Below are 45,567 nucleotides of genomic sequence, written 5' to 3' on the forward strand. Positions count from 1 at the left end.
GACGCCGCGAAGCTGCTCAACAGCACCTTCAAGACCGACGCCGTCAAGAGCGGCCTCCTCGTCGGCACCGCCACCATCACCGCCAAGATCAAGTAGGACCGATCCCGTCGAAGACCCCGCCCCGGCATCCGCCGGGGCGGGGCCTTCGACGTTGCGGAGTCCAGCAGGGTCAGCCGGCGGCGTCGGATTCCGGCTCGTCGGGGCCGATGGCGTCCTGGACCCGCGCGCTGACGGACCGCAGCGTCTCGGCGTCGGCCCCCACGGGCCTCCAGAACAGGTCCTCGAGCGCTCCCGTGTGCGCACGGATGCCGGCGAGCACCGCGCGACGGCCGTCGGGGGTCATCACGACCCAGCTGCCCCGGCCGTCCGTGGGACAGTCCGCTCGCTCCACCAACCCGCGCGCGACCATGCGCGTGACCTGGTGGCTCACGCGGGACTTCTCCCACCCGATGCCGGCCGCGATGTCGCGCACGCGCAACCGGTGCTCCGGCTCGCGGTGGAGTCCGATGAGGATCTCGAACTCCGGGATCGAGATCCCCGCTCCCTGCTGCACGGCGTGGTCCAACGCCCGGTCGAGTCGTCGCCACACGTCGTGGTAGGCGTCCCACGTGGCCCAGTCGTGGCCTCCGGCCCCCTCGTTCGGCATTTCGCCAGCGTATCGACCTCGGACCTGTTCGCCGCGATGATCATCCGCTCGTATGACCGGGTCCCGCCCAGACGACTCGGTGGGCGCACACGGCTCGCTCCGAGGTGGAGTCGGTGGCGAGGCCTACGATCGAGGCATGCCGAGCGCCCGACTGCAGGACTGCACCGACGACGCCGTCGCCCTCGTGCGGCGGTGGCTGGCGGCGTCCGCCGGGGCGAAGCCGGACGCCGGAGCGGCCCGTCTCGCCGGTGTCCTCCGTGACGAGCAGGGCCTCGACTTCACGCGGGGGTTCGTCGACAAGGTCATCCGGCCGGAAGACCCCCGGGTCGCCGCCCGCAACCTCGAGCAGGTCAGCCGGGACGTCCCGGACTTCCTCGCGTGGTACCTCCGCGGTGCGGTGACGTTCGGCGGCGGGTTCGCGACGATGGCCCCGTGGGCGGTCGTCCCCACGGCGCGGAAGATCCTGCGCCGGATGACCGGGCACCTCGTCATCGATGCCACACCCGCGAAGCTCGGTCCTGCGCTCGCGAAGGTCGGCGGGCCGGGCACCCGGCTCAACGTGAACCTGCTCGGCGAGGCCGTGCTCGGCAGCGCGGAGAGCGACCGTCGGCTGCAGGGGACGATGGACCTGCTGGCGCGCGACGACGTGGACTACGTCTCGATCAAGGTGAGCTCGGTCGTCCCGCAGATGTCGATGTGGGCGTTCGACCAGACCGTCGAGCGCGTGGTGGACCGGCTCGTGCCGCTCTACCGGCTGGCGGCGGCTCCACTGGCGTCCGGTGGCCGGGCGAAGTTCATCAACCTCGACATGGAGGAGTACCGCGACCTCGACGTCACGCTCGCCGTGTTCCGAGCGCTGCTCGACCGCGACGAGTTCCTCGGGCTCGAGGCCGGCATCGTGCTGCAGGCGTACCTGCCCGACGCGGCCGGCGCGCTGGAGTCCCTGACCTCGTGGGCGCAGGAACGACGAGCACGGGGCGGGGCGCCGATCAAGGTCCGACTCGTCAAGGGCGCGAACCTCGCGATGGAGCGGGTGGACGCGATCCTGCACGAGTGGCCGCTCGCGACGTGGGGGTCGAAGCAGGAGACCGACACGGCGTACCTCCGGATGCTCGACGCCGCACTCACGCCGGAGCGGATCGACGCGGTGCGCATCGGTGTCGCCGGGCACAACCTGTTCGACCTCGCCACCGCGTGGGTGCTCGCCCAGCGTCGTGGGGTCACCGACGGGATCGACGTCGAGATGCTGCTCGGCATGGCGTCCACCCACGCCGACGCCGTCCGCGCCGACGTCGGGCAGGTGCTCCTCTACACGCCGGTCGTCCAGCCGGACCAGTTCGACTCCGCGATCGCGTACCTGGCCCGTCGGCTGCAGGAGAGCGCGAGCCCCGAGAACTTCATCGCGAGCGCCGCGGAGATCGACCACGACGAGAGCGTCTTCGAACGCGAGCGCGGCCGGTGGCTCGCCTCGGTGTCCGCGCTCGGGCAGCCGGTCCCGTCGACCCACCGCACGCAGGACCGCCGTGTGCCGATCGGCGAGCCGGAGCACCGCGAACGCTTCGACAACGTCCCGGACACCGATCCGGCAGTCGCCGCCAACCGGGAGTGGGCGCTCGACGTCCTCCGTCGGGTCCCGCGCTCGCAGCTCGGTGCGCAGACGATCCGCGGTGCGAAGGTCTCCGACCGGTCGCAGCTCGAACGCATCGTCGCCCGCACCGCGCAGGCCGGCGTGAACTGGGGACGGCAGGACCCGTCCGACCGTGCGGAACTCCTCGACCTCATCGCCCACGAGCTCGAGACCCGGCGTGCCGACCTCGTCGAGGTGATGGCGGCCGAGACCGGCAAGACCCTGTCCGAGGCCGACACCGAGGTCAGCGAGGCGATCGACTTCGCGCACCACTACGCCGAGAGCGCGCGGCACCTGGCCGTGCTCGACGGGGACGGTGCCCGGTACGTCCCGCCGCGCCTGACCGTGGTCGTCCCGCCGTGGAACTTCCCTGTTGCGATCCCCGCCGGGGGTGTCCTGGCTGCCCTCGCCGCGGGCAGCGGCGTCGTCCTCAAGCCCGCGCCAGAGGCCAAGCGTTGCGGCGCCCTGCTCGCCGACGTGCTCTGGGACGCCGGGGTGCCCCACTCCCTGCTGCAGCTCGTCGACCTCGACGAGGACGAGCTCGGCCGCGACCTCATCGCGCACCCCGCCGTCGACCGCATCATCCTGACCGGCTCGGCGGACACCGCACGCTCCTTCCGCTGGTGGCGTGCCGGGCTGCCACTGACCGCGGAGACGAGCGGCAAGAACGCGATCGTCGTCACGCCGAGCGCCGACCTCGACCTCGCCGTGCAGGACATCGTGCAGTCGGCGTTCGGGCACGCCGGCCAGAAGTGCTCGGCCGCCTCCCTGGTGATCCTGGTCGGCTCCGTGGGCGAGAGCGAACGGTTCCGCCGGCAGCTCGTCGACGCCACGCGCACGCTCCGGGTGGCCTGGCCGGACGACCCGACGGCGCAGATGGGGCCGGTCATCGCCGAGCCCTCGGGAAAGCTGCGGAGCGGGCTCACCGAGCTCGGTCCGGGGGAGTCCTGGCTCGTGCAGCCGGTACCGCTCGACGACTCGGGACGGCTCTGGTCGCCCGGCATCCGCGACGGCGTCCGGCCCGGCAGCGACTTCCACCAGACCGAGTACTTCGGTCCGGTGCTCGGCATCATGCGTGCCGAGACGCTCGATCAGGCCCTCGCGATCCAGAACGGCACCGACTACGGGCTGACGGCGGGCATCCACTCGCTCGACACCGACGAGGTCGCGGACTGGATCGCCGGTGTCCAGGCGGGCAACCTGTCCGTCAACCGCGGCATCACCGGAGCGATCGTCCGTCGCCAGCCCTTCGGCGGGTGGAAGCGCTCCGCCGTCGGCACGGGCACGAAGGCCGGCGGGTCCATGTACGTCGCGACGCTCGGCCGGTGGCAGCCGATCCCGCGCACCGTGCACAAGAGCATCCAGCTGCACGGGCTGCCGCCACGGGTGACCGCGGTGATCGAGGCGGCCCGGAGCGGGCTGTCGTTCGAGGAGTTCGACCAGGTCCGCGCCGGCGCGCTGAGCGACGTCCGTGCGCGGGCCACAGAGTTCGGCGTCTCGCACGACCCCTCGGCGCTCGTGGTGCAGCGGAACGTGCTGCGCTGGCGTCCGCAGTCCGTGATCGTGCGGCAGGCCGAGGGGGCCACGAGCGGGGACCTCGTCCGCGTCCTCGCCGCCGCGACCGCGGCCCGTGCCCATGTGCTGCTGAGCAGCGCTCGGCCGCTCCCCGGGCCGCTCACGCAGTTGCTCGCGTCGAGCCGGTCCCCGCTGGACGTCGTCGACCACCTGGTCGAGACCGACGAGGAGTTCCTGCGTCGGGCAGCGTCGGGCGAGGTCTTCCGCGCATCCTGGACGAGCGGCGAGGACGACACGCAGGACGCGCTCGAGACCGTGCTCGCGCAGGGGCAGGAGCCGCCCGCGCACACCGTGTTCGGTGGTCCGGGTGCGCGCATCCGGCTGGTCGGCGGCGACCCCCTCGCACTCGAGGAAGCCCTCGGCGCGAGCGTCGACGTGGCGATCCACGACGCCCCCGTCGTCGAGGCCGGGATCATCGAGATGCTGCCGTTCCTCCGCGAGCAGTCGGTGTCGATCACGGCGCACCGGTTCGGCGACCTGGACCCCGACCTGTCGGAGCTGCATGTCTGAGGACCGCACCCTGCACGCCGACGGCCTGTTCAACGGTCGCGACCTCGGCGGTCTGCCGCTGCAGGGCGGCGGGACGACCCCGGCCCGTCGCGTGTTCCGGTCGGAGAGCGTCGACCGTCTGACGGCCGACGGCTGGCAGGCACTGCACGACGCCGGCATCCGGACGGTCGTCGACCTGCGCGCGCCGTCCGAGACCGCGAAGGACACCGGGACCCGCCCGGACTGGATCACCACCGTGGTGATCGACCACGACGGCCTCGACGACGCCCCGTCGTTCTGGTCGGCCTACTGGGAGACCGGCCTGGTCGGCACCCCGCTGTACTACGGCCCGCACCTCGACGAGCTCCCGGAGCGCACCGGGTCCGTGCTGCGGGCGATCGCGCGGGCCGAACCGGGCGGTGTCCTGTTCCACTGTGCCGGCGGACGGGACCGCACCGGCATCATCGCGCTCGCGCTCCTGACGATCGCGAGCGTCGAGCCCGAGGCGATCGTGGCGGACTACCTCGTCACCGTCGACAACGCGCCGGCGCTGCTGGCGTCCATCGGCGTCCCGTCGAACGAGGCGAAGATCGAGGCCCTGTGCGCCGAGCACGGCACCACCGTCGCGGGCGCGTTCCGCGCTGCGCTCGACGGGTTCGACGTGGTGCGTTTCGTCGAGCGATCCGGTCTCGACGACGCCGACCTGGAGGCACTGCGCACGTTCCGCGCGGACGTCGCCTGACCGGTCGGTACGGCCCGGCGGGACGCCTCCGCACCAACCCGCTGGTCAGTCCTCGGTGTCGCCGGCTTCCTCGTCCTCGACGCCGGTCTCGTCCATGCGGTCGCGGAGGTGGTCGGCCATCGCGCCGGCGCCCTCGCCCGCGTGATCGTGGTCGACCTGCTCGATGAGGCCGTGCAGCTTCTCGTGGTTCGTGGCCTCGGTGGCGCCGTCCATGACGGGCTCGGTCTGTTCGTGATCGCTCATGTCGCGGACGCTACGCCGTGCCCCATGGGCGTCAGGCTCCGGTGCGCGCTTCTCGGAGCGCGCCGTCCGCTGAGCGGTAGTGCAGCTCGACCGCCCCGCCGCTGAACGGGGTGGTGCCCACCAGCTCGAACACCGGCGTCGGCGCGGCCACCGGCAACAGGGGCGACCCGGCGCCGAGGGCGATCGGCATCACCGTCACCCGGAGTTCGTCGAGCAGTCCTGCCTGCTGGTACTGCGCCGCGAGCAGGCCACCGCCGACGACCCACACGTCGAGCTCCCCGGCTGCCCGTTCGACGATCGCCTGGTGGTCCGCCACGGATCCCGACACGAAGTGCACCTCGGCGCCGTCCGGCACGGGCAGGTCGCGCGTCGTGAACACCCAGGTCGGCAGGTCCGGGTACGCCCAGGTGTCGTCGTGGGCGAGCAGCCACTCGTAGGTGGTCGACCCCATCACGATCGCGCCGACCCCTGCGAAGAAGCGGTCGTAGTGCTCCTGGAACGGCTCGAAGCCGAACTGCAGCAGCCAGTCGAGGTGGTCACCGGGTGCGGCCACGAACCCGTCGAGGGAGGAGGCGACGGAGTAGGTCGTGCTCATGTTCCCGACGCTAGCGACGACCACCGACGCTGCGGCGTCGACCGGCCCCGTCACGGCCGGGACCGACGGCCGCGACCTCGGCGATCGCGAGTCCCGCGGAGATCCACAGTTGTCCGACGGCGAACCGTCGCCGTCGAGGATCTGCGGCGAGCGGGACCATCGTCACGCCGTGCAGGGTGTCGACGACTGCACTGAGCGTGTGCGCATCGCCCGAGCCCGTCCGCCCGACGAGCACGGCCTGCGCGACCTGTCGCACGGCGAGCACGACGTCGAGCGCCGGGTTCGCACTCCCGCGGAACACCCGGACGGCGTGCCCGACCCCGATCGCGGCTCGGGCGATCTCGACCATCGTCGTCGTTCGGCTCATGTGCCCAGTCCACCGCACGCCGCCGGTGCGTCCGCACAGCGGATGTCCCGCGGCGCTCGCGGAGCATGATGGCCGGGTGGAGACCCGAGACCCCGAGACCGACGACCTCGCCGAGGAGGCACCGCCCGGCTGGGTCCTCCGTACCCCGACACGGTGGCGGGAGATCTGGCCCGTCCCGGTCATGGCCGTGCTCCTCGCCGCGGTGGAGGTCCTCGGCGGCATCGGGTTCGGGGGTGTGTTCGCCCTCGTCGTCGGGCTGACGGCCGCCGCGCTCACCACCGCCGGCGCCGTGGCGCTGTTCGTGACCAGCTGGCGCGCGTACGACGAGCAGACGGTCGAGGCCTCCTGGCGCGGTCACGTCACGCACGTGGTGGTCGCGGTGACGACCGGAGGTGTGGTCGCACTCGCGACCCTGCTGGTCGGCCTGCCGTTCGGCATGCTGTTCGGGCTCGTGGCGCTTCCGCTGACGCTCACTTCTGCGCGCGCCGTGCCCCGCTTCGACCACCTCGCGGTCATGTGGGCCTTCGGGGTGGTCGGTGCGATCTGTGCCACGCTCGCCGTCATCGGGCTCACCGTCGACGACGTCTCGCGGGTCCAGCGTCCCGCCTGGATCGCCGGTGGCGTGTTCGCGCTGTTCTCGGCGGTGATCGTCGTCCACCAGTTCCGAGCCGCAGCCCGCGCACCGCTCCGCTAGGCCGGGGCCGACGTCAGCGCCCGAGCCCGAACCGGGTCACGACCCCGGGCGAGTACAGCACCGAGTCCGGCTCGAGCTCGGTCAGCGCGAACGGCAGCCCCGCGGCCCCGACCAGGTCGTCCCGCAGCGACACCACCGAAGCCCGGTGCAACGGCCACGACTCGTGCTCGTTCGGCCAGAAGCGCGTCCGGCCGAGCCGGTGCACGTGCATGCCCCACCGTGCCGTGAGGAACGTCTCGAGTGCCGTGGGCTCCGCGATCGGCGGCCCGGTCCGCACGTCGACCAGGGAGCGCAGGTGGGTCCCGTGTCGCCGCACCGCGTAGGCGACCCGGTCGGCCGCGGGTCGTCGCTGCTGCGCCACCGCCCACTTGTACGGCAGCCCGGTCGCCACGCGTGCGCCGACCGTCGGTGCGAGCTTGCCCGCGTCGAGCGACAGGAACACGACTCCGTGCTGCCCACGGTCGTCGACGGTGTAGACGCGCACGTTCACCTCGATGAAGTCGCCGACGCGGCCCACGGAGACCGGCGGGAACCGCGTGTCCGAGAACCGGAACGCGATGAGGCCGACCCACGTGGTCGCGCCGTCGTCGACGCCGTCGACCCCGAGGGTGTCCGGCCGCGTGCCTGCCGGGAGCAGCGGGGCCACCGCCGACACGTCGACGCGCCAGTGCACGAAGACGACGTCCCGCCACGCCTGTTCGATCCAGGGGCGTCCGGTGAGGCCGGGGGCGACGGCCTGGAGGCGCGGATCGCCTCCGTCGGGCACGGTCGCGGTCACGAGATGGTCGATTCCGGCGCGATGTGCCCCGCCACGGGCGCGTCGTCCCACCCCTGCTGCGGGGTGTCGCAGGTCCCGCGGAACACGTACTGCGACGGGCGCTTCCGCTCGCTCGAGGTCCAGTCGATCGCGGGACGCCGGCGCTCGGGAGGCAGGTACCCGATCCGGTAGACGGCCATCAGTTCGAGCGACTCGGGGACGCGGAGCAGCCCCTCGATCTCCGCCCACGCGCCCGGGGTCTCCATCGGGAAGGACACGAACTGGATCCCGAGACCGAGCTCGGTGGTGGCGAGCCAGATGTTCTCCATCGCCGCCCCCATGCTGAACACCGAGTAGAAGCCGGAGAGCTCCTCCTTCCGGTACTCGTGCCGGTCGAGCATCACCCCGAGCAGCAGCGGCGACCCGGCCACGAGCCTCCGGTTCTCCTCACCGAGCGTGTGCGGCACCCGGAGCGTGTTCATCAGGAGCTGCCCGCGCTTCGTGAACACCTGCTTCGTGAACGGCTTGAGCGGTCCCGGGAGCTTGTCGAACAGCATGCCGTCGCGGCGCTCGTCCATCTCGGCCTGCGAGAACCGGAAGTACGGGCGGTACCGCTCGAAGAACGTGCCCTCGGCCATGGTCCTGGTCATCGACGAGCCGCTGATCTCGGCGACGCGGTCGATCGTCGCCCGCTCCTCGACCAGGACGAACCGCCACGGCTGGCTGTTGAGCTGCGACGGCGCTCGCCCTGCCAGCTCCATGAGCAACCGCTGGTGCTCCTCGGAGACCGGGTCGGGCAGGAACGCCCCGTTGGTGGTGCGCCGACGTCGGATCGCCTCGAAGAGCTCCACTGCTGTCCTCCCCGCGGTCAGCGCCGGAACAGCACCGCCCCCAGGTAGGACGGCGCAGCGGCGACCGCGACTCTCCAGTGTGCTCCGGAGCGCGGGTTCGTGCGTGGGGCGACCGCGAGGGGCACGAGCGCGGGCAGCAGGAAGAGCGCCGACCGGTCGCGTGTCCACACCGGGGTCGTCGCCGCGACACCCGTCAGCGTGGCGGTCACGACGAACAGACCGTGGTGGACGACCCGGAGCTTCTTCGTGCGGATGAGCCGCACCGCGACGGCGGTGCCCCAGGCGCAGTTCGCGACGTAGGCGAGGCCCGCAGCGGTGACCAGACGGCGGGCCGTGCGCGATCGCTTGCATGCCGCGCCGCGCCTCCAGACCGCTTCCCGTCCCATCTGCCGGACGTTACGCGGTCTCGCGACTGACCAGCTTGGAGAGCACGATCGCGGAACGCGTGTGGTCGACCTGCGGAGCGAGGCGCACCTTGTCGAGCGCTTCCTCGAGGGCAGAGAGGTCCTTCGAGCGCATGTGCACGACGGCGTCGGCGCTGCCCGTGACCGTACCGGCGTCGATGACCTCGGGGACGGTGTCGAGCAGGGAGCGCAGTTCGTCGGGGGAGACCGTGCCGCGGCAGTAGAGCTCCACCCAGGCCTCGGTGCCGCGGTCCTCCACGGCGGGGTCGACCTTGATCGTGAAGCCCTGGATCACCCCGTCGCCGACGAGCCGGTCGACGCGGCGCTTCACGGCGGAGGCCGAGAGTCCGACCACCGACCCGATGTCGCCGTAGCCGGCGCGGGCGTTCTCCCGGAGCTGGTCCAGGATGCGGTGGTCGAGCGAATCCATTGGACCCATGCTACGCGGAGTTGTTGCACGACCGGTGGGTTCCGCGCACGAAACGTGCGCGCCCCGAACGGGTGTCACGGTGTTTCGCGATCCGTTGCTGCACTGTTCGGACGGTTCGTGCGAGGATCGGTCTCGGCGTCGACCTGGTCCGCTACGGTGAGTGAGCCTGCATCTCGCCGGAGCACTTCACCCCGTTCCGTTTCGGTTCCTGGCAGGCTCGGGCCCCGGTCCCTCCAGGAGGACTGATGTCGAACACCGCACCCTCGACCACCGATGCACCGGCCCGTACCGCGACCAAGCGGACGATCCTGATGTGCAAGCCGGACTTCTACACGGTGAGCTACCGGATCAACCCGTGGATGCACCCCGAGGACCCGACCGACACGTCGAAGGCCGTCCAGCAGTGGCAGTCGCTCGTCGACGTCTACGAAGGACTCGGCTTCGACATCTCGTACATCGAGCCGATCGACGGCCTGCCCGACATGGTCTACGCGGCCAACGGCGGCTTCGTGCTCGACGGCATCGCCTACGGCGCGAAGTTCCAGTACCCCGAGCGCCAGCCCGAGGGCCCCGCGTACATGGAGTGGTTCGCCGCGAACGGCCTGACCGTCGCCGACCCCGAGCAGACCAACGAGGGCGAGGGTGACTTCCTGCTCGTCGGGAACACCATCTTCGCCGGCACCGGGTTCCGCTCGGACAGCACCTCGCACGAGGAGCTCGCGGAGATCTACGGCCGCGAGGTCGTCACGCTCAAGCTGATCAACCCGAGCTTCTACCACCTCGACACCGCCATCGCCGTGCTCGACCCCGAGCCCGACGCTTCCGGCCGGTCGAACATCGCCTACCTCGAGAGCGCCTTCGACGAGCCGTCGCTGGCCATCCTGCGCGAGCGCTTCCCGGACGCGATCATCGCGACCGAGGAGGACGCCTCGATCCTCGGCCTGAACTCGTACTCCGACGGGTACAACGTCGTGATCGCGTCGCGCGCCGTCCGGTTCGCTGAGCAGCTCCGGGAGAAGGGCTACAACCCGATCGGCGTCGACCTGTCCGAGCTGCTGCTCGGCGGCGGCGGCGTGAAGTGCTGCACGCTCGACCTGCACCCCGTCGGCACCGGCAACTCGGTGGCGCGGTCCTGATGGGCACCGCTCTCGGGACGGCGACCGCTGCGGCGCTCGCCGTCGAGGACGGCTCCCTGGCGCACAACTACAGCCCACTGCCCGTCGTCATCGCCTCGGGCGACGGCGCGTGGGTGACCGACGTCGACGGCAAGCGCTACCTGGACGGCCTCGCCGCGTACTCCGCCGTGAACTTCGGCCACGGCAACCCGCGGCTGCTCGACGCCGCCCGCGCACAGCTCGACCGGGTCACGCTGACCTCGCGTGCGTTCGTGAACGACCAGCTCGGCCCGTTCGCCGCGTCGCTCGCCGCGCTGACGGACACCGAGCTGGTGCTCCCGATGAACACCGGTGCCGAGGCCGTCGAGTCCGCGATCAAGGTGTCGCGTGCCTGGGGCTACCGGGTGAAGGGGGTCCCCGCGGGGCAGGCGACGATCGTCGTCGCGTCCGGGAACTTCCACGGCCGGACCACGACCATCGTGTCGTTCTCGGACGACCCCGTGGCGCACGACGACTTCGGCCCGTACACGCCGGGTTTCCGCACGGTGCCCTACGGCGACGCTGCGGCGCTGCGCGAGGCGATGGACGAGACCGTCGTCGCCGTGCTGCTCGAGCCGATCCAGGGCGAGGGCGGCGTCGTGATCCCGCCGGCGTCGTACCTGCCCGCCGTCCGGGAGATCTGCGACGAGTTCGGCGCGCTGTTCGTCGCCGACGAGATCCAGTCCGGCCTCGGTCGCACCGGCCACACCCTCGCGGTGCAGCGCGTCGGCGTCCGTCCCGACCTGATCACGCTCGGCAAGGCGCTCGGCGGCGGCATCGTCCCGGTGTCCGCGGTCGTGGGATCGCGCGACGTCCTCGGCGTGCTGCGTCCCGGTGAGCACGGGTCCACGTTCGGCGGCAACCCGCTCGCGGCGGCCGTCGGCTCGGAGGTCGTGGCGATGCTCGGGGAGGGCACGTTCCAGCAGCGGGCCCTCGACGGCGAACCCCTCCTGCGCGGACTGCTCGACGACCTCGTCGGTCGCGGGGTCGTGTCGCACCGCGTCGCCGGACTCTGGGCCGGGATCGACATCGACCCGGCGCTCGGCTCCGGGAAGCAGATCTCGCAGGACCTCGCCGAACGCGGGGTGCTCGTGAAGGACACGCACGGGTCGACGATCCGGTTCGCGCCACCGCTCGTCGTGACCGACGACGAGATCCGCCTGGCGATCGGGACGCTGTCCGAGGTGCTCGCCGCGCGCTGAGGCGGCTCGTTGAGGCCGTTCGTCGACTGAACAGAAATCGTCGGGTCCGTTCGCGGCACCCGACGATTTCTGCTCAGTGGACGCTGCGTCAGACCGCCCAGCGGGCCGCCAGTTCGTCCATCAGGGCGTCCAGGCGCTCGTCGACGACCTGCGCGTCGGGGTTCGCCTCGAACCAGGCGATCACCTCGCGCACCCCGTGCCGGTACGGCGTGCGAGGCCGGTACCAGGGCACGAGCGTCCGGACCTTGCTGTTGTCGAACACCGAACTGTTCGCCTTGTCGCCGAGGAGCGCCGCACCCCACTCCGGGTCCACCGCGTTGATCGCGTCCGCCGGCACGTGCACGATCCGCAGATCGGAGACCCCCGCCGCTGCGGCGATCTCCTGCGCGATGGCGTTCCACGTCGGTGCCTCGTCGCTCGTGATCGTGAACGCCTCGCCGATCGCCTCGCCGCGGTCGAGCAGCCCCGTGAACCCGACCGCGAAGTCCCGGCTGTGCGTGATCGTCCACAATGACGATCCGTCCCCGGTGATGATGATCGGCTTCCCCGCCCGCATGCGTGCGACCGCAGTCCACCCACCCGTGAGCGGCAGCTTCGTCTCGTCGTAGGTGTGCGACGGCCGCACGATCGTCACCGGGAAGTCCCGCTCCCGATACGCCTCCATCAGCAGTTCCTCACACGTGATCTTGTCGCGCGAGTACTGCCAGTACGGGTTCTTCAGCGGCGTCGACTCCGTGATCGGCAGGTGCGTCGCCGGCGTCTGGTACGCCGAGGCCGAGCTGATGAAGACGTACTGCCGGGTCCGGCCCGCGAAGTACTCGACGTCGGCCTGCACCTGGTCCGGGGTGAAGGCGATCCAGTTCACGACCGTGTCCCAGGTCCGGTCGCCGAGAGCGTCCGCGAGGGCGCTGCGGTCCGAGACGTCGGCCTGGAGGCGCGTCACGCTCTCCGGGATCGGCCTGCCCCCGGTGGTCCCGCGGTTGAGCACGGTCACGTCGAACCCCTGCTCGACGGCTTCGCGGACGCAGGCGGCGCTGATGACCCCGCTGCCGCCGATGAACAGCACGCTCGGTCCCGACATGGATGCTCCTTCGCTCCCGGCGGTGCACCACTGCACCGCAACCCCTCCGATCCTGCACCTACCCGTCCGTGTGCAGTCGCCGACGGTGTGCAAGACTCGACGGGTAGACCCCGGAACGATCCCTGGCCACGGCCACATCGCCGGGGTTTCGTCGTGTCGCCCGCTGAGTCGCCGGCTGACCACCGCGACTACCGTCGCCCGCGGAGCCGCACCGACGCGGCCACGACAGGAGTGACACGCACATGGAGTACCGCTACCTCGGCAACTCGGGCCTCAAGGTCTCCGAGATCACCTACGGCAACTGGCTCACCCACGCCTCCCAGGTGGAGAACGACGCCGCGATCGCCTGCGTCCGGGCAGCGCTCGACGTCGGCATCTCGACGTTCGACACCGCCGACGTCTACGCGAACACCGGCGCCGAGACCGTCCTCGGCGAAGCGCTGAAGGGGGAGCGGCGGCAGTCGCTCGAGATCGCGACGAAGGTGTTCGGTCCAACCGGCCCGAAGGGCCACAACGACACGGGGCTGAGCCGGAAGCACATCCTCGAGTCGATCAACGGGTCCCTCGAGCGCCTGCAGACCGACTACGTCGACCTGTACCAGGCGCACCGGTTCGACTACGAGACCCCGCTCGAGGAGACGATGATGGCGTTCGCCGACGTCGTCCGTCAGGGCAAGGCGCTGTACATCGGCGTGAGCGAGTGGACGGCGGAGCAGCTACGTGCCGGGCATGAACTCGCCGAGGACCTCGGCGTGCAGCTCATCTCCAACCAGCCGCAGTACTCCGCGCTCTGGCGGGTCATCGAGGGCGAGGTCGTCCCGACGTCCGAGGAGCTCGGCATCTCGCAGATCGTGTGGTCGCCGATCGCCCAGGGTGTCCTGACGGGGAAGTACCAGCCGGGTCAGCCGCTCCCCGAGGGCTCGCGCGCCACCGACGACAAGGGTGGCGCGAACATGATCAAGCGGTTCATGCGCGACGAGGTGCTCACCGCGGTGCAGGACCTGAAGCCGATCGCCGACGAGCTGAACCTGTCGATGGCACAGCTCGCCGTCGCGTGGGTGCTGCAGAACCAGAACGTGGCATCGGCGATCATCGGCGCCTCGCGACCGGAGCAGGTGCACGACAACGCCGGCGCTGCCGGAGTGGCGATCCCCGCCGAACTGCTGTCCCGCATCGACGACGCCCTCGGCTCGGTCGTCGAGCGCGACCCGGCGAAGACGCAGGAGAGCAGCCCGAAGACCCGCGAGGCCTAGCCGGGCCGCGAAGCACCGGTGCCTGTGCGTCGAACACCGTCATGTGGCGGTGCGACGTACAAGCACCGGTGTTTTGCGGATCAGGGGGCGGGCCTCGGAAACGCAAAAGAGCCCCTCACTCTCGTGAGGGGCTCTTCACCGTGGCTGGACACGGCATCGATCCGTGGACCTTTCGATTTTCAGTTGGATCTGCCGCCCTAGCGTGTGCTCAAAGCCCCTAGTTCGCCACAAAAACACGCATGCTCCCGCTCGTTAGTCGCAGGCCGCACTCAATGATCTCAACCGACCACCCGGCACCCAACCGGCACAGGGCCCGACTAAGCCTCCGTGGTGGATTGAGGCGGCGAGTAGGGGAAGAACCCGTACCGCAGAGGGCTTGAGGGGGACTTGCTGAACTCGACCTCGTGAAGACCACCGCCATTAGCACTCGGCGGACTCACGTTTTCCATGACGATCACTTGCACGCTCGACGCTAGATCCTCTACCGATGCGTAGAAGCGGGCGGTGAAGTCAGATGGAAGAAGGGCAGCCTCGCCACGAAGGTCTTCACCGCCCTGCTTCGGCGGTTTATAGGTGACTAAAGGTGAGTCGAGTACCACAAACCCAGGATGCGGCAAGTCCATCGCAACGCAATATCGTGCGAGAGCTACTGTGAACGCTGCGTGCAGAACGGCCCGCACGCCCTTCCCATGGCCTGAACGGAGCTGACCGTCAGCCACGATGTCATTCTCTGCGCGGTCGTACTTGGAATGCTCAGCGTCCGGGTAGCCCCACTGCGCGAGGACGTCAGAAACCTGTGACGAGAAGGCGTCGATTGCTAGCAGGCTGATGGACTGTGCCTGAACAACCTTTTCGGCGACCGTTTCTGCTTGAATCTCGGCCAGTAGCGTCTTGTAAGCTTGAAGCTGATCCCAGAGAGCAAGAGATTGCTGGACTTCGAGCCGCTTATCTTGCAAGGTCCGAATCTCCTGCAAGATAGGGGCTTGATCCGCGTCAAGATCTCTGAGGTTGTTCTGACGCTGCCGCAGGGTCAGCAGGGTGTGCGAATGGTTCTCGCGAATGGCCTCCTGGTCGAACTCCAGATCGGACAACGTACTACGCAAATCCGCGCGCAGTTGGGACGTCTTTTCCACCTCGGACTGCACTGCTTCGGAGAATGGTGCTGTTTCTTGGTGCGTTACCAAATGTGCAGATGACCCGTCCAAGCTGTTGCCACAGAACGGGCAAGTATCGGTGGAGAAGAATCCCAGGAGACTCCCGGCTTCCCCAATCATATCTAGCCGTGACAGATCTGACGTGTATTGCGTATCGAGTAGAGTGAGCCGCGCGGCCAGCGAACGTGTTCTAAAGAATTCAGCTCGAAGTTCACTCACCTCGGCTTCAGACGATGCAACTAGTCTTGCTGCATCGGCCCGCTCGCGCGATGCGTCGTTCAGCGAGCCATTGAGAGTGTCTACTCTCTCCAGTAATCGCGAAAGCTGGTCACGTAACTCACGCTCTTCTGCAACTTCCGCAAGCTGCCGTTCAAGCCCTTCAATGAGGGACTCGACAACTTCTGACTTCGCCGCTTTCGCGCGCGTCTGTTGCGGCGTTAAAGCGACCGCGGTGAGGTCCGAGTCATCGTTTCCCTCTAGTAGGAGTTTGAGGGTCGATAATTCTTTTGTTCGGGTTGTAGGGCTTATGCCCGTATATACCGGCTCAAGCTCGGATTGCATCTGCGTTTCGTCAACGACTGAGAAGTGAGCTAGATTACGGAAGCTGAGGGAGTCTGTCTCGTTTCTAGCGTTCCTCCTGATTCGAAGGCCGTCGAACCCAGTCAATTGCAAGAGAAAACGCGAGAGGTTGTCTTCCTTGTCCTGGCTGTGCGATGTTGCCAGAGTAGTGTCAGGTGGAGATTCTGGTGCCGTGCGAATGTCGCTCGTGTAGAGCCCTACACGCCCGCCCTTAATGGGGCGCGCTAGGGTGTATTCATCACCGGAGCGAGTTGCTAGCCCAAGGAGTACATGGGAGTAGCTATCGAGTCCTTTGACCACCTTGAGTTTCTTGCTGCCTAACGCAAAGTCGATGGCATCTACAATGAAGGACTTTCCGGTGTCCGAAGGCCCGTGGATAACAGAAAGTGCTGGGCCAAAGCTCACTGATGCGGGTTCAACAGTGGAGCCCACGAGAGTAAGATGAGTCAGCCGAATCACGAGGTCTCCAAATAATCAGCTGGATCGGTGGCGTCGAACTCCTCGGATCGGTCACCGAGTATTTCTGCAATTTCCGATCGTAGTTCGGGGTCGCTCGTTCCGGAAAAAGTGTTGCAGACCCATTCCGCACGTTCTACAAGATCAGCGAAGTAGGCGGCTTTCAGAAGCCCTAAGAACCCGGGGGCGTTCTCGGACGCGCGGAACTCGATCCCGCTGGCCGTTGCTTGGACCTCAGCAAGTCCCACGCGGCACGCGAATTCGACACCGTCGGTGATCAAGCTTCGCTTCATCCCAAGTTCTCCACTCCTCAGCGGAAGCTCCGGATGAAGGCTTGGGGGCCCGCCTAAGTCGGCGGTATGTAGCAGTGCGTGATCGAGAAGCACGAGGCGAGCGACATCTACGTTCGACGGAAAGCAGGCGGTCAGTATAGCGCTTACGCGCACACCGATCTCTAAAGCGCCGTTCAAGGGGCTGGTCATGTCACCGCACCCACTTCATTCGGTCCATATTAGCCAGGTGGTGGCACACACCCCGTCGGTCTTCTGGGCCGGTGATCTCGACAAGGCGTTGGCTGTCGAGCTGCACGTTGGTTGCTTGCGTAAGTACAGCCGTTAGCCGTTCACGCCCGTTCGGGTAGTTTGCTTCAGCTACCTCAATAACGCCATCGTGGAGGTGGTCTACAAGGCGGTCGAATGTGCCAGGAGGTACTGAGTCTCGTGCGTACATCCGCAACGCCTCGGCGCTGTAGAACGCACGACGTTGGCGTCGGAAATGTGCGAGATGATCTGCGTGTGCTTGAAGTGTTTCAATATTGAGGTCAACGGATCCTGTGGCCTCTCTGTACACGCGCAGTAATTCCTCGATATAGCGTGCCTCGCTCGATTCGAAATCAGTTGGGGGAGGATCAACCGGAGCTCGTTGCGGGAGCACTGTGCCAAATCGGAATGCGTGATATCGCGTCTGCGCATGGTCGCTCAGTAGCTCTGTAAGTTGTGTTGCGGTAAAAATGGCGAAGTCTGTGGTGGCTGCCAGTTTTCGTACGGCGGTGAGATCGTGGACGTCCAGGGTTTTGGCTAGGGCTGTTCCGTCGGCGATCGCAGCTAGAAACTTTGTCTTAAATTCCGCAGGATGACTGATGAGGCGGTTGAGGGTGGGGCCTGCTCCTCTCGGCGCCACGAAATAGTATTTTCGTGGCATCGTGTAATGTTGCTTGGCGACATGCCCGAACATCTTTAGTATTTCGGCGTAAGCAGTAGCGGGTGTAAGCGCCTCGGCGTAGTGTTTAGCCTGGTAGCAGTCCCACTCGCCTTCAAAGTCGTTGGGGCTGAGGAATCCCGCGATGTCAATTCCTTGGTCACCGCTGCCGCCAATGCGTTTCACCTGAACATATCCACTATGCAGCGAATATGCCCATTCGAGGATGAACTGTTCCCAATCGTCCGGTGCATAAAAGTAGACGCGATGTTCTGGTGGCACGGGTGGGCCCGATCCGAGTCCAAGATCCGTCGCATCCGGGGCGGCGAGGTCCTCCGGAACGATCGGCGTGTCTGCGACGTTCGGCATGATTGGCGCGGCTCCCCCTGAATCCTGATGCGGAGTCTACTTTGACTCGCGATTTCGCTGATCCTATCGGCAGCAAGGAGCTATCGGTGGGTCCGCCGCCGAGGAGCGCCCGGACCGCAGCGTAGCGAGGACCGGACGCACCGCAGGGGGTGGGTCCGACCGGAGGTCGGCCTTGAACGAGTAGAGAAAGTACTCACAGCTCGGGCTGAAGCGCTGGGCGGGGCAGTCGGGTAACCTGTCTAGATATGAACCGTCTGGCTGCTTCTGACCTCGGCGAGCTCGACCGAGCCTCTGGCGATCCGCTGTATCGCCAGATCGCCGACCGGCTCCTCGATCTCATGCAGACCGGCTCGCTGGCCTCTGGCGACATGCTGCCGTCGACGCCCGAGCTGTCTAGGCACTTCGGCGTTGCACCCATGACGATCCGCGAGGCGCTGAACGTCCTTCGCGCAGCGGGTCGGATCGTGTCGGAGAAGGGCAAGGGTGTGTACGTGGACGGGCCACCGCCGTTGCGCGTGGCCATGAGGACGCTCTCGTTCGACGCGTCAGCGTTGCCTGCGCTGACAGGTGCGCTGCCGAAGCTCCCGGACCTCGCTGACATGCGGGCGATGCTCGCCGCGGGTGATCTTCGACTGACCGACTCTCGCGCGTTGTCTGACCAAGGAGGGCTGGTTTCCGCTCCGCAGTGGCTGGGTGAGGGCCGATTACTGGAGATTTTCCACAAGCACTCAGGCCAGGTCTTCGCCGTGAGCCGCTACGTCCTTCCTGGGGCCTCGCCGCATGGCGACGCTGTCACCCAATCCGTAGCGTCTTTGTGCGCGGTGGCCGACTCAGTGGATGGACTGCACGAGGAGGTCCTGAGCAGGATGCCGACTCGGAGCGAGGCTGCGGATCTGCTTCTTCCGAGGGAGCAGTCGGTGCTTGTCATGCGGCATGTCGGACTGAGCGGTGGGGTTGAGGTCATACGTGCGGAAACCATTCGTGACGGTCGTGCGCCAGTGGCGCTCGTTGACTCACCTATCTAGATAGGTCACGGTTGATCTCAGTAGGTGTTGCAGCGCGCCTACCGCAACCTATCTAGAGAGACCAACCCAGAGAGGAACCTCATGGCACTCCAGACAGCAATCCCGGTGAGTTTCGACGCGTACTTCCCGAAGGGCGCGTTCATGGTGGGCGACGTCGAGCCCGTCGTGAAGTGGTCCGATGACGGCCAGCGTCAGGGGCAGGACCTCGACAAGAACTCCGGTCAGCCGATGTGGCAGGTGCGCGTCATCGACGCCGACCCTGACGCACGCAAGGGCCAGAACGAGGTCACGGTCAAGATCATCAGCATCAGCGAGCCGGTCGCCCCGCCGGAGATCCAAGGCCTCCCGTTCCGCCCGGTCGTCTTCGATGGGCTGTCGGTCACCCCGTACGTGAAGGAGAACGGCGGCCGACCACGCGTCGCGTTCTCGCTCCGGGCTCGCGAGATGAAGGCCGCAGCGAAGGCACGGGGTAGTGAGTGATGCGTTGGTCCGTTCGTAAGGAGGCGCGCTATTGGGCTGACGAGTTCGAGGGGTTCGCCCGACGCCTCCGATGGGTGCTGATCGGACTGATCGTCCTCACCCTCCTGGAAATCGTGACCACCTGGCTGCCAGTCGTCTGGTGGCTCAACGGCTTCGTGGCACTGATCTTCGTACTTCGCCGTCTGCGGGTGTGGGGCAACATCGATGAAGCCCTCCACCGAGCGCAGCAGCGCTCGATCTCCCGGCACATCGTGGCTGCCTGGCCAGCTCTCGCGCAGACGCTCCGGCTTGAGGCACATGGGCCGAGTGGATCCCGCATCGCGGCCGGTATCGGTTCACCGAGCTGGGACGCAGACGCGTGTCTTGTGCCGCTGTACCTTCCGAGCGGTCTCACGTCCGGGGACGTCGGAGCGCACCTGGACCGGATCGCGGCAGCATTCGGGGCGCGCCACGCCACCTTGTCCGGCACGCGGATCGATCAACTCGAACTGCGCCTGTACTACGCCGACCCTCTTGGCGAACCGTTCGGACTTGCTCCAAGCGATGAATGGGACGGCCGAGCAGTCACGATGGGCCGAACTGAAGAGGGCGACGATTGGAGGCTCCGTCTCGGCCCGCACACGCTGGTTGCTGGTGCCTCGGGAAGCGGCAAGGCGTCGATCGTCTGGGCGCTCCTCTTGGGGCTCGCCGGCGCAGTCCGATCCGGGATGGTCGAAGTCTGGGGCGTCGACCTCAAGGGCGGCATGGAGCTCGGGATGGGTAAGCCTCTCCTGACTCGCTTCGCGAACGACTCGGTGCACGCGGTGACCATGCTCGAGGAGGCCGTCGCTCAGATGCAAGCACGGGCTCTCGACCTCGCCGGGACGACCCGGCAGCACGAAGCTTCGACCGAGGCGCCCCTCGTGATCGTGTTGATCGACGAGCTCGCGGCTCTCACGGCGTACGAACCAGACCGGGATCTGCAGCGCCGGGCGAACGCCAGCATCGCAACGCTCGCGTCACAAGGGCGCGCTGTCGGTTTCGTGGTGATCGCGTGCCTGCAGGATCCACGCAAAGAGACACTGCCTGCGCGGGGGCTCTTCACACAGACGATCGGGCTTCGCCTCCGTGACCGAACCGAAACCTCGATGGTGCTCGGTGACGGCTCTGTCGCTGCTGGCGCGCTGTGCCACGAGATCCCGATCAGTGCGCCCGGCACGGCCTACGTCCTGTCCGACGAGCTCGCGACACCGCAGCGGGTGCGTGCCGGATACGCGGACGATGCCCTGATCACGCACACGGCCAGAGCCTTTGCAGCGCCGCGATCCAAGCCTGTGGTCGTGCCTGAGACACAAGGTGCCCGTGCGCCTGCCCGTCCGCGACGTCGAACGCGGAGCACTGCTCATCCGAAGGAGGAGTCATGAAGAAAATCGCACGATCCGCACTGGTCATCGTCGTCGCCGGGTTGCTCGTCGCCGGCGGTGCGATCGTCGGCCACTTGACCACAGTGGAACACGCTCCAGCCGCGGCCGAGACAAAGCCATCGATGTGCAACCTGCGGATCTCGTGGGACACGACGAACGGCGCAGAGCACGCGATCTACGTCGCGCCAGATCCTGCAGACCGTTCACTCGTCCAGCGGTACGGGCACATCGCGAACCAGTCGTGCACTGACGCGCAGCTCACCGACTGGATCGATCAACGACGCAAGGAGCACGCCGCGGTCGACGTCTGCCGACCGGTGTTGCGCACAGACGACGTGACTGGGTACGTGTACCCGATCGGATGCGCGGTCCCCGAACTGGTGGTGTCTGATGGGCCTCGCTGAGTCAGTCGCGCACCGTCTCCGTAGTCCAGGGTTCGACCGTTGGATGCGTGGCGCCGCCCGGGTGGGCTTCTGCACGAACCCGGTTCGGCTTGTCGGAGCATCCACGACCTTCGGATCTGGGACGGGGGAGGAGCGCGCCAGGTTCTCGTCTGCCGACCAGCCGGATCACGTCCTCTTCACCCGCTGCGGCAACCGCCGCGCGCAACGCTGTGCCTCGTGCAGCCATGAGTACAAGGGCGACACCTGGCACATGATCATGGCTGGCGCGGCCGGCGGCATGAAGGGCGTTCCCAACTCAGTCGCGGCCCACCCGATGGTCTTCCTCACCCTGACCGCTCCTTCGTTCGGACCCGTACACGGCGCGGCCTGCGCGCGGGCACGACCCTGCAGACACGGTCGTCGGCCGGAATGCGCGACCGGACACGGTGGGGGCAGTCCCGAGCTCGGCGATGCGATCTGCCCAGACTGCTACGCCTACGAGGACCACATCGTGTGGCAGTACTTCTCGTCCGAGCTGTGGAGGCGATTCACCATCCAGCTCCGCAGGGAGCTCGCCAGAGTCCTCGGTATGAGTCAGCGAGAGGCCTCGACCCTTGTCCGACCGCAGTTCGCGAAAGTTGCGGAGTTCCAGAAGCGCGGCGCCGTCCACTTCCACGCGATCGTCCGACTTGACGGTGTTGACGGTGTTGACGGCGACGATGCTTTCCCAGCGCCAGATGATCGCATCACGACCGCTCACCTGACGCAAGCGATCCGCCGGGCTGCGCGTGCGGTGCGGTATCAACCGCCCAGCCTTCCGTCAGGACGCCTACCGAACGTGCTCCGTTGGGGGCGGCAGATCGATGTGAAGCCGATCGTTCGAAGCGAAGGTCTCGATGGACACCTGTCGGATCGTGCCGTCGCCGCGTACATCGCCAAGTACGCGACCAAGGCGACGGAAGATCTGGATGCGGGGGCCTCGCCCCGTCCGCACCTCGTCAGGCTCCGCGAGATCGCCGAACAGATCGGCGTCTCTGCAGAACCGCACTCGCCGTACGTGCTGCTTGAGCGTTGGTCTCGGATGCTCGGATTCCGTGGCCACTTCTCGACGAAGTCGAGGCGGTACTCGGTCACACTCGGCTCTCTGCGGGACGCACGCCATCAGTGGCGACTTGGACGCGTCGCCGCGGCTGCAAGTGAGCCTGACGGGGGAGAAGTCGAGAGCGTGCTCGTCATCGGGAGTTGGTCCTACGCCGGAATGGGCTGGACCTCGCAGGGCGACAAGGCTCTCGCGATCGAAGCTGCCCGCGCGGCGAGGCAATGGAGAGATTCGCGACACACCAAGAGGCCAGACAGAGGAGACGGCGATGTTCGCTGATCAGGAAGCTCACGAAGAAACGACACTTGTGGAGGAGGACGCCTACCTCACGCGACGAGAGGCAGCTGCGCGTTGCCGTGTTCCGCTGTCGACGTTCGATGCGCTGCGCCGCCAGTCCAGGGTTCCGTACCCGGACGCGCGCATGGGGAAGCACATGCTCTGGAAGACGTCGACCATCGTCGGCTTCCTCGAATCGGGTGGTACCAGTGGCCGAGCGCACTGAGCGGCTGGACCCACGGACTCGGAAGCCGCTCCCCGAAGGAATTAGGTACCGGACTGACCGCGGGAAGTACCAGGTCCGCGTCTGGGCAACAGGCCTGAACGGGGAGGATCGAGAGCGGAGCTTCCTCGTCGGGCCGCTTGCCGAGGCGAAGCGTGTGCGGAGTGAAGCCCGAACGCGGATCAAGCCAGACGGCGGTATGACCCTCGATGTCTGGCACTCGCGGTACTGGCCGACCATCGAATCGAGTATCCGTCCGGCCACGGCTCGCGGGTACGACGTTGCGTGGCGGCGCCGGGTGCAGCCGTGGTTCGGGCATCGCAAGTTGGAGACGATCTCTGCCGGCGACGTCGATGAGGCAATCGGACAGTGGAGCGGATCGGCTTCGACTCGCAACGACGCTCTTGCCATGCTCAGTCGGCTTCTTGACGGTGCGGTCCGGTTCGGCGTGATCGGCGGGAACCCGGCGCGATTGGTTCGTCGGCCTCGCGAAGACGGAGCTCGGAGTTTTCGGTCGAGAGCGCTGTCTTCTGTTGAGGTCAGGACGCTTCTCGCTGCTGTGGAGGACGGTCCCTACCGTGCGTACCTCTCGGCACTCGTGTTCACCGGTATGCGAGCGGGGGAGGCTAGCGCTCTTCGCGTGTCCGACGTCGACCTCGCAGGACGAGTGATCCACGTCCGGCGGAGCTTCTCCCCTGGACGCAATGGTGAGTTGGTCGAACAGAGCCCCAAGAGCCACAAGGAGCGAACCGTCCCCCTGCCAGGGACGCTCCTGCCCTCGATAGCCGAACAGGTCGAGGGCAAACGCCGCAACGATCTCGTGTTCACCGGTCCCAAGGGGGGACGCCTGCAGGTGTCGAACGTCCGTCGGGCCGTCGACTGGGCGAACCTTCGACGCGTCCTGGACCGACCAGATCTGCGCATCCACGATCTCCGACACACTCTCGCAACGCTCCTGTTCGATGCCGGGAGCGCTGCCAACGACGTGCAGGCGATCCTGGGACACTCTTCGATGCAGGTCACGGAGCGCTACAGCCGTGCACGTTCCGACTCCGCAGTGCGAGCAACCGGTGCACTTGACCAGCTGTTTCTAGGAGGGACGGGACCGTGAACGGTGAGTTGACCCTCGCGGAGTCGCTGCGGGACTTCCCGGATGACGTGGTCGAAGTCGACGGCTTCCCGCGGCGATTAGTGCGAGAGAACTTGGTCCGCACGCCTGGGTTTGCAGCCGAGCTGCACACGGTTTGGTTCTTCTTCAGTGCTGTGGAGCCCGCATATGCGTTCGTACGCAGCGGGAGGATGTCTCTGCAGGTCGGTGGGGTGGCCCTCCGTGAAGCGATGTGGGAGGCTCGGTATGACGCTAGGAAGGACCGCGACGTGAAGACTCTCCTATTGGGAGCGCGCCGGCCAGTCCCAGATTTCGATGACGCAGCGTTGATCGACCGCTTCCGTGACGGACTCGATCGGGAATCGGCTCATTGGCAGGGGGCTTAGCCCATGGCCCGAGTGTCGATCGAGCGCGAGCTGCTCGATGAGGCGAGGCAAACCACGGGTAGCAAGTCTGACCGTGAAGTGCGTGTCCTGTCTCTCGAGACGTTGATTGCGGTCCACGGACCAATAGCCAAGCGCTCTGATCGCCAGGGCGAGTCAGATTCGGCGGTTGCGACGGCCGGCGCGAGGGAGTACCAATTGGTGGGGGAGCAGGGGTACTGCGGCTCTGTGCCAATCGGCCCGTCGTGTGACGAGAGGGAGCGTCCCGGCGTCTCCGCGAGACACTCACTCTGCCAATTCGCCGACCGACGCGTCCCGAAAGCGGGTGGTCTATCGGACCCTGCCGAGGGGGCGGGCTTCTCTCGCGCTCTGTGCGCTCCCGAGGCCGTGTGGCCTCAAGCTAGATGACCTCTGCGCCCAGGCAGCGCGCTCACCGATGTAGCTTCGCGGTATGGATGACGGTCCTCCGATCTCGTACGACGAGTTCCGCAAGGCGTGCAGCGCATACCGGCCGAGCGAGTTACTGCCCTTCCTGGGCCGCTATTCAGCGGAAACGCATGGGCTCAACGAGCTGAAATCGGAAACACTCAAAACGCTCCCCCCGTGGAACTTCGCCACCGTCGCTCGTGAGTGCTTGCTCTGGGGGAAGGAAATCCCCGGGCATCGCGTGAATCAGCGAGCAGTCGCACGGCTGTTCAACTTGCTCCGGGACGTCTCGGTGGGCCGAGATGATCCGACGCTGGCGGAGGTCGTCACGCCAGTCATGCATGACCAATTCCCCTATCAAGGGAACCCCTATACCGACATGGCCCGTGCGATCGCGATCCTTGCCACCGGGTGGGAGGAATTCCCCGAGTGGGACTGGACACCAGTGTTCGGCATGCCGCTGCCGCAGATGGTGAGGGCGACAGCGGTGCTGCAGGTAATCGCGTCGATGCGCGGACGGATCGACCTCGATAGCGCCTGGGACCCACGGATCGGTGAAGAGCTCGCTCCACGGGAGGAGCTCGATCGAGCTCTCGCCTACCTGACCCGCACACCAGAGGAGCACCGTGCCGATGCGATGAACGCAGGAGTGCTCCGCGAGACGGCCGGGCAGTACGACTACAACCCGCTCCGAACCCACCCGCTTGTCGACTTCGGGCCGGGTACGGGCATCATCGCGCCCGAGCCGCGGCTCGTCTGGCACGCGATATCCATGCAGAACCTTTACTACGTGGGGCCCGCCGTGTTCGGCGCCACCGAGTTCCACGAGCAGCTCGGGAAGCGGCTTGAGTCCTACGTTGGTCGGCAGCTCCGACTCATCGACGGAGCAGAGGTTACCGGTGAAATTCCACTCGACGCGGAGAACAAGATGTCGATCGACTGGTTCCTCGTTCTGCCAGACCTCGTCGTCCTCGTCGAGTGCAAGTCCGCGCGCCTGAACGCGAAAGCCCTCGCCGGCGACCCCCGTCAGATCGCGTATGCCACCGAGATCTACCTCACGAAGGCACGCAATCAGGTGGACGCAACCGCACGGAAGGTGCAGCAGCGGGACAAGCGCGTCAGCTTCCTACCGAATGACAATCGGCCGGTCGTCGGGCTGATCGTCACGGCCGAAGCGATCTGGATGGCGAACTCCGGAGTACCAGAATACGGGACCCAAGGAGATACACCGACAATGGTGCTGTCGCTGGCAGATCTGGAGGGCCTGGTATGCCTGCCGACCGCGGAGCTAAGTTCACGTCTCGCCCACGTGTTCACCAATGAAGCGCGGCGCGGGTGGAACTTCCCCCAGGCGTTCGGCCCCGGGCTGCATGCGAGGAATAATCCGATTCTCAAAGAAGCCAATGCCCGCGCAAACTTCCTGCGCGAAGAAGACTAAGAGCCTCGCTCTCGTTACGAGAATGGGGCCGCCGCAAGTACCACGGGGCGACTGATGGGCCCCCCTTGGCCGGTGAAGGATCGCCTTCCGGACGCGATCGCGACACGGAGCGGGGCGAAAACGGCGACACCGAACGAAGCCGCTTACAGCCAAGTGATCCGCACGACCGCGCTCAGATGCGTTCTCGGAGCCAGGTGTCGACAGCGCTCATCGGGACCGGTGCGAACTTCCAAGCGTCGACGCCCACATGCATCGTCGCGTCGTCATTCGTGAAGACCGCCGTCGAGTGTGTGTGCCCGTGAAGCAGTGGAACACCGTCGTGCACCGGGCGGACCTTCTTGAGTTTGTCGATCGGGACAGTGTCATACGGATAGTGCGAAGCACGGAGCAGTTGCCCGTGTCGTGACCCGTTCAGCACCTCGGGGAGCACCGTCCAGCCGGCGGCTTCGTACAGAGGCGTCATTGATTGGATGCGAGTCCTTGTCTGCGTCGCTCGCGAGACCCAGTCGTGGTTGCCCGGGACGAGCAGCCGACGGCCGTGCAGCTGACGGGTGAGGGCAAGAGCATCACCGACGTCGTTCATCGAGGCCATGAGCAGATCGCCGAGGTGCAGCACGACGGCCTCCGGCGGGACGACCGAGTTCCAGCGCTCGACGAGAGAGGTATCCATCGTCTCGACGTCGCCGAACGGGCGCTTCGCATGGTCGATGATCCGCGCATGTCGGAAGTGATGGTCTGCGGTGACGAAGTCGACGGCATCAAAGTCGAACGTCGGAGCTCCATCATCGGGTGCTCGTCGTCCGGCTTCCATACTCCGACGCTAGCCCGATCGGGAGCACTGGCGGAGTTGTCTGGCGACACGCAACCGGCACAGAACCGGCACGGCGCCACCGGAGCTGCAGTGGACCGGACCCCAGAAACAAGAAAACCCCCGGCTTCACCGGGGGCTTCCTGCTGTGGCTGGACACGGCATCGATCCGTGGACCTTTCGATTTTCAGTCGAACGCTCTACCAACTGAGCTATCCAGCCGTGGCGACCCTGACGGGACTTGAACCCGCGACCTCCGCCGTGACAGGGCGGCACGCTAACCAACTGCGCTACAGGGCCATGTTGTGTTGTGTCTTGCTCGGTAGTGCTCTGCTTGCTTGCTCACCCTGTGAAGAGTGACCCCAACGGGATTCGAACCCGTGCTGCCGCCGTGAAAGGGCGGTGTCCTAGGCCACTAAACGATAGGGCCGCAAGCGGTGCTTCGCGCTACCGATGGACAAGCATACGGATGCCCCGCGGGTTTCACAAATCGGCGGCCGTCCCCGCGGAATCCCCGGCGTGTCGCGGTGTCCGTGCTGGCGTGCAGGGCTTCACTCACCGTGGGGCTCCAGGTCCCGATTCGTGCTGTCGGTGTTCGGATGCGAGCATCGTCGTCGGCCCGTGCCCCTCGTGCGAGGGGGTGTGCGGGCGTGACACCTGTTGTTACTGTTGCGTTTGTTAACAGTGTTACGTGCGTGAGCCTTGCCGCGCTGTTACGAAATCGAGATACATGTCGACCTCACCATCGCTGTCACTCCGCCCCCGTCCCCGCCGCCGCTTCATCGCCGCCGCGGTCGCCGTCGCGCTCACCGCCGGCACCCTCGCGGCCCTCGCTCCGATGACGTCGGCCAGCGCGGCGTCCTACCCGAGCTGGTCGGACGTCCAGAAGGCGAAGGCGTCCAAGTCGGCGCAGCAGGCCAAGGTCAGCGAGATCAAGGCGCTCATCGCCGACCTCACGACGAAGGCGTCGGCGGCGAAGCGATCCGCCGAGGCGGCCGGCACGGCGTACCAGACGGCGCAGACGAAGTACGACGACGCGACCCTCACCCAGCAGAAGCTGCAGTCGCAGGCGGACGACGCCGAGAAGACCGCGGCCGCGTCGGAGGAGCAGGCCGGCCAGCTCGCCGCGCAGCTCGGTCGGGCGAGCGCCAACGACGTGACGACGGACATCCTCACGCACCCCTCGAAGTCGGGTGACCTGCTCTACGAACTCGGCGCCATGTCGAAGCTGAGCGAGCAGGCCGACGGCATCTACTCGCAGGCGACGCAGGACCGCGGTGTCGCCCAGGGCCTCGCCGACAAGGCCGACCTGGCGAAGAACGCCCTCGGCAAGCTCGCCGACGCGGCGCAGCAGAAGATGCAGGCAGCGCAGTCCGCCGCCGACGCAGCACAGACCGCCGTCGACGCACAGGGCGACAACCAGGCCCGGCTCGAGGCGCAGCTCACCCTCCTCACCAGCAACGAGGCGAACGTCGAGGCGAAGTACAACAAGGGCGTCCAGGTCGAGAAGGCGCGGCAGGCGGCCCTCGCGGCAGCAGCGGCCAAGGCGGCGGCCACGAACTCCGGCGGCACCGGCGGTGGCGCTGCGAACTCCTCCGGCTGGGTGCGTCCTTCCGGCGGGTACCAGACGAGCCCCTTCGGCTACCGCGTCGACCCGTACACGCACTACCGCGCACTGCACGCCGGTGTGGACCTCGCTCCCGCCTGCTACGCACCGATCTACGCGGCCCACTCCGGCACGGTGACGTTCGCCGCGAACGGTGGCGGCTACGGCAACGAGGTCGTGCTCGACAACGGCGGCGGGATCTCCACCGCCTACGGGCACATCGTCGACGGCGGCATCCTCGTGTCCGTCGGCCAGCACGTCAGTGCCGGCCAGCAGATCGCGAAGATCGGCTCGACCGGTTGGTCGACCGGGTGCCACCTCCACTTCGAGACCCGGGTGAACGGTTCCGCCGTCGACCCGGTCCCCTTCATGGCAGCGCGGGGGATCTCGGTATGACCGTGTGCGCGCCCGAAAGGCCCTGAACGCCGTGAAGCACTCCGCTCGCACCCTCTCCTGCGGGATGGCGGTGGTCGCCGTCCTCGGGATCGGCCTCTCCGTCGTGATCGCCGGCCCCGCCCAGGCGGCACCGTCCGCCCCGAGCTGGGACGACGTGCGAGCGGCGAAGGCGGACACCGCCCAGGCACAGTCCACGGTCGACGAGCTGAGCGACCGCCTGCAGACGCTGCAGGACGCGGCCGACCGTGCGCAGGTCGTCGAGCTGCAGGCCGGACAGAAGTACGCCCTCGCGTCGTCCGAGCAGCAGGACGCGCAGGCGACGCTCGACGACCTCACGGCCCAGGCGAAGCGGGCGAAGAGCAAGGCGGACGACTCGGCGGAGCAGGTCGCCGGGCTCGTGGTCGAGCTCTCGCGCACCGGTGGCGGTGACCTGTCGACGACGATGCTCATCGACGCGCGGGACTCGAAGGACCTGCTCTACCGCGTCGGCACGATGTCGCACCTGTCCGAGCGCTCCGCGACCGTGCTCGCCCAGGCCCGGGCGGACCAGAACACCGTCGACTCGATCGCCGCACAGCAGACCGCGGCGACGACGGCGCTCGCCAAGGCCACGGACGCCACGAAGCGCGCCCTCGACGACGCGAACGACACGGCGTCGTCCGCACAGGCCCGCGTCCAGAAGGAGCAGGAGCAGCAGGACGAGGTCCTCCAGCAGCTCGCGTTCCTCAAGGGCACGAGCGTCGCCACGGAGACCGCGTACTGGAACGCCCAGCAGGCGAAGCAGGCCGAGGCGCAGCTCGCGTCCCAGACCACGACGACCGGCGGCACCACGTCCACGACGCCCAGCACGGGCACGGGCACGGGCACCGGCACCGGCACCGCACCCACCAACCCCGGCACCGCACCCACGAACCCCGGCGCGGGCACGGGGACCCCCGCGAAGCCGAGCACCCCGAGCACGCCCGCCAAGCCCAGCACCCCGAGCACCCCCGCCAAGCCGAGCACGCCGGTCACCACGCCGACGACGCCCACCGCCCCGACGACCCCCACCGCGCCGAGCACCCCGTCCAAGGCCGCCGGCGCGATCGCCTACGCCCGTGCGCAGATCGGCGACGCCTACGTCTTCGGCGGCGCCGGCCCGAACCAGTGGGACTGCTCCGGCCTCGTGATGATGGCGTACAGCTCGCAGGGCATCGCGACCGGTGGGCACAACGTCGTCTGGCAGTACAACTACTTCAAGTCGATCGGCCGTCTCGTACCCCTGTCGCAGCGCCAGCCGGGCGACATCCTCTTCTACTCGTCGAACGGCAGCGTCTCCGGGGCGTACCACGACTCGATCGTGACGGGCTACGGCACCATGGTCGAGGCGGCGAACCCGCAGCGCGGCGTGCTCGAGCGGGCGATCTGGACCCCGAGCCAGCTCCTGCCGTACGTGGCACGACCGAGCGGCTCGCTCTAGCCGGAACGCGCCCCGCAACGAACAACGCGCCCCGTCGGAACGGGGCGCGTTGTTCGTTGCGGGGCGCGAACGCCCGGACGGACGGGCGCGAACGCCCGACCGCAGGCGGTCAGTGACCGGCGGGCACGTACGCGGCCTGGCCGGCCGTGACGATCGCCTCGGCCTCGGCGGCGTCGCCCCAGCCCTCGGCCTTGACCCACTTGTTCGGCTCGAGGTCCTTGTAGCGCTCGAAGAAGTGCGCGATCTCGGCCTTCGTCTGCTCGTCGACGTCCGAGATGTCCTGGATGTGCGCCCAGCGGGGGTCCTTCGCGGGGACCACGAGGACCTTCGCGTCGTTGCCGGCCTCGTCGCTCATCTTGAAGACGCCGACGGGGCGGACCTTGACGCCCACACCGGGGAACGTCGGGTACTCGAGGAGCAGCAGGGCGTCCACGGGGTCTCCGTCGTCGGCCAGGGTCTTCTCGAAGAACCCGTAGTCGGTCGGGTAGACGAACGAGGTGAACAGCACGCGGTCGAGGTACACGCGACCGGTCTCGTGGTCCACCTCGTACTTGTTGCGGCTGCCCTTGGGGATCTCGACGACGACGTCGTACGCGGCCATGTTGCGCTCCTGGTCTCTCGGCTGGAAGAAAGCGCGGCTAACGTTACCGGGTGAACACTCCGCGTCCCCGGCTCGACCCCGCGGTCGCCGACACCCGTCGCGCGGTCCGAACCCTGCTCGCGCAGGCGCTCGAGGACCGCACGGTGCGCCCCGGGGACCTCGTGCTCGTCGCGCTGAGCGGCGGACCGGACTCGCTCGCGCTCGCCGCGGCCACGGCGTTCGAGGCGCCCAAGCAGGAACTGCGAGCAGGGGCAGTGGTCGTCGACCACGCGCTCCAGGCGGGTTCCGAGGCGGTGGCGAGCCGCGCCTCCAGGCAGGCATCAGCGCTGGGACTCGCACCGGTGACGGTCCGTCGGGTCGCCGTCGGTTCCGAAGGGGGTCCCGAAGGGGCCGCCCGGGAGGCACGCCACGCGTCGATCGCACAGGTCGCGTCGGAGACGGGGTCGGCCCTCGTGCTCTTCGGCCACACCCTCGACGACCAGGCCGAGTCGGTCCTGCTGGGCCTCGCCCGCGGGAGCGGGCCGGACTCGCTGTCCGGCATGGCGCCGCTGACGCGACGCGACACCGGACACGCCTACGGGCGACCGCTGCTCGGCGTCCGCCGGCACACGACGCGGCAGGCCTGTGTGGCCGCCGGACTGGCGCCGTGGGACGACCCGCAGAACGACGACCCGGCGTTCACGCGCGTCCGGGTGCGGAACAGCCTGATGCCGGCGCTCGAGCGCGAGCTCGGTGCGGGGGTGCCAGAGGCGCTCGCGCGGACGGCCGACCAGCTGCGCGAGGACTCCGCGGCGCTCGACCACTTCGCCGAGGAGATGGCGGAGGACCTCGCCGAGCACTCCGAGGCCGGCATCTCGCTGTCCGTCCGGGAGCTCGCGGCCAACCCGCCGGCCCTCCGGCAGCGACTCGTGCGCCTGGCGGTCGAGAGCGAGTTCGGCGTGACGCTCTCCCGCGTGCAGACCCTCGAGGTGTGCCGGCTCGTCACCGACTGGAGCGGACAGGGCCCGATCGACCTGCCGGGCGTGCAGGCGTCCCGATCAGGCGACCGTCTGGCGTTCAGCGCCGGTTAGGCTGGGGTGGTGGAACTCTCCGACGTCCAGGCAGACCTGTCCGAAGTCCTCTTCACCCCCGAGCAGATCGACGACAAGCTCGCCGAGCTCGCCGCGGTGGTCGACGCCGACTACGCCGGGCGCGACCCGCTGCTCGTCGGTGTCCTGAAGGGTGCGGTCATGGTGATGGCCGACTTCTCGCGCCACCTCAAGATGCAGGCCCGCATGGACTGGATGGCGGTGTCGTCGTACGGCTCCGGCACGAAGTCGTCCGGTGTCGTCCGCATCCTCAAGGACCTCGACACCGACCTGCACGGGCGCGACGTCCTCATCGTCGAGGACATCATCGACTCCGGTCTGACCCTGTCGTGGCTCAAGCAGAACCTCGAGTCGCGCGGTGCCGCGAGCGTCGAGATCGTCGCCCTGCTCCGCAAGCCCGAGGCCGCCAAGGTCGAGGTCGACGTGAAGTACGTGGGCTTCGACATCCCCGACGAGTTCGTGGTCGGGTACGGCCTGGACTACGACGAGCGCTACCGCAACCTGCGCGGCGTCGGCGTGCTCGCGCCCCACGTCTACAGCTGATCCTGCCGGCGGGTGGAGTTCGCCCGCAGAGGACACCCATTCTCGCCACAGAATCGCGGCCGTATGCTGATCAGCACGCAACTTCGGCAGAGAAAGGTGTCGGGCGCTCTGCCCGGATCACATGGACTTCAAGCGCATCCTTCGCGGGCCGTACATCTACGTGCTGATCGCGATCGTGGGGATCTGGATCGGCTGGGCTGTGATCAGCCAGTCCGGTACGCAGCAGATCGACACGCAGAAGGGCCTCGAGCAGCTCTCCGACGGCAAGGTCTCCTCCGTGGTGGTGAACTCCACCGAGCAGCGGGTCGACCTCACCCTGAAGGACGGCAACGCGCACGAGCAGTTCTACTACTCGACGCCCCGCGGTGAAGAGGTCATCCAGGCCGTCAACGACGCGAACCTGCCCAAGGGCTACAACGACACCGTCCAGCAGGGGAACTGGTTCCTCTCGCTGCTCGGCATCATCCTGCCGTTCCTGATCATCGGTGCCCTGTTCTGGTTCCTCCTGTCGAGCGCCCAGGGCGGCGGCTCGAAGGTCATGCAGTTCGGCAAGTCCCGGGCGAAGATGAACAACAAGGAGAACCCGCAGGTGTCGTTCGCCGACGTCGCGGGCTCCGACGAGGCGATCGAGGAACTCCACGAGATCAAGGAGTTCCTCAAGGAGCCGGCGAAGTTCCAGGCTGTCGGCGCGAAGATCCCGAAGGGCGTGCTGCTGTACGGCCCTCCCGGAACGGGCAAGACCCTGCTCGCCCGCGCCGTTGCGGGAGAGGCCGGTGTGCCGTTCTACTCGATCTCCGGTTCGGACTTCGTCGAGATGTTCGTCGGTGTCGGTGCGAGCCGCGTCCGTGACCTCTTCGAGCAGGCCAAGCAGAACTCGCCCGCCATCGTCTTCATCGACGAGATCGACGCCGTGGGTCGGCACCGTGGCGCCGGTATCGGCGGCGGCAACGACGAGCGCGAGCAGACGCTCAACCAGCTCCTCGTCGAGATGGACGGCTTCGACGGCAAGACGAACGTCATCCTCATCGCCGCGACGAACCGTCCCGACGTCCTCGACCCCGCACTGCTGCGTCCGGGCCGCTTCGACCGCCAGATCGGTGTCGACGCCCCGAGCCTGCAGGGCCGCAAGCAGATCCTCGAGGTGCACGCGAAGGGCAAGCCGCTCGCCGCGAGCGTCGACCTCGAGCTCCTCGCCCGCAAGACGCCGGGCTTCACCGGCGCCGACCTGGCGAACGTCCTGAACGAGGCCGCGCTGCTCACGGCCCGGTCGAACGCGCAGCTCATCGACAACCGCGCCCTCGACGAGGCCGTGGACCGCGTGATGGCCGGCCCGCAGCGCCGCACCCGGATCATGTCCGACCAGGAGCGCCTCATCACGGCGTACCACGAGGGCGGTCACGCGCTCGCGGCGGCGGCGATGCGCCACACCGACCCGGTCACGAAGATCACGATCCTGCCGCGTGGCCGTGCCCTCGGGTACACGATGGTGCTCCCGCTCGAGGACAAGTACTCCGTCACCCGCAACGAGCTGCTCGACCAGCTCACCTACGCCATGGGTGGTCGCGTCGCCGAGGAGATCGTCTTCCACGACCCGACCACGGGTGCGTCGAACGACATCGAGAAGGCCACCGGCACCGCGCGCAAGATGGTCACCGAGTACGGCATGAGCCGCGCGGTCGGTTCCGTCAAGCTCGGCTCCGGGTCGAGCGAGCCGTTCGTCGGTCGTGACATGAGCGGCGGCACCGGACGCGACTACTCGGAGAACATCGCCGAGACGGTCGACGCCGAGACCCGTGCCCTGCTCGAGGCCGCGCACGACGAGGCCTACCAGGTGCTCAACGACAACCGGGACATCCTCGACCGCCTGGCCGGTGAGCTCCTCGAGAAGGAGACGCTGGACGCTCCGGAGCTCGTGGAGATCTTCAAGGACGTCCGCAAGCTGCCGGAGCGCCCGCAGTGGCTCTCCAGCGACAAGCGTCCGGTGAGCAACCTGCCCGCGATCGAGGTGCCCGGCAAGGCCGCCTCCACCGCGGCCGAGCACTCCGACACCGAGTCGTCGAAGCCCCGTCGCCGTCCCTTCGGCAACCCGGGTATCGCCCCCGCGTAGGCCGGCATGACCGACCTGCCGACGAGGCGGTCGCGTCGGCTCGCCGCGGTGAGCCAGGCGTCGACCGCTGCCGCACACGAGTCGACCGGTCGACGGCGGGACCGCCACCGCGGGACCTCCGTCGACCAGCGCACCCGTGTGATGGGCATCCTCAACGTCACGCCGGACTCGTTCAGCGACGGCGGGCTGCACCAGGCGTACGACGCCGCGGTGCAGCACGCCCGGGAGCTCGTGGCGGCCGGGGCGGACATCGTCGACGTCGGCGGTGAGTCCACCCGGCCCGGCTCCGAGCGCGTGCCCGTCGAGGTCGAGCAGGAACGGGTGCTGCCGGTCGTGCAGGAGCTCGTCGCCGAGGGCATCACGGTGAGCGTCGACACGATGAACGCCGCGACCGCCGAGCGCTCGGTGGAGCTCGGGGCCGCGATCGTGAACGACGTCTCCGGTGGCCTCGCCGACCCGGACATGGCCCGCGTCGTCCGGGACACCGGCGCCGGCTTCGTCGTCATGCACTGGCGCGGGCACAGCGACCGGATGTACCGCAACGCCGAGTACGTGCACGCCGTCGACGAGGTCCGGCGCGAGGTCGAACTCCGCGTCGCCGAGCTCATCGTCCTCGGGGTCCGCCAAGAGCAGGTCGTGATCGACCCCGGGCTGGGCTTCGCCAAGCAGGGCGTGCAGAACTGGGAGATCCTGGCCGGCTACGAGCGCTTCGCGTCCATCGGGCTGCCGGTGCTCGTCGCCGCCTCCCGCAAGCGGTTCCTCGACGGGATCGGCAGCGCTGCCGGTGCCCCACCGAAGGACCGCGACCTCGCCACCGCCGCCATCAGCCTGCTCTCCGCCGAACGCGGGGCGTGGGGTGTACGCGTGCACGACCCGGCACCGACCCGTGCCGTGCTCGACGTCTGGGACGCCTGGAGGGCAGCTCGATCGTGAGGGACACCATCCGCCTGACCGGGGTACGCGCCCGGGGCCACCACGGCGTCTTCGACCACGAGCGCGCCGACGGGCAGGACTTCGTCGTCGACGTCGCGGTCGAGGTCGACGCCCGGGTCGCGTCGGGGAGCGACGACCTCGAACACACCGTGCACTACGGGGTGCTCGCCGAGCAGGTCGTCGCCGAGATCGAACGCGACCCGGTGGACCTTATCGAGACCCTCGCCGAGCGCATCGCGGCCGCCGTGCTGACCCACCGTGCCGCCCTGGCGACCGAGGTGACGGTGCACAAGCCGCAGGCACCCATCACGGTGCCGTTCACCGACGTCTCGATCACCATCCGACGCACCCGTGGCGCTGCCCGGCCGACGGGCGACGAGGAAGAAGAGTGAGCCGCGCCGTCGTCGCCCTCGGCGCCAACCTCGGCGACCGGGGGAGCACCCTGCGCGCAGCCGCCGAGGCGATCGCGGCGCTGCCCGGCGTGCGCCCGGTGGCGTCCAGCCGCGAGGTCGAGTCCGTCGCGGTCACGCTCGACGGCCCGGACACGACGAAGCCCCGCTACCGGAACGCCGTCGTCGTGGTGGACACCGAGCTGGAGCCGCAGGAGCTCCTCGACGCCCTGCACGGCATCGAGGACGACCACGGCCGCACCCGCGAGGTCCGCTGGGGCGACCGCACGCTCGACCTCGACCTCGTGGCGTTCGACGACCTCTCCCTCGACACCGCGACCCTGACCGTGCCGCACCCCCGCGCCGGGGAGCGGGCGTTCGTGCTCGCGCCGTGGCTCGACGCAGACCCGGACGCCGTGCTGCCGGGTGCCGGGCCGGTGGCCGACCTGCTCGCCGCGGTGGGGGACGACACCGAGCGCGTCGACGAGCCGCGCCTCTTCGACGAGCCGGCCCGCGCCTCCAGGCCCGCGACCGCACCCGACGGACGAACCGGAGCCGCCTCGTGAAGCCGACCCGCGCCTCCACCCTGATCAGCATCGCCGTCGTGGCAGCTGTGGCCGGCTTCGCCCTCGACGCCGTCCTCGCCTCGCGCCAGGCGCCCGCGCTGTTCCTCGCGACGCCCCTCGGCGTCACGCTCGCGTTCATCGGCATCGCCGTCGTCCTGATGGCCCGCCCGGTGCGCCGGCACGCCCGTGACGGCGCCGGCCGGGCTCGCCCCGTGGACCCGCTCTACGCCACCCGCGTCGTGGTGCTCGCGAAGGCGTCGAGCATCTGCGGCGCACTGTTCGGCGGCTTCGCCCTCGGGCTGGTCGTGTACCTCCTGACCCGGTCGGCGTTCCCTTCGCTAGGCTCGACCCTGCCGAACGTCGTGGCGGTCGGGGGCGGGATCGTGCTGACCGTGTGCGCACTCGTCGCCGAACACATGTGCATCGCACCTCCGAATGACGATGACGACGACCTCCCCCGGGGCGGCACGACCCAGGCGCACTGACCCCGCCGCGCCCAGGCGCACCGACCCGACCGCAGGAGACCCGCGATGCCGCGTGAACGACTCGACGAACCGGGACTCGGCCTGACCGGGACCACATGGACCAGGGTGTCCCCGAAGCTCGTCTGGACCGAGCTCGTGTCGACCGTCCTCGTGGGCGTGGTGGTGACCGCCGGCTGCGTCATCATCGGTGTCGTGAGCGGCGGCTTCGGACGGGGTGCCGGCACGGTCTGGCTGCTCATCGGCATCGCGGTGGGCATCATCGCCCTCGTCACCGCGATCCTGACGCCCCGTCGCGTGCGGGCCATCGGCTACGCGCTCCGCGACGACGACCTCGTGCTGCGGCGCGGGCTGATGTGGCAGCGCTTCACCGCGGTGCCGTACGGCCGCATGCAGCTCGTCGACGTGAACCGCGGCCCCCTCGACCGGGTGCTCGGCATGAGCGAGCTGAAGTTCGTGACCGCTGCGGCGTCGACCAACGTCCGGATCCCGGGCATCCCGTTCCAGGACGCCGACGAGCTCCGCGACCGACTGGTCGAGCTCGCCGAGTCGCGTCGCGCCGGACTGTAGGGGCGCGCATGACGTTCCGACCCGGGCCGCCGCCGCCCGCACCGCCGAGCCACGGCAACGCCGCGGCCGCCGCACCGCTCACCGACGGCGAGTGGCACCGCATGCACCCGCTGACGCCGCTGCTCAAGGGCGGCATCTTCCTCATCGTCATCCTCGGCTACGTGCTGAACAGCCTGCGCGACCAGCTCGTCGAGTTCTTCATCCCCGGCGGTGGCCCGCAGGACGACGGCGACCCGGTCCGCTACGTGTACGAGCACGGCGTCGTGGGGTGGGTGCTGCTCGGCATCGTGGTGCTCCTCGTCGTGCTGATCGGCTTGTTCTACCTGTCGTGGCGGATGCACGAGTTCCGCGTCACCGGCGAGATCGTCGAGGTCCGCTCCGGCGTGCTGTTCCGGACGAACCGGAAGGCGCGGCTCGACCGGATCCAGGGCATCAACATCTCCCGGCCGCTCGTACCGCGGATCTTCGGTACGGCGAAGCTCGAGATCGCCCAGGCCGGCAACGACGCCAACGTGCAGCTCGCCTACCTCGGCACGAAGGCGGCGGACGACCTCCGGCAGCGCATCCTCGTGCTCGCGTCCGGCGCGAAGGACGAGGAGTCCAGCGGCTCGGCACGTCTGTCGAACGGCGTCCTGCAAGACCGCGTCGACGAGATCTTCTCGCCGGAACTCGACCCCGCCGCGGTCCGTGCGACCCGGATCGTGAAGGTCCACCCCGGTCGGCTCATCGCGTCGATGCTGCTCTCCGGGACGACGGTGTTCATCCTGCTGGCGGTCGCCGCGATGATCGTCAGCGTCGCGCTCACCGACGAGTACGGCATCCTCTTCGGCCTGTTCCCCGCGGTGATCGGTGCCGGCGGCTACTACGTCCGCAAGTTCTCGCGCTCGCTGCAGTACACGATCGCCGAGACGCGGGACGGCATCCGGATCGGCTTCGGCCTGGTGTCGACCTCGAACGAGACACTGCCGCCCGGTCGCATCCACGCCGTGAGCGTCGCCCAGCCGCTGCTCTGGCGGCCCTTCGGCTGGTGGGACGTCCGCATCAACCGCGCGACGAACGCCGGCAACGGAGCGTCGAACAACCAGCAGGTCTCGTCGATCGTGCTGCCGGTCGGCACCGCGCGCGACGTCCGCGAGGTCCTCGACATCATCCTCCCCGGCCTCGTCGGCACCGCCGTCGCCGGACCCGCGGCGTCGCAGGAGGAACTCCGCGAGGGCTCCTCGGAAGCCGTGAACGTCGTCGACGACAGCCTCACCACCACGCGCGACCGCGGCGGGTTCGTGCACTCGCCCCGCCGTGGCGCCTGGCTGCGCCCGTTCGCGTTCCGCCGCAACGGCTACCGCTTCGTCCCCGGCGCCGTCCTGCTCCGGCTCGGCGCCGTCTGGCGCTCGCTCGTGATCGTGCCCCTGCCACGCGTGCAGAGCGTCAAGGTGTCCCAGGGACCGCTCGAGCGTGCGCTGCGGCTCGCGTCGGTGCACGTGCAGACCGTGCAGGGTCCGGTGTCGGCCCGGGTCGGTGCGCTCGACGCGCGCGACGCGCAGCGGCTGTGGTCGGACACCGCGGAGCGTGCCGTCGAGGCCGCTGCGGTCGACACGTCCCACCGGTGGCGCGAACGGGAGGCCCGGCACACGTCCGCCACGGACGCTGCGGAACCGCAGACGGCCGTGGACAGAGCCCCTGCCGGACCCGACGCGGACCGCGCGACCGGCACCGTGCCTCCAGTCAGCCCCTGGGGCGAGGTCCCGCCGCCGGGAGCCGACCGGTGAGGGCGGGACGGCTGGGCATCGGCGTCGTCGGCGCCGGGCGGGTCGGACCCGTCCTCGGCGCCGCGCTCGCGAACGCGGAGCACGCCGTCGTCGGTGTCACCGCGGTGTCCGAGGCCGGACGCGACCGCGCCGAGGCGATGCTGCCCGGTGCCCCCGTCCTCGAGACGCCGGACCTCGTCGAGCGCAGTGAACTCGTGCTCCTCGCGGTGCCGGACGACCAGCTCGCCGGCCTCGTACAGGGGCTCGCCGACGCGGGCATCTGGCAGCCGGGACAGCTCGTCGTGCACACCAGCCCGGACCACGGCGTCGGGATCCTGCAGCCCGCGATGGCGGCCGGCGCGATCCCGCTCGCGATCCACCCCGCGATGGCGTTCACCGGGACGAGCGTGGACCTCACCCGGCTCCGCGACGCGTACTGCGCCGTGACCGCGCCGGCGCCCGTGCTCCCGATCGCGCAGGCGCTCGTCGTGGAGATGGGTGCGGAGCCGTTCGTCGTCACCGAGCAGGACCGGCCCGCCTACGCCGATGCCGTCCGGGCCGCGGTGAGCTTCTCGACCGCCATCGTCGACCAGTCCGCGGGCACGCTCTCCGACATCGGGGTCGAGTACCCGGGCCGGGTCCTCGGCGCGCTGGTCCGCACCGCGGTGGACAACGCGCTCGCCGCGGTGGACGGGCAGGCGACGCTGTAGTCGGGGCGGGCGGTACGATTTCGGGGACCCCCACGACCATCGGAGCCGCACCAGCATGACCGACGAGACCGCACCCGCCACCGAGCTCTCCGCGGAAGAGACCAGCGAGCAGCGACAGGTCCGGCTCGACAAGCGGGCGAAGCTCCTCGAGTCGGGGATCGAGGCGTACCCGGCCGAGCTCCCGATCACGACGACGATCAAGGCGGTCCGCGACGAGTACGCCGACCTGGAGACCGGGGTCGAGACGGACGACGTCGTCGGCGTCGCGGGCCGCATCGTGTTCTCGCGCAACACCGGCAAGCTCTGCTTCGCGTCGCTGCAGTCCGGCGACGGCTCCCGCATCCAGGCGATGGTCTCCCTCGCCGAGGTGGGCGAGGAGTCGCTGGCACGCTGGAAGGAGTTCGTCGACCTCGGCGACCACGTGTTCGTGCACGGCCGTGTGATCTCCTCGCGTCGTGGCGAGCTGTCGATCATGGTCGACGAGTGGGCGATCGCGGCGAAGGCGATCCTGCCGCTGCCGAACCTCCACAACGAACTGAACGAGGAGACCCGGGTCCGCCAGCGGTACCTCGACCTCATCGTGCGCGAGGAAGCGCGGGCCACCGTCCGTGCCCGTGCCGCCGTGATGGCCTCGCTCCGACAGACGTTCGCCGGTCACGACTACCTCGAGGTCGAAACCCCGATGCTGCAGACCCAGCACGGCGGTGCCTCGGCGCGACCGTTCGTGACCCACTCGAACGCCTTCGACACCGAGCTGTACCTGCGCATCGCGCCGGAGCTCTTCCTCAAGCGGGCGGTCGTCGGCGGCATCGACCGGGTGTTCGAGGTGAACCGGAACTTCCGCAACGAGGGCGCCGACTCGACGCACTCGCCCGAGTTCGCGATGCTCGAGGCGTACCAGGCGTACGGCGACTACGAGCAGATGGCCGACCTCACGCAGGAGCTCGTGCAGAACGCCGCCCGCGCGGTCACCGGTGGGGCGCTCGAGGTCACGTGGGCCGACGGCACGACGTACGACCTCGGGGGCGAGTGGCCGCGCATCGACATGTACGGCTCGCTGTCCGAGGCCGCCGGTCGCGAGATCAGCCCGGAGACGCCGCTGTCCGAGCTGCAGGCACTCGCCGCTGCGGAGGGCGTCGAGGTCGCGCACGCCACGCACGGCAAGTACGTCGAGGAGCTCTGGGAGCACTTCGTCATCGACTCGCTGGACCGCCCGACGTTCGTGATGAACTTCCCGGTCGACACCTCCCCGCTGACCCGCGAGCACCGGACCCGTCCGGGCATCGTCGAGAAGTGGGACCTGTACGTCCGCGGCTTCGAGCTCGCGACGGCGTACTCCGAGCTCGTCGACCCGGTCGTGCAGCGGGAGCGCTTCGTCGAGCAGGCCAAGCTCGCCGCCGGCGGCGACCTCGAGGCGATGCGCGTCGACGAGGAGTTCCTGCGGGCGCTCGAGCACGCGATGCCGCCGTCGGGTGGCATGGGCATGGGCATCGACCGCCTGCTCATGGCGATCACGGGGCTCGGCATCCGCGAGACGATCCTGTTCCCCCTGGTCAAGTAGCGCACGGTTCGGCGAGGTACGATGCTGCGGTGCCGCATGGAGTCGTGACCGGGATCATCTTCGCCCTGACGCCGACCGTCGTCGTCGGCCTCATCTTCTGGTTCGTGATGCGCGCCATCATGCGGGCCGACCGCACCGAGCGTGCCGCGTACGCCAAGGTCGAGGCCGAGGAGCGTGCGCGGTTCGAGCGTGAGCACGGCGTCCCGGCGCCGGCACCCGCCTCGGCCGAGTAGCACTCCGCCCGTCACGGACGGCTTCACCCGGCGTTCACCGCGCGGTGTGACCCTGTCGGGCATGCGCCCGAACCGCGACACCGACCCCGCTGACCTGGCGGGCCTCGACCCGGCGGGCCTCGACCCGTCGGACGTCGACCCGGCGGACCTCGACCCCGAGGACGCGTTCGGGCACACGGTCATCGCCGACCCCGCGCGCGACGATGCCGTCTGGCCCGACGGGGACGACGACGACATCGACGTCTGAGCGTCCGGGGATCGTCACCGCGCGTTCACCCCGTCGTCGCCGGCCGGGGTGAGCATCGTCGGCATGTCCATCACACAGATCATCTCCGGCCGCAGCGCCGTCCGTGGCCACGGGTTCTCCGGCCGGAGCCTGGTCGGCGACATCGAGAGCGAGTACGACGAGTTCGACCGCGACGCCGACCTCGAGGTGTCGAAGCGCCGCGAAGGGTGGCTCGAACCCTCCTGGTGACCCCCACCTGTTCGGTTTTCGGGGTACGACGACCGGGTCGCGATGATCCGGTCAGGCGTACCCCTTTTCTGTGTCCGCTCGACGCGGCACAGCGGGGTACAGGTTCGGAAACGAGCATGAAACACCGATGCAACGCCGGAAACATCACGTCATGCCCTTGATTCCCGGGCTGTCGGGGGACCAGACTGGCGACATGCTGTACCCCGTGGGGGACGGTTTCGATGATGAAGCACGGAGAAGCCTGAGAATCGATCGCATCGGTTTGTGGGGTACACCTCCGGAACGCTTTACTCGTGACACCCCCAACGAGGTCATCACCCGTCGAACGCAGGGAGTCATCATGACGATCGCAACCGCAGCACCCAAGACGACGACCACCGGCACCACCGCGCGCCGCTCCAAGAAGGCAGCCGCAGCGAAGACCACGGTCACCGCGGTCGAGACCACCACGCTCGACACCGAGGTCGAAGCCGACGAGCAGCTCGCGGGTGTCCGCGGCGCCTCGGTCGACCAGGTCGGCGACTACCTCCGCCACATCGGACGCCTCTCGCTCCTCACCGCTGAAGAGGAAGCCCAGATCGCCCGCCGCATCGAGGTCGGCCTCTTCGCCGAGGAGAAGCTGAACACCGAGGCCGGGCTCGCGAAGACCCTGCAGCGTGAACTCCGCTGGCTCGTCCGTGACGGCGAACGTGCCAAGGAGCGGATGATCACCTCGAACCTCCGCCTGGTCGTGAGCATCGCCAAGCGCTACTCGCAGCGTGGCCTCCCCTTCATGGACGTCATCCAGGAGGGCAACCTCGGCCTCGTCCGTGCCGTCGAGAAGTTCGACTTCACGCAGGGCTACAAGTTCTCGACGTACGCCACCTGGTGGATCCGTCAGGCGATCTCCCGCGGCCTCGCAGACAAGGCCCGCACGATCCGCATCCCGGTCCACACGGTCGAACTGATCAACAAGATCTCCCGCACCGAGCGTGACCTCACCGTCGACCTCGGCCGTGCGCCGATGCCCGACGAGGTCGCCGCCGAGCTGAGCATGAGCGTCGAGGAACTCGTCGACCTCAAGGGCCGCTCGCACGAGCCGGTCTCGATCCACACCGTCGTCGGCGACTCCGACGACAGCGAGCTCGGCGACTTCATCGAGGACGAGGACGCAGCGTCCCCGAACGAGCTCACCGAGACCACGCTCCTGCACCGCGACATCCGTTCGATCGTCGCCGAGCTGCCGAGCGACGAGGCGAACGTGATCCGCATGCGCTACGGCCTCGACGACGACAAGCCGATGACGCTCGACGAGATCTCCAAGATCGTCCACACGACCCGCCAGGCGGTCAGCCGGGTGGAGTCCCGTGCGAAGCTCCGCCTCTTCGCCAAGGCGGTCTCGCAGGACATGCAGCTGTACCTGACCGACTGAGGTCAGCGGACTTCGGCCGGCGCGTGAGTGCCGGCACGGGGAACCGGGTCGTTCTGTGGGAAGACGATCCGGTGGGGTGATGGGACGGCCCGCTCGCACTTCGGTGTGAGCGGGCCATTCACGTTCCCAGGAGGTGTCCCTACTCCTCGACCTCGCGACCGAGCTTCTGCCGGAGGTCCTGCGGGATGAGCTCGATGAGCTGGTCCGGGCGCACCGGGAGGTCGAGCAGGCTGAGCTTCACCCGGCCCGTCCGTCCGTGCCGCTCGGCGTCGAGCCGCACGACGCTCCCGGCGTCCTTCCGGAGCCGGACGTCGAGCTGCGCACCGGTCGCGACCTCGCCGACGACGAGACCGTCGACCTCGAGCGCGGCGCTCCTGGTGCCCTCGGCGATGTCGAACCGGTAGCGCTCGCGGGCGGCGAGCACCACGGCGCGGTCGATCCCCGCCATCGGGGCGACCGGGGTCACGACGGAGCCGGACAGGGCGGGGGAGAGGACCGGTCCGCCTGCGGCGTAGTTGTACGCGGTGGACCCGGCCGGGGTCGCGGCGACGATGGCGTCCGCGCGGTAGTACCCGTACCCGAGCCCGCCGACGCTGAGGTCCGCCGAGACCTGCCCGGCGCCGGGGCGCCGCACGATGGTGAGGTCGTTGAACGCGAGGTAGTCGGTGCGCGCCCCGCTCCAGAACAGCCGGGCCTCGAGCGCGTGGTGCGGCTCGAGCTGGTAGTCGCCGGCGGAGAGCCGTTCGAGTGCGGCCTCGAGCTCGGGAGGTTCGATCTCGACCAGGAAGCCGACGTTGCCGTAGTTCACGCCGAGCACCGGCACGGGGCGCTTCGCCACGAGTCGCATGGCGCCGAGCATCGTGCCGTCCCCGCCGAGCGCGACGACGAGGTCGACCTCCTCGGTGAAGTCCTCGTCGCCGATGACGTCGACACCACCCCCGATGCGCTGCGCGTCCGCTCGCCGGGCGACGAGCCGCCCGCGCCCGGACGCGTTCCAGCGCTGCAGGGTCACGACGGACTCCTGCACGTTCTTGGTCGGGTGGACGACGAGGCCGACGACGGGCTGCTCCATGCACGGATCGTACCGAGCGGACCCGAGATCTCCTCTGGTGCGCGCCTGCACATGAGATATTCTGTATGTATGCAGACCGCCGCGCTCTCCGTCGCCATGCCCACCCTTCGGCACGGCCGCGAAATCGTGCTGCTCGCCGAGCAGGAGTCCCGAGAGACCGGGTACGGCTTCCTCGACGCCGAGCACCTGCTGCTGGCCGCCGTCACGCTCTGCAGCGGCATGCCCCGCTTCCGTGACGTCCTCGAGGCGCACGGCGTCTCGCCCGAACGCATCCGGACCGCGAGCAGCGTCTTCATCGGCGCCGGTGCCGTCTGCCCGGACGTCACCGACCGCGTCACCTGCACGCCGGCCGCCGCACGCATCCTCGCGCGGGCCGCCCAGATCGCCGGACCCCTCAAGCGGGTCCGTCCGCACCACGTCGTCCTCGCGGTGCTCGACGGCGTCGACGACCCCTTCATGGGCGCCGCGCACGACGTCCTCGAACGCCTCGGCGTGGAGCCGCGCCGGTTCCGGCGTGCGCTGCGTCGCGCGGCGCGACGCGGGTAGTCGAACGCGACCGAAGGGCGGTCTGGAGGCGCGGGGGGGGGCCCCCCCCCCCCCCCCCCCCCCGGGGGCCCCCCCCCGGCCCCCCCCGGGGGCGGGGGGGGGGGGGCTGGGCGCGCCGCAGGGGTGGGGGCGGGCCCCACCGGGACCAGCCCCCGGG

Annotated in this window: 47 protein-coding genes and 3 tRNA genes; 32 read left to right on the forward strand and 18 right to left on the reverse strand. The window is 68.6% G+C overall.

From position 1 onward, the window contains the following. Positions 1-169: 169 nt before the first annotated feature. Positions 170-646, reverse strand: a complete 477-nt coding sequence (locus ABIC61_RS16360; RefSeq protein ID WP_144756882.1) for a MarR family winged helix-turn-helix transcriptional regulator — start codon at positions 644-646, stop codon at positions 170-172. A 136-nt stretch (positions 647-782) separates the two neighbouring features. Between ABIC61_RS16360 and ABIC61_RS16365 the strand changes: the two genes are divergently transcribed. Together ABIC61_RS16365 and ABIC61_RS16370 are read left to right on the forward strand one after the other, a co-directional pair. Beyond that, positions 783-4,358, forward strand: coding sequence for a proline dehydrogenase family protein (locus ABIC61_RS16365; protein WP_354030770.1), 3,576 nt, complete (start codon positions 783-785; stop codon positions 4,356-4,358). After that, positions 4,351-5,079 carry a tyrosine-protein phosphatase gene (locus ABIC61_RS16370; protein ID WP_354030771.1) on the forward strand — a complete coding sequence of 243 codons (729 nt, stop codon included), beginning with the start codon at positions 4,351-4,353 and terminating at the stop codon, positions 5,077-5,079. Before ABIC61_RS16365 ends, ABIC61_RS16370 begins: the two co-directional genes overlap by 8 nt. Before the next feature lie 45 nt (positions 5,080-5,124). Here ABIC61_RS16370 and ABIC61_RS16375 read toward each other — a convergent pair whose 3' ends face one another. The 3 genes from ABIC61_RS16375 to ABIC61_RS16385 are packed head-to-tail and all read right to left on the reverse strand — an operon-like array spanning position 5,125 to position 6,284. Beyond that, positions 5,125-5,322, reverse strand: coding sequence for a hypothetical protein (locus ABIC61_RS16375; protein ID WP_141399800.1), 198 nt, complete (start codon positions 5,320-5,322; stop codon positions 5,125-5,127). 31 nt (positions 5,323-5,353) lie between these two features. Continuing rightward, positions 5,354-5,917, reverse strand: a complete 564-nt coding sequence (locus tag ABIC61_RS16380) for a dihydrofolate reductase family protein (protein WP_354030772.1) — start codon at positions 5,915-5,917, stop codon at positions 5,354-5,356. Between the two features lie 10 nt (positions 5,918-5,927). Further along, positions 5,928-6,284 (reverse strand): hypothetical protein, encoded by a 357-nt coding sequence (locus ABIC61_RS16385; RefSeq protein WP_354030773.1) that lies wholly within the window; start codon positions 6,282-6,284, stop codon positions 5,928-5,930. A 76-nt stretch (positions 6,285-6,360) separates the two neighbouring features. Between ABIC61_RS16385 and ABIC61_RS16390 the strand changes: the two genes are divergently transcribed. After that, positions 6,361-6,978 carry a hypothetical protein gene (locus ABIC61_RS16390; protein ID WP_354030774.1) on the forward strand — a complete coding sequence of 206 codons (618 nt, stop codon included), beginning with the start codon at positions 6,361-6,363 and terminating at the stop codon, positions 6,976-6,978. 13 nt (positions 6,979-6,991) lie between these two features. Here ABIC61_RS16390 and ABIC61_RS16395 read toward each other — a convergent pair whose 3' ends face one another. Genes ABIC61_RS16395 through ABIC61_RS16410 form a run of 4 tightly spaced genes read right to left on the reverse strand, consistent with a single transcriptional unit; the run spans position 6,992 to position 9,420 of the window. Next, positions 6,992-7,756: a YqjF family protein gene (locus tag ABIC61_RS16395; RefSeq protein WP_354030775.1), complete on the reverse strand. Its 765-nt coding sequence runs from the start codon at positions 7,754-7,756 to the stop codon at positions 6,992-6,994. Beyond that, on the reverse strand, positions 7,753-8,586 hold the full coding sequence (locus ABIC61_RS16400) for a nitroreductase family protein (protein WP_354030776.1): 834 nt from the start codon (positions 8,584-8,586) through the stop codon (positions 7,753-7,755). Before ABIC61_RS16400 ends, ABIC61_RS16395 begins: the two co-directional genes overlap by 4 nt. Before the next feature lie 17 nt (positions 8,587-8,603). Then, positions 8,604-8,972 carry a hypothetical protein gene (locus ABIC61_RS16405; RefSeq protein ID WP_354030777.1) on the reverse strand — a complete coding sequence of 123 codons (369 nt, stop codon included), beginning with the start codon at positions 8,970-8,972 and terminating at the stop codon, positions 8,604-8,606. A 10-nt stretch (positions 8,973-8,982) separates the two neighbouring features. Next, positions 8,983-9,420 (reverse strand): Lrp/AsnC family transcriptional regulator, encoded by a 438-nt coding sequence (locus ABIC61_RS16410; RefSeq protein WP_071293350.1) that lies wholly within the window; start codon positions 9,418-9,420, stop codon positions 8,983-8,985. Between the two features lie 245 nt (positions 9,421-9,665). On the opposite strand from ABIC61_RS16410, the gene ddaH reads away from it, so the two are divergent. After that, positions 9,666-10,556, forward strand: a complete 891-nt coding sequence (gene ddaH, locus ABIC61_RS16415; protein WP_354030778.1) for a dimethylargininase — start codon at positions 9,666-9,668, stop codon at positions 10,554-10,556. Continuing rightward, positions 10,556-11,776, forward strand: a complete 1,221-nt coding sequence (gene rocD / locus ABIC61_RS16420; RefSeq protein ID WP_354030779.1) for an ornithine--oxo-acid transaminase — start codon at positions 10,556-10,558, stop codon at positions 11,774-11,776. The genes ddaH and rocD overlap by 1 nt, the downstream gene beginning before the upstream one ends. 88 nt (positions 11,777-11,864) lie before the next feature. Here the strand turns inward: rocD and ABIC61_RS16425 are convergent, their stop codons facing one another. Further along, the gene (locus ABIC61_RS16425; protein WP_354030780.1) at positions 11,865-12,857 is read right to left on the reverse strand and encodes an NAD-dependent epimerase/dehydratase family protein; all 993 of its coding nucleotides are present in this window, start codon (positions 12,855-12,857) and stop codon (positions 11,865-11,867) included. Positions 12,858-13,099: 242 nt separating this feature from the next. Between ABIC61_RS16425 and ABIC61_RS16430 the strand changes: the two genes are divergently transcribed. Beyond that, entirely contained in the window at positions 13,100-14,110 is a 1,011-nt protein-coding gene (locus tag ABIC61_RS16430; protein ID WP_354030781.1) for an aldo/keto reductase family protein, read from the forward strand. Between the two features lie 317 nt (positions 14,111-14,427). Here ABIC61_RS16430 and ABIC61_RS16435 read toward each other — a convergent pair whose 3' ends face one another. Genes ABIC61_RS16435 through ABIC61_RS16445 form a run of 3 tightly spaced genes read right to left on the reverse strand, consistent with a single transcriptional unit; the run spans position 14,428 to position 17,865 of the window. After that, positions 14,428-16,275 carry a hypothetical protein gene (locus ABIC61_RS16435; RefSeq protein WP_354030782.1) on the reverse strand — a complete coding sequence of 616 codons (1,848 nt, stop codon included), beginning with the start codon at positions 16,273-16,275 and terminating at the stop codon, positions 14,428-14,430. A 23-nt stretch (positions 16,276-16,298) separates the two neighbouring features. Next, positions 16,299-16,781 carry an ABC-three component system middle component 2 gene (locus ABIC61_RS16440; RefSeq protein WP_354030783.1) on the reverse strand — a complete coding sequence of 161 codons (483 nt, stop codon included), beginning with the start codon at positions 16,779-16,781 and terminating at the stop codon, positions 16,299-16,301. A 1-nt stretch (position 16,782) separates the two neighbouring features. Next, positions 16,783-17,865: an ABC-three component system protein gene (locus ABIC61_RS16445; protein ID WP_354030784.1), complete on the reverse strand. Its 1,083-nt coding sequence runs from the start codon at positions 17,863-17,865 to the stop codon at positions 16,783-16,785. 245 nt (positions 17,866-18,110) lie between these two features. Between ABIC61_RS16445 and ABIC61_RS16450 the strand changes: the two genes are divergently transcribed. The 8 genes from ABIC61_RS16450 (at position 18,111) to ABIC61_RS16485 (ending at position 26,109) form a co-directional block, all read left to right on the forward strand. Then, positions 18,111-18,890 carry a GntR family transcriptional regulator gene (locus ABIC61_RS16450; protein WP_354030785.1) on the forward strand — a complete coding sequence of 260 codons (780 nt, stop codon included), beginning with the start codon at positions 18,111-18,113 and terminating at the stop codon, positions 18,888-18,890. A gap of 81 nt (positions 18,891-18,971) precedes the next feature. Then, a complete protein-coding gene (locus tag ABIC61_RS16455) occupies positions 18,972-19,370 on the forward strand; it encodes a plasmid replication, integration and excision activator (protein ID WP_354030786.1) in 399 nt (132 codons plus the stop codon). Further along, a complete protein-coding gene (locus tag ABIC61_RS16460; RefSeq protein ID WP_354030805.1) occupies positions 19,370-20,773 on the forward strand; it encodes an FtsK/SpoIIIE domain-containing protein in 1,404 nt (467 codons plus the stop codon). Before ABIC61_RS16455 ends, ABIC61_RS16460 begins: the two co-directional genes overlap by 1 nt. Continuing rightward, entirely contained in the window at positions 20,770-21,177 is a 408-nt protein-coding gene (locus ABIC61_RS16465; RefSeq protein ID WP_354030787.1) for a hypothetical protein, read from the forward strand. The genes ABIC61_RS16460 and ABIC61_RS16465 overlap by 4 nt, the downstream gene beginning before the upstream one ends. A 43-nt stretch (positions 21,178-21,220) precedes the next feature. After that, positions 21,221-22,534 (forward strand): replication initiator, encoded by a 1,314-nt coding sequence (locus ABIC61_RS16470; protein ID WP_354030788.1) that lies wholly within the window; start codon positions 21,221-21,223, stop codon positions 22,532-22,534. Further along, complete coding sequence (locus tag ABIC61_RS16475) at positions 22,524-22,757, forward strand: hypothetical protein (protein ID WP_354030789.1); 234 nt, start codon at positions 22,524-22,526, stop codon at positions 22,755-22,757. Before ABIC61_RS16470 ends, ABIC61_RS16475 begins: the two co-directional genes overlap by 11 nt. Continuing rightward, positions 22,741-23,865, forward strand: a complete 1,125-nt coding sequence (locus ABIC61_RS16480; protein ID WP_354030790.1) for a tyrosine-type recombinase/integrase — start codon at positions 22,741-22,743, stop codon at positions 23,863-23,865. The genes ABIC61_RS16475 and ABIC61_RS16480 overlap by 17 nt, the downstream gene beginning before the upstream one ends. An 831-nt stretch (positions 23,866-24,696) precedes the next feature. Beyond that, a complete protein-coding gene (locus tag ABIC61_RS16485) occupies positions 24,697-26,109 on the forward strand; it encodes a hypothetical protein (protein WP_354030791.1) in 1,413 nt (470 codons plus the stop codon). 172 nt (positions 26,110-26,281) lie between these two features. Here ABIC61_RS16485 and ABIC61_RS16490 read toward each other — a convergent pair whose 3' ends face one another. From ABIC61_RS16490 to ABIC61_RS16505, 4 genes are all read right to left on the reverse strand, one after another. Beyond that, positions 26,282-26,920 (reverse strand): hypothetical protein, encoded by a 639-nt coding sequence (locus tag ABIC61_RS16490; RefSeq protein WP_354030792.1) that lies wholly within the window; start codon positions 26,918-26,920, stop codon positions 26,282-26,284. 146 nt (positions 26,921-27,066) lie between these two features. Beyond that, a tRNA-Phe gene (locus tag ABIC61_RS16495) sits at positions 27,067-27,139 on the reverse strand. 1 nt (position 27,140) lies between these two features. After that, a tRNA-Asp gene (locus ABIC61_RS16500) sits at positions 27,141-27,217 on the reverse strand. Positions 27,218-27,274: 57 nt separating this feature from the next. After that, positions 27,275-27,347: transfer RNA gene (locus tag ABIC61_RS16505), tRNA-Glu, on the reverse strand. A gap of 300 nt (positions 27,348-27,647) precedes the next feature. Between ABIC61_RS16505 and ABIC61_RS16510 the strand changes: the two genes are divergently transcribed. Further along, complete coding sequence (locus ABIC61_RS16510; RefSeq protein ID WP_144756850.1) at positions 27,648-28,919, forward strand: M23 family metallopeptidase; 1,272 nt, start codon at positions 27,648-27,650, stop codon at positions 28,917-28,919. Between the two features lie 31 nt (positions 28,920-28,950). Further along, the gene (locus ABIC61_RS16515) at positions 28,951-30,378 is read left to right on the forward strand and encodes a C40 family peptidase (protein WP_354030793.1); all 1,428 of its coding nucleotides are present in this window, start codon (positions 28,951-28,953) and stop codon (positions 30,376-30,378) included. Positions 30,379-30,487: 109 nt separating this feature from the next. Here the strand turns inward: ABIC61_RS16515 and ABIC61_RS16520 are convergent, their stop codons facing one another. Further along, on the reverse strand, positions 30,488-30,979 hold the full coding sequence (locus ABIC61_RS16520; RefSeq protein WP_070417329.1) for an inorganic diphosphatase: 492 nt from the start codon (positions 30,977-30,979) through the stop codon (positions 30,488-30,490). 50 nt (positions 30,980-31,029) lie between these two features. On the opposite strand from ABIC61_RS16520, the gene tilS reads away from it, so the two are divergent. From tilS to ABIC61_RS16595, 15 genes are all read left to right on the forward strand, one after another. Continuing rightward, positions 31,030-32,049, forward strand: a complete 1,020-nt coding sequence (tilS, locus tag ABIC61_RS16525; RefSeq protein WP_354030794.1) for a tRNA lysidine(34) synthetase TilS — start codon at positions 31,030-31,032, stop codon at positions 32,047-32,049. Positions 32,050-32,058: 9 nt separating this feature from the next. Beyond that, positions 32,059-32,610: a hypoxanthine phosphoribosyltransferase gene (gene hpt / locus ABIC61_RS16530; RefSeq protein ID WP_097181743.1), complete on the forward strand. Its 552-nt coding sequence runs from the start codon at positions 32,059-32,061 to the stop codon at positions 32,608-32,610. A 121-nt stretch (positions 32,611-32,731) separates the two neighbouring features. After that, entirely contained in the window at positions 32,732-34,717 is a 1,986-nt protein-coding gene (ftsH, locus tag ABIC61_RS16535; RefSeq protein WP_144756842.1) for an ATP-dependent zinc metalloprotease FtsH, read from the forward strand. A gap of 6 nt (positions 34,718-34,723) precedes the next feature. Then, on the forward strand, positions 34,724-35,650 hold the full coding sequence (folP, locus tag ABIC61_RS16540) for a dihydropteroate synthase (RefSeq protein WP_354030795.1): 927 nt from the start codon (positions 34,724-34,726) through the stop codon (positions 35,648-35,650). After that, positions 35,647-36,042, forward strand: a complete 396-nt coding sequence (gene folB / locus ABIC61_RS16545) for a dihydroneopterin aldolase (protein ID WP_144756838.1) — start codon at positions 35,647-35,649, stop codon at positions 36,040-36,042. Before folP ends, folB begins: the two co-directional genes overlap by 4 nt. Beyond that, positions 36,039-36,605 carry a 2-amino-4-hydroxy-6-hydroxymethyldihydropteridine diphosphokinase gene (folK, locus tag ABIC61_RS16550; protein WP_354030796.1) on the forward strand — a complete coding sequence of 189 codons (567 nt, stop codon included), beginning with the start codon at positions 36,039-36,041 and terminating at the stop codon, positions 36,603-36,605. The genes folB and folK overlap by 4 nt, the downstream gene beginning before the upstream one ends. Beyond that, positions 36,602-37,090 (forward strand): DUF3180 domain-containing protein, encoded by a 489-nt coding sequence (locus ABIC61_RS16555; protein WP_354030797.1) that lies wholly within the window; start codon positions 36,602-36,604, stop codon positions 37,088-37,090. Before folK ends, ABIC61_RS16555 begins: the two co-directional genes overlap by 4 nt. 45 nt (positions 37,091-37,135) lie before the next feature. After that, on the forward strand, positions 37,136-37,657 hold the full coding sequence (locus ABIC61_RS16560) for a PH domain-containing protein (protein WP_354030798.1): 522 nt from the start codon (positions 37,136-37,138) through the stop codon (positions 37,655-37,657). 8 nt (positions 37,658-37,665) lie between these two features. Then, positions 37,666-39,423, forward strand: a complete 1,758-nt coding sequence (locus ABIC61_RS16565) for a PH domain-containing protein (RefSeq protein WP_354030799.1) — start codon at positions 37,666-37,668, stop codon at positions 39,421-39,423. Then, positions 39,420-40,112 carry a Rossmann-like and DUF2520 domain-containing protein gene (locus ABIC61_RS16570; RefSeq protein ID WP_354030800.1) on the forward strand — a complete coding sequence of 231 codons (693 nt, stop codon included), beginning with the start codon at positions 39,420-39,422 and terminating at the stop codon, positions 40,110-40,112. Before ABIC61_RS16565 ends, ABIC61_RS16570 begins: the two co-directional genes overlap by 4 nt. Positions 40,113-40,167: 55 nt before the next feature. Further along, positions 40,168-41,673 (forward strand): lysine--tRNA ligase, encoded by a 1,506-nt coding sequence (gene lysS, locus ABIC61_RS16575; protein ID WP_354030801.1) that lies wholly within the window; start codon positions 40,168-40,170, stop codon positions 41,671-41,673. A gap of 29 nt (positions 41,674-41,702) precedes the next feature. Beyond that, positions 41,703-41,906, forward strand: coding sequence for a hypothetical protein (locus ABIC61_RS16580; RefSeq protein ID WP_031262806.1), 204 nt, complete (start codon positions 41,703-41,705; stop codon positions 41,904-41,906). Between the two features lie 61 nt (positions 41,907-41,967). Continuing rightward, positions 41,968-42,153 (forward strand): hypothetical protein, encoded by a 186-nt coding sequence (locus ABIC61_RS16585; protein WP_354030802.1) that lies wholly within the window; start codon positions 41,968-41,970, stop codon positions 42,151-42,153. Positions 42,154-42,216: 63 nt separating this feature from the next. Continuing rightward, positions 42,217-42,381, forward strand: a complete 165-nt coding sequence (locus tag ABIC61_RS16590) for a hypothetical protein (protein WP_354030803.1) — start codon at positions 42,217-42,219, stop codon at positions 42,379-42,381. 340 nt (positions 42,382-42,721) lie between these two features. After that, entirely contained in the window at positions 42,722-43,792 is a 1,071-nt protein-coding gene (locus ABIC61_RS16595; RefSeq protein WP_144756824.1) for a sigma-70 family RNA polymerase sigma factor, read from the forward strand. A 139-nt stretch (positions 43,793-43,931) separates the two neighbouring features. Here the strand turns inward: ABIC61_RS16595 and ABIC61_RS16600 are convergent, their stop codons facing one another. Beyond that, the gene (locus ABIC61_RS16600) at positions 43,932-44,864 is read right to left on the reverse strand and encodes an NAD(+)/NADH kinase (RefSeq protein WP_079237739.1); all 933 of its coding nucleotides are present in this window, start codon (positions 44,862-44,864) and stop codon (positions 43,932-43,934) included. Positions 44,865-44,933: 69 nt separating this feature from the next. Between ABIC61_RS16600 and ABIC61_RS16605 the strand changes: the two genes are divergently transcribed. Then, the gene (locus ABIC61_RS16605) at positions 44,934-45,410 is read left to right on the forward strand and encodes a Clp protease N-terminal domain-containing protein (RefSeq protein WP_354030804.1); all 477 of its coding nucleotides are present in this window, start codon (positions 44,934-44,936) and stop codon (positions 45,408-45,410) included. Positions 45,411-45,567: the final 157 nt, after the last annotated feature.

It is taken from the genome of Curtobacterium sp. 1544 (assembly GCF_040544915.1).
In the GTDB taxonomy this organism is placed as follows: domain Bacteria; phylum Actinomycetota; class Actinomycetes; order Actinomycetales; family Microbacteriaceae; genus Curtobacterium; species Curtobacterium pusillum_C.

Bases quoted from the DNA above. Each gene is read 5' to 3' on its own strand.
- ABIC61_RS16470 (WP_354030788.1), top strand. From the start codon at position 21,221: ATGCGTGGCGCCGCCCGGGTGGGCTTCTGCACGAACCCGGTTCGGCTT.
- ABIC61_RS16385 (WP_354030773.1), bottom strand. From the start codon at position 6,284: ATGAGCCGAACGACGACGATGGTCGAGATCGCCCGAGCCGCGATCGGG.
- ABIC61_RS16365 (WP_354030770.1), top strand. From the start codon at position 783: ATGCCGAGCGCCCGACTGCAGGACTGCACCGACGACGCCGTCGCCCTC.
- ABIC61_RS16450 (WP_354030785.1), top strand. From the start codon at position 18,111: ATGAACCGTCTGGCTGCTTCTGACCTCGGCGAGCTCGACCGAGCCTCT.
- ABIC61_RS16560 (WP_354030798.1), top strand. From the start codon at position 37,136: ATGCCGCGTGAACGACTCGACGAACCGGGACTCGGCCTGACCGGGACC.
- ABIC61_RS16410 (WP_071293350.1), bottom strand. From the start codon at position 9,420: ATGGATTCGCTCGACCACCGCATCCTGGACCAGCTCCGGGAGAACGCC.
- ABIC61_RS16600 (WP_079237739.1), bottom strand. From the start codon at position 44,864: ATGGAGCAGCCCGTCGTCGGCCTCGTCGTCCACCCGACCAAGAACGTG.
- ABIC61_RS16380 (WP_354030772.1), bottom strand. From the start codon at position 5,917: ATGAGCACGACCTACTCCGTCGCCTCCTCCCTCGACGGGTTCGTGGCC.
- ABIC61_RS16455 (WP_354030786.1), top strand. From the start codon at position 18,972: ATGGCACTCCAGACAGCAATCCCGGTGAGTTTCGACGCGTACTTCCCG.
- ftsH (WP_144756842.1), top strand. From the start codon at position 32,732: ATGGACTTCAAGCGCATCCTTCGCGGGCCGTACATCTACGTGCTGATC.
- ABIC61_RS16375 (WP_141399800.1), bottom strand. From the start codon at position 5,322: ATGAGCGATCACGAACAGACCGAGCCCGTCATGGACGGCGCCACCGAG.
- ABIC61_RS16425 (WP_354030780.1), bottom strand. From the start codon at position 12,857: ATGTCGGGACCGAGCGTGCTGTTCATCGGCGGCAGCGGGGTCATCAGC.
- ABIC61_RS16485 (WP_354030791.1), top strand. From the start codon at position 24,697: ATGGATGACGGTCCTCCGATCTCGTACGACGAGTTCCGCAAGGCGTGC.
- lysS (WP_354030801.1), top strand. From the start codon at position 40,168: ATGACCGACGAGACCGCACCCGCCACCGAGCTCTCCGCGGAAGAGACC.
- ABIC61_RS16430 (WP_354030781.1), top strand. From the start codon at position 13,100: ATGGAGTACCGCTACCTCGGCAACTCGGGCCTCAAGGTCTCCGAGATC.
- ABIC61_RS16490 (WP_354030792.1), bottom strand. From the start codon at position 26,920: ATGGAAGCCGGACGACGAGCACCCGATGATGGAGCTCCGACGTTCGAC.
- ABIC61_RS16405 (WP_354030777.1), bottom strand. From the start codon at position 8,972: ATGGGACGGGAAGCGGTCTGGAGGCGCGGCGCGGCATGCAAGCGATCG.
- ABIC61_RS16370 (WP_354030771.1), top strand. From the start codon at position 4,351: ATGTCTGAGGACCGCACCCTGCACGCCGACGGCCTGTTCAACGGTCGC.
- ABIC61_RS16585 (WP_354030802.1), top strand. From the start codon at position 41,968: ATGCGCCCGAACCGCGACACCGACCCCGCTGACCTGGCGGGCCTCGAC.
- ABIC61_RS16360 (WP_144756882.1), bottom strand. From the start codon at position 646: ATGCCGAACGAGGGGGCCGGAGGCCACGACTGGGCCACGTGGGACGCC.
- ABIC61_RS16465 (WP_354030787.1), top strand. From the start codon at position 20,770: ATGAAGAAAATCGCACGATCCGCACTGGTCATCGTCGTCGCCGGGTTG.
- ABIC61_RS16520 (WP_070417329.1), bottom strand. From the start codon at position 30,979: ATGGCCGCGTACGACGTCGTCGTCGAGATCCCCAAGGGCAGCCGCAAC.
- ABIC61_RS16590 (WP_354030803.1), top strand. From the start codon at position 42,217: ATGTCCATCACACAGATCATCTCCGGCCGCAGCGCCGTCCGTGGCCAC.
- ABIC61_RS16440 (WP_354030783.1), bottom strand. From the start codon at position 16,781: ATGACCAGCCCCTTGAACGGCGCTTTAGAGATCGGTGTGCGCGTAAGC.
- ddaH (WP_354030778.1), top strand. From the start codon at position 9,666: ATGTCGAACACCGCACCCTCGACCACCGATGCACCGGCCCGTACCGCG.
- ABIC61_RS16460 (WP_354030805.1), top strand. From the start codon at position 19,370: ATGCGTTGGTCCGTTCGTAAGGAGGCGCGCTATTGGGCTGACGAGTTC.
- ABIC61_RS16510 (WP_144756850.1), top strand. From the start codon at position 27,648: ATGTCGACCTCACCATCGCTGTCACTCCGCCCCCGTCCCCGCCGCCGC.
- ABIC61_RS16565 (WP_354030799.1), top strand. From the start codon at position 37,666: ATGACGTTCCGACCCGGGCCGCCGCCGCCCGCACCGCCGAGCCACGGC.
- ABIC61_RS16595 (WP_144756824.1), top strand. From the start codon at position 42,722: ATGACGATCGCAACCGCAGCACCCAAGACGACGACCACCGGCACCACC.
- rocD (WP_354030779.1), top strand. From the start codon at position 10,556: ATGGGCACCGCTCTCGGGACGGCGACCGCTGCGGCGCTCGCCGTCGAG.
- folP (WP_354030795.1), top strand. From the start codon at position 34,724: ATGACCGACCTGCCGACGAGGCGGTCGCGTCGGCTCGCCGCGGTGAGC.
- ABIC61_RS16605 (WP_354030804.1), top strand. From the start codon at position 44,934: ATGCAGACCGCCGCGCTCTCCGTCGCCATGCCCACCCTTCGGCACGGC.
- ABIC61_RS16445 (WP_354030784.1), bottom strand. From the start codon at position 17,865: ATGCCGAACGTCGCAGACACGCCGATCGTTCCGGAGGACCTCGCCGCC.
- ABIC61_RS16475 (WP_354030789.1), top strand. From the start codon at position 22,524: ATGTTCGCTGATCAGGAAGCTCACGAAGAAACGACACTTGTGGAGGAG.